This is a genomic window from Thioclava sp. F1Mire-8 (genome assembly GCF_002213165.1).
Taxonomy (GTDB): domain Bacteria; phylum Pseudomonadota; class Alphaproteobacteria; order Rhodobacterales; family Rhodobacteraceae; genus Thioclava; species Thioclava nitratireducens.
This window is the reverse complement of sequence record NZ_NBNY01000001.1, coordinates 1750509-1807313: the sequence shown is the minus strand read 5'-3', so window position 1 is coordinate 1807313 and position 56805 is coordinate 1750509. Positions and strand designations below refer to the sequence as shown.

The 56805-nt window shown below is 62.4% G+C and carries 55 protein-coding genes and 1 pseudogene (2 of these 56 running past the window's edge); 28 read left to right on the top strand and 28 right to left on the bottom strand.

The annotated features are described in order from the left end of the window. From B6V75_RS08380 to B6V75_RS08310, 14 genes and pseudogenes are all read left to right on the top strand, one after another. Positions 1-680, top strand: partial view of a mannitol dehydrogenase family protein gene (locus tag B6V75_RS08380; RefSeq protein WP_088719432.1) — the 3' end only. It extends 760 nt beyond the left edge of the window; the window shows 680 of its 1440 coding nt (coding positions 761-1440); the start codon falls outside the window, past its left edge; the stop codon is at positions 678-680. Then, positions 677-1861 carry a mannonate dehydratase gene (gene uxuA / locus B6V75_RS08375; RefSeq protein ID WP_088719324.1) on the top strand — a complete coding sequence of 395 codons (1185 nt, stop codon included), beginning with the start codon at positions 677-679 and terminating at the stop codon, positions 1859-1861. Before B6V75_RS08380 ends, uxuA begins: the two co-directional genes overlap by 4 nt. After that, entirely contained in the window at positions 1854-3374 is a 1521-nt protein-coding gene (locus B6V75_RS08370) for an altronate dehydratase family protein (RefSeq protein ID WP_088719323.1), read from the top strand. Before uxuA ends, B6V75_RS08370 begins: the two co-directional genes overlap by 8 nt. Then, a complete protein-coding gene (locus B6V75_RS08365) occupies positions 3371-4252 on the top strand; it encodes a sugar kinase (RefSeq protein WP_240496932.1) in 882 nt (293 codons plus the stop codon). The genes B6V75_RS08370 and B6V75_RS08365 overlap by 4 nt, the downstream gene beginning before the upstream one ends. Before the next feature lie 624 nt (positions 4253-4876). Continuing rightward, positions 4877-5267 (top strand): annotated as a pseudogene (locus B6V75_RS08355) (antitoxin Xre-like helix-turn-helix domain-containing protein). Positions 5268-5855: 588 nt separating this feature from the next. Next, on the top strand, positions 5856-7016 hold the full coding sequence (locus B6V75_RS08350) for a transporter substrate-binding domain-containing protein (RefSeq protein ID WP_088719321.1): 1161 nt from the start codon (positions 5856-5858) through the stop codon (positions 7014-7016). Next, a complete protein-coding gene (locus tag B6V75_RS08345) occupies positions 7013-7669 on the top strand; it encodes an ANTAR domain-containing protein (protein WP_088719320.1) in 657 nt (218 codons plus the stop codon). Before B6V75_RS08350 ends, B6V75_RS08345 begins: the two co-directional genes overlap by 4 nt. Positions 7670-7710: 41 nt before the next feature. Beyond that, the gene (locus B6V75_RS08340; RefSeq protein WP_078520575.1) at positions 7711-8946 is read left to right on the top strand and encodes an urea ABC transporter substrate-binding protein; all 1236 of its coding nucleotides are present in this window, start codon (positions 7711-7713) and stop codon (positions 8944-8946) included. Positions 8947-9051: 105 nt separating this feature from the next. Further along, positions 9052-9924 carry a branched-chain amino acid ABC transporter permease gene (locus B6V75_RS08335; protein WP_078520226.1) on the top strand — a complete coding sequence of 291 codons (873 nt, stop codon included), beginning with the start codon at positions 9052-9054 and terminating at the stop codon, positions 9922-9924. A gap of 1 nt (position 9925) precedes the next feature. Continuing rightward, positions 9926-10996 (top strand): ABC transporter permease, encoded by a 1071-nt coding sequence (locus tag B6V75_RS08330; RefSeq protein ID WP_088719319.1) that lies wholly within the window; start codon positions 9926-9928, stop codon positions 10994-10996. Further along, the gene (locus tag B6V75_RS08325; RefSeq protein WP_038079765.1) at positions 10996-11712 is read left to right on the top strand and encodes an ABC transporter ATP-binding protein; all 717 of its coding nucleotides are present in this window, start codon (positions 10996-10998) and stop codon (positions 11710-11712) included. The genes B6V75_RS08330 and B6V75_RS08325 overlap by 1 nt, the downstream gene beginning before the upstream one ends. Next, complete coding sequence (locus B6V75_RS08320; RefSeq protein ID WP_088719318.1) at positions 11705-12418, top strand: ABC transporter ATP-binding protein; 714 nt, start codon at positions 11705-11707, stop codon at positions 12416-12418. Before B6V75_RS08325 ends, B6V75_RS08320 begins: the two co-directional genes overlap by 8 nt. A gap of 45 nt (positions 12419-12463) precedes the next feature. Then, complete coding sequence (locus tag B6V75_RS08315) at positions 12464-13462, top strand: acetamidase/formamidase family protein (RefSeq protein WP_088719317.1); 999 nt, start codon at positions 12464-12466, stop codon at positions 13460-13462. Between the two features lie 228 nt (positions 13463-13690). Further along, positions 13691-15229: an amidase gene (locus B6V75_RS08310; RefSeq protein ID WP_088719316.1), complete on the top strand. Its 1539-nt coding sequence runs from the start codon at positions 13691-13693 to the stop codon at positions 15227-15229. A 111-nt stretch (positions 15230-15340) separates the two neighbouring features. Here B6V75_RS08310 and B6V75_RS08305 read toward each other — a convergent pair whose 3' ends face one another. Further along, positions 15341-15583: a hypothetical protein gene (locus B6V75_RS08305; protein WP_088719315.1), complete on the bottom strand. Its 243-nt coding sequence runs from the start codon at positions 15581-15583 to the stop codon at positions 15341-15343. 754 nt (positions 15584-16337) lie between these two features. Beyond that, positions 16338-16514 carry a topoisomerase DNA-binding C4 zinc finger domain-containing protein gene (locus B6V75_RS08300; protein ID WP_088719314.1) on the bottom strand — a complete coding sequence of 59 codons (177 nt, stop codon included), beginning with the start codon at positions 16512-16514 and terminating at the stop codon, positions 16338-16340. Positions 16515-16718: 204 nt separating this feature from the next. Here B6V75_RS08300 and B6V75_RS08295 point away from each other — a divergent pair, with 204 nt between their 5' ends. Genes B6V75_RS08295 through B6V75_RS18445 form a run of 3 tightly spaced genes read left to right on the top strand, consistent with a single transcriptional unit; the run spans position 16719 to position 19042 of the window. Next, a complete protein-coding gene (locus B6V75_RS08295) occupies positions 16719-17012 on the top strand; it encodes a hypothetical protein (protein WP_088719313.1) in 294 nt (97 codons plus the stop codon). Positions 17013-17024: 12 nt separating this feature from the next. Next, entirely contained in the window at positions 17025-18419 is a 1395-nt protein-coding gene (locus B6V75_RS08290) for a hypothetical protein (protein ID WP_146735117.1), read from the top strand. Continuing rightward, on the top strand, positions 18416-19042 hold the full coding sequence (locus tag B6V75_RS18445) for a hypothetical protein (RefSeq protein ID WP_146735116.1): 627 nt from the start codon (positions 18416-18418) through the stop codon (positions 19040-19042). The genes B6V75_RS08290 and B6V75_RS18445 overlap by 4 nt, the downstream gene beginning before the upstream one ends. Positions 19043-19643: 601 nt before the next feature. Here the strand turns inward: B6V75_RS18445 and B6V75_RS08285 are convergent. The 9 genes from B6V75_RS08285 to B6V75_RS08245 all read right to left on the bottom strand — a co-directional run bounded on the left by B6V75_RS08285 (position 19644) and on the right by B6V75_RS08245 (position 28620). Then, a complete protein-coding gene (locus B6V75_RS08285; RefSeq protein WP_088719311.1) occupies positions 19644-19853 on the bottom strand; it encodes a hypothetical protein in 210 nt (69 codons plus the stop codon). A gap of 318 nt (positions 19854-20171) precedes the next feature. Beyond that, complete coding sequence (locus B6V75_RS08280; protein ID WP_088719310.1) at positions 20172-21326, bottom strand: Gfo/Idh/MocA family oxidoreductase; 1155 nt, start codon at positions 21324-21326, stop codon at positions 20172-20174. Continuing rightward, entirely contained in the window at positions 21323-22387 is a 1065-nt protein-coding gene (locus B6V75_RS08275) for a sugar phosphate isomerase/epimerase (protein ID WP_088719309.1), read from the bottom strand. The genes B6V75_RS08280 and B6V75_RS08275 overlap by 4 nt, the downstream gene beginning before the upstream one ends. Positions 22388-22454: 67 nt before the next feature. Continuing rightward, positions 22455-23597 (bottom strand): Gfo/Idh/MocA family oxidoreductase, encoded by a 1143-nt coding sequence (locus B6V75_RS08270; protein WP_088719308.1) that lies wholly within the window; start codon positions 23595-23597, stop codon positions 22455-22457. An 11-nt stretch (positions 23598-23608) separates the two neighbouring features. Next, positions 23609-24370, bottom strand: a complete 762-nt coding sequence (locus B6V75_RS08265; protein ID WP_088719307.1) for a sugar phosphate isomerase/epimerase — start codon at positions 24368-24370, stop codon at positions 23609-23611. 32 nt (positions 24371-24402) lie between these two features. After that, positions 24403-25494, bottom strand: coding sequence for an ABC transporter ATP-binding protein (locus B6V75_RS08260; RefSeq protein ID WP_088719306.1), 1092 nt, complete (start codon positions 25492-25494; stop codon positions 24403-24405). A gap of 5 nt (positions 25495-25499) precedes the next feature. Next, positions 25500-26387: a carbohydrate ABC transporter permease gene (locus tag B6V75_RS08255; protein ID WP_088719305.1), complete on the bottom strand. Its 888-nt coding sequence runs from the start codon at positions 26385-26387 to the stop codon at positions 25500-25502. Further along, positions 26384-27268, bottom strand: coding sequence for a sugar ABC transporter permease (locus tag B6V75_RS08250; RefSeq protein WP_078545585.1), 885 nt, complete (start codon positions 27266-27268; stop codon positions 26384-26386). The genes B6V75_RS08255 and B6V75_RS08250 overlap by 4 nt, the downstream gene beginning before the upstream one ends. A 107-nt stretch (positions 27269-27375) precedes the next feature. Next, positions 27376-28620 (bottom strand): ABC transporter substrate-binding protein, encoded by a 1245-nt coding sequence (locus tag B6V75_RS08245; RefSeq protein ID WP_088719304.1) that lies wholly within the window; start codon positions 28618-28620, stop codon positions 27376-27378. Between the two features lie 240 nt (positions 28621-28860). Between B6V75_RS08245 and B6V75_RS08240 the strand changes: the two genes are divergently transcribed. The 4 genes from B6V75_RS08240 (at position 28861) to B6V75_RS08225 (ending at position 34297) form a co-directional block, all read left to right on the top strand. After that, positions 28861-29895 carry a LacI family DNA-binding transcriptional regulator gene (locus tag B6V75_RS08240; protein ID WP_088719303.1) on the top strand — a complete coding sequence of 345 codons (1035 nt, stop codon included), beginning with the start codon at positions 28861-28863 and terminating at the stop codon, positions 29893-29895. Positions 29896-30051: 156 nt separating this feature from the next. Next, entirely contained in the window at positions 30052-32028 is a 1977-nt protein-coding gene (locus B6V75_RS08235) for an AsmA family protein (RefSeq protein ID WP_088719302.1), read from the top strand. Positions 32029-32417: 389 nt separating this feature from the next. After that, a complete protein-coding gene (locus B6V75_RS08230; protein ID WP_146735115.1) occupies positions 32418-33524 on the top strand; it encodes an AAA family ATPase in 1107 nt (368 codons plus the stop codon). A 38-nt stretch (positions 33525-33562) separates the two neighbouring features. Then, positions 33563-34297: a metallophosphoesterase gene (locus B6V75_RS08225; protein WP_088719300.1), complete on the top strand. Its 735-nt coding sequence runs from the start codon at positions 33563-33565 to the stop codon at positions 34295-34297. Between the two features lie 254 nt (positions 34298-34551). Here the strand turns inward: B6V75_RS08225 and B6V75_RS08220 are convergent, their stop codons facing one another. The 3 genes from B6V75_RS08220 to B6V75_RS08210 all read right to left on the bottom strand — a co-directional run bounded on the left by B6V75_RS08220 (position 34552) and on the right by B6V75_RS08210 (position 36122). After that, positions 34552-35028, bottom strand: a complete 477-nt coding sequence (locus B6V75_RS08220) for an MAPEG family protein (RefSeq protein ID WP_233243218.1) — start codon at positions 35026-35028, stop codon at positions 34552-34554. 45 nt (positions 35029-35073) lie between these two features. Next, positions 35074-35409 carry a YegP family protein gene (locus tag B6V75_RS08215; protein ID WP_088719299.1) on the bottom strand — a complete coding sequence of 112 codons (336 nt, stop codon included), beginning with the start codon at positions 35407-35409 and terminating at the stop codon, positions 35074-35076. A 422-nt stretch (positions 35410-35831) separates the two neighbouring features. Further along, entirely contained in the window at positions 35832-36122 is a 291-nt protein-coding gene (locus tag B6V75_RS08210; RefSeq protein ID WP_088719298.1) for a hypothetical protein, read from the bottom strand. A 236-nt stretch (positions 36123-36358) separates the two neighbouring features. Here B6V75_RS08210 and B6V75_RS08205 point away from each other — a divergent pair, with 236 nt between their 5' ends. After that, entirely contained in the window at positions 36359-37282 is a 924-nt protein-coding gene (locus B6V75_RS08205; protein ID WP_088719297.1) for a helix-turn-helix transcriptional regulator, read from the top strand. Between the two features lie 44 nt (positions 37283-37326). Here B6V75_RS08205 and B6V75_RS18440 read toward each other — a convergent pair whose 3' ends face one another. Both B6V75_RS18440 and B6V75_RS08195 read right to left on the bottom strand, forming a co-directional pair. Further along, positions 37327-37671: a hypothetical protein gene (locus tag B6V75_RS18440; RefSeq protein WP_146735114.1), complete on the bottom strand. Its 345-nt coding sequence runs from the start codon at positions 37669-37671 to the stop codon at positions 37327-37329. Between the two features lie 7 nt (positions 37672-37678). Beyond that, a complete protein-coding gene (locus tag B6V75_RS08195) occupies positions 37679-37873 on the bottom strand; it encodes a hypothetical protein (RefSeq protein ID WP_088719295.1) in 195 nt (64 codons plus the stop codon). Positions 37874-38173: 300 nt separating this feature from the next. Between B6V75_RS08195 and B6V75_RS08190 the strand changes: the two genes are divergently transcribed. Then, positions 38174-38398 carry a hypothetical protein gene (locus tag B6V75_RS08190; protein ID WP_088719294.1) on the top strand — a complete coding sequence of 75 codons (225 nt, stop codon included), beginning with the start codon at positions 38174-38176 and terminating at the stop codon, positions 38396-38398. Between the two features lie 89 nt (positions 38399-38487). Here the strand turns inward: B6V75_RS08190 and B6V75_RS08185 are convergent, their stop codons facing one another. The 11 genes from B6V75_RS08185 to B6V75_RS08135 form a co-directional block, all read right to left on the bottom strand. Continuing rightward, positions 38488-39402 (bottom strand): N-carbamoyl-D-amino-acid hydrolase, encoded by a 915-nt coding sequence (locus tag B6V75_RS08185; protein WP_075777094.1) that lies wholly within the window; start codon positions 39400-39402, stop codon positions 38488-38490. Continuing rightward, complete coding sequence (locus B6V75_RS08180; RefSeq protein ID WP_088719293.1) at positions 39399-40670, bottom strand: Zn-dependent hydrolase; 1272 nt, start codon at positions 40668-40670, stop codon at positions 39399-39401. Before B6V75_RS08180 ends, B6V75_RS08185 begins: the two co-directional genes overlap by 4 nt. Next, entirely contained in the window at positions 40667-41902 is a 1236-nt protein-coding gene (locus B6V75_RS08175) for a diaminopropionate ammonia-lyase (RefSeq protein ID WP_088719429.1), read from the bottom strand. The genes B6V75_RS08180 and B6V75_RS08175 overlap by 4 nt, the downstream gene beginning before the upstream one ends. A gap of 29 nt (positions 41903-41931) precedes the next feature. After that, positions 41932-42708: an ABC transporter permease gene (locus B6V75_RS08170; RefSeq protein WP_088719292.1), complete on the bottom strand. Its 777-nt coding sequence runs from the start codon at positions 42706-42708 to the stop codon at positions 41932-41934. Between the two features lies 1 nt (position 42709). Then, a complete protein-coding gene (locus B6V75_RS08165; RefSeq protein ID WP_075777098.1) occupies positions 42710-43561 on the bottom strand; it encodes an ABC transporter permease in 852 nt (283 codons plus the stop codon). Beyond that, entirely contained in the window at positions 43558-44643 is a 1086-nt protein-coding gene (locus B6V75_RS08160) for an ABC transporter ATP-binding protein (protein ID WP_088719291.1), read from the bottom strand. Before B6V75_RS08160 ends, B6V75_RS08165 begins: the two co-directional genes overlap by 4 nt. Positions 44644-44690: 47 nt before the next feature. Continuing rightward, entirely contained in the window at positions 44691-45758 is a 1068-nt protein-coding gene (locus B6V75_RS08155) for an extracellular solute-binding protein (protein WP_088719290.1), read from the bottom strand. Positions 45759-45873: 115 nt separating this feature from the next. Continuing rightward, a complete protein-coding gene (locus tag B6V75_RS08150) occupies positions 45874-46797 on the bottom strand; it encodes a MurR/RpiR family transcriptional regulator (RefSeq protein WP_088719289.1) in 924 nt (307 codons plus the stop codon). Between the two features lie 250 nt (positions 46798-47047). Continuing rightward, the gene (locus tag B6V75_RS08145; protein ID WP_088719288.1) at positions 47048-48433 is read right to left on the bottom strand and encodes an AarF/ABC1/UbiB kinase family protein; all 1386 of its coding nucleotides are present in this window, start codon (positions 48431-48433) and stop codon (positions 47048-47050) included. A gap of 126 nt (positions 48434-48559) precedes the next feature. Next, positions 48560-49354, bottom strand: a complete 795-nt coding sequence (locus B6V75_RS08140) for an ion transporter (RefSeq protein WP_088719287.1) — start codon at positions 49352-49354, stop codon at positions 48560-48562. Between the two features lie 640 nt (positions 49355-49994). Further along, positions 49995-50693, bottom strand: a complete 699-nt coding sequence (locus B6V75_RS08135; RefSeq protein ID WP_075777109.1) for a FadR/GntR family transcriptional regulator — start codon at positions 50691-50693, stop codon at positions 49995-49997. 167 nt (positions 50694-50860) lie between these two features. Here B6V75_RS08135 and B6V75_RS08130 point away from each other — a divergent pair, with 167 nt between their 5' ends. Genes B6V75_RS08130 through hydA form a run of 5 tightly spaced genes read left to right on the top strand, consistent with a single transcriptional unit; the run spans position 50861 to position 55805 of the window. After that, positions 50861-51652: an ABC transporter substrate-binding protein gene (locus tag B6V75_RS08130; protein ID WP_075777110.1), complete on the top strand. Its 792-nt coding sequence runs from the start codon at positions 50861-50863 to the stop codon at positions 51650-51652. 55 nt (positions 51653-51707) lie between these two features. Then, complete coding sequence (locus B6V75_RS08125; RefSeq protein ID WP_075777111.1) at positions 51708-52382, top strand: amino acid ABC transporter permease; 675 nt, start codon at positions 51708-51710, stop codon at positions 52380-52382. Further along, positions 52379-53116, top strand: coding sequence for an amino acid ABC transporter ATP-binding protein (locus B6V75_RS08120; protein ID WP_088719286.1), 738 nt, complete (start codon positions 52379-52381; stop codon positions 53114-53116). The genes B6V75_RS08125 and B6V75_RS08120 overlap by 4 nt, the downstream gene beginning before the upstream one ends. A gap of 20 nt (positions 53117-53136) precedes the next feature. Continuing rightward, entirely contained in the window at positions 53137-54390 is a 1254-nt protein-coding gene (locus B6V75_RS08115; protein ID WP_088719285.1) for an aminotransferase class V-fold PLP-dependent enzyme, read from the top strand. After that, a complete protein-coding gene (gene hydA, locus B6V75_RS08110) occupies positions 54387-55805 on the top strand; it encodes a dihydropyrimidinase (protein ID WP_088719284.1) in 1419 nt (472 codons plus the stop codon). Before B6V75_RS08115 ends, hydA begins: the two co-directional genes overlap by 4 nt. Before the next feature lie 250 nt (positions 55806-56055). Here hydA and B6V75_RS08105 read toward each other — a convergent pair whose 3' ends face one another. Beyond that, a protein-coding gene (locus B6V75_RS08105; RefSeq protein ID WP_088719283.1) for an SLC13 family permease crosses the window boundary here: on the bottom strand, positions 56056-56805 show its 3' portion. Its footprint extends 498 nt past the window's final position; the window shows 750 of its 1248 coding nt (coding positions 499-1248); the start codon falls outside the window, past its right edge; its stop codon occupies positions 56056-56058.

Genomic DNA, 56805 nt, shown 5'->3' with positions numbered 1-56805 from the left:
AGGATGATTTCGTCGATGACGAGCGGCCCGATTGGGGCGCGGTCGGTGTCGAGATGGTCAGCGATGTGACCCCGTTCGAGCATATGAAACTGCGGATGCTGAACGGCACCCATAGCTCATTGGCCTATCTTGGCTATCTAGCGGGGCATGAGACGATTTCCGACACGATGGACGACGAGGTGATGGCCGGGTTCGTGCGCCATCTGTGGCGCTCCGAAATCATTCCTTCGCTGACCCCGCCGCCCGGCGTGTCGCTTGAGGACTATGCCGACGCGCTCGCAGAGCGCTACGCCAATCCCGCGATCCGTCACCGGACATGGCAGATCGCGATGGATGGCAGCCAGAAACTGCCGCAGCGCATTCTGGCCACCGTCGCCGATACATTGAAGGCCGGGCGGAGTTGCCCGGGCCTGATGCTCGCGATCGCGGCCTGGATGCGCTACGTCGGCGGCGTCGACGAGAGCGGGCAGCCGATCGAGGTGAAAGACCCGCTGGCCGCTGAGTTGCGTGCGCTCTCCGACAGTGCCGCGGATGCCGAGGGCAAGGTTGCGGCGCTTCTGTCGCTGCGCTCGGTGTTTCCGCCTGAGCTCGCACAACCCCTGCAGGCCCCGGTCACGGAGGCCTATCGCGCGCTCGTCGAGAAAGGCGCGCGCACCGCGGTGCAGGAGGTTCTCCAATGATCGAGAGCTGGCGTTGGTATGGCCCCGAGCTGGACACGATTTCCCTGCCGCAGATCGCGCAGACGGGCGCATCCGGCATCGTTACCGCCTTGCACGAGATCGCCTATGGCGAGGTCTGGTCGCGCGAGTCGATCGCGGAGCGGCGCGCCCGGATCGAGGCGGCGGGGCTGCATTGGCAAGTGGTCGAAAGCCTGCCGATCCATGAGCGGATCAAGCGCGGCGAAGGCGATCTGAGCGCTCTTTTCGCCAATTACCGTCAATCGATGGCCAATCTCGCCGCCGAGGGCATCACCACGATCTGCTACAATTTCATGCCGGTGCTGGACTGGACCCGCACCGATCTGACCGCGCCGCTGGCGACGGGCGGGAGCTGCCTGCGCTTCGAGGCCTACCGCATGGCGGCGTTCGAGATTCACATGCTGGGGCGCGAAGGGGCCGAGGCCGATTATTCTCCCGAAGTGCGCGCTCGCGCCAAGACCTGGTTCGAGGGTTCGACGCAGGACCAGCGTGACGCGCTGTTGCACGCGATCATGTCGGGGCTGCCGGGGGCCTATGACCGCTACGACATCGCCGGTCTGCGGACCCAGCTTTCGCTCTATGACGGCCTCGATCGCGACGAGATTCGGCGCAATTTCAAACGCTTCCTTGATGAGGTGATCCCCACGGCGGAGGAGCTGGGGCTGCGATTTTGCGTCCATCCCGACGATCCGCCGCGCGACATTCTGGGTCTGCCCCGTGTCGTCTCCAACGCCGAGGATATCGACTGGATCCTGCAGGCGCATGACAGACCCGCGAACGGGCTGACGCTCTGCACGGGATCGCTCGGAGCGAACCCGGCCAACGATCTGCCCGCGATCGCAGAGCGCTTCGCGTCGCGTATTCATTTCGCCCATCTGCGTAACGTGCGCAAAGACCCCGATGGCAGTTTCGAGGAGGCCGCGCATCTGGGTGGAGATACCGATATGGTCGCGGTGGCCGCCGCGCTGCTGGCTGAGGAAAGACGCCGGACCTCCGAGGGGCGCGCGGACGCACAGATTCCGTTCCGGCCCGATCACGGTCATGTCCTGCTCGATGATGCCACGCGCGGTTCTTTCCCCGGCTACCCGCTGATCGGGCGGATGCGCGGGCTGGCCGAGATGCGCGGCGTGATCGCCGGGCTGAGGGGGCGCCGCGATGGCTGAAGCGATCACACTGCATCCGCGCGACACGGTCGCCGTTCTGGCCGCGCGGGCCGACGCGGGCAGAACCCCGCTTGGCATCGGTGAGCCGCTCGCACATCCGGTTTCCGCGGGACATAAGCTCGCGCGCGTAGCGATGGCCGAGGGCGATCCGGTGATCAAGTTCGGCCAGATCATCGGCCGGGCCAGCGCCCCGATCGCGGTGGGCGAACATGTTCACAGCCATAATGTCACCTATTCGGACCATGACGAGACCCATCAGATCGGCGCCGATCTCGCCCGCGCCGAGGCCGCGATCCCCAAGGTCGCGCCGCGCAGCTTCATGGGCTACGTGCGGGAAGATGGTCGGGTTGGCACGCGTAATTACATCGCGCTCTGCGCAACGGTGAACTGCTCGGCCACGGTGATCAAATGCGCAGCCTCCGAGATCACGGCCGAGGGCGCGCTCGATCCATATGACAACATCGATGGCGTCGTCGCCTTCGCTCATGGCACCGGCTGTGGCATGGCGGCGAGCGGTCGCGGGGCGGACAGCCTCGAGCGTGTCCTCTGGGGGCATGCGACCCACCCGAATGTCGGTGCGGCGATCTTCGTGGGCTTGGGCTGCGAAGTGATGCAGATCGCGCGCATGGAGGCGCATTTCGGGTCCGCGGGGACCGAACGGTTCCATGCGCTGACCATTCAGGAAACCGGCGGCACCCGCGCCACGATCGAGGCGATCAAGGCGAAGCTGCGCGAGATCCTGCCGCAGGTAAACAAGGCCAGCCGAAGCGCCTGCCCGGTCTCCGCGCTGCGCATTGGGCTGCAATGCGGCGGCTCGGACGGGTTTTCCGCGATCACCGCGAATCCGGCGCTGGGCGTGGCCTCGGACCTGATCGTGGGGCAGGGCGGGGGCGTGATCCTCTCCGAGACCCCCGAGATCCATGGCGCCGAGGATCTCCTACTGCGCCGAACGACGCCCGAGGTTGCGGAGCAGCTCCTTGGCTGTCTCGACTGGTGGGAAGGCTATGCGGCACAGGGCGGCGGGTCGATGGACAACAACCCGAGCCCCGGCAACAAGCAGGGCGGGATCACTACGATCCTCGAGAAATCCCTCGGCGCGGTCGCGAAGGCCGGGGCGACGCCGCTGCGGGCCTTCTATGACTATGCCGAACAGGTCCGCACGCCGGGGCTGAACTTCATGGACAGTCCCGGTTACGACCCGGTCTCGGCCACGGGCCAGATCGCGGCAGGCGCTCAGATCGTGGTGTTTACCACCGGGCGCGGCTCCGCTTTCGGCTCGAAACCCGCGCCGACGATCAAGCTGGCGACCTCGGACCGGCTGATGGCGGCCATGCCCGACGATATGGATATCGGCTGTGGTGACATCCTGAGCCAAGGCGTGTCGATCGCTGACAAGGGCGCGGAAATCTTCGAGGCGATCCTGCGTGTCGCATCGGGAGAGAAAACCAAATCGGAAGACCTCGGGCTGGGCGATAACGAATTCCAGCCGTGGCAAATCGGAGCGGTGATGTGACGAAGAAACCCGTGATCGCCTGCGTCGGGGAAGCGATGGTCGAGCTGTCTTTCGATCGCCCCGAGCAGCAGATCGGCTTTGCCGGTGATACGCTCAACACCGCGGTCTATCTTGCGCGCGCGGCCGGGGAGGCGGCGCAGGTCGAATTCGTCACCGTGCTGGGGCGCGATGCCGTCTCCGATCGCATGAGCGCTTTCATTGCCGCCCAAGGCGTGGGCTGCGCGCGTATCCGCCGCCACCCAGAGCGCCTGCCCGGCATCTACGCGATCGCACTCGACGCAAAGGGAGAGCGCAGCTTTTCCTATTGGCGCGACCAATCCGCGGCGCGCTGCCTGTTCGAGGATGGATTCGCGCAGCTTGAAGGGGTCGATCTGATCTATCTCAGCGCGATCACGCTGGCGATCCTGCCCCATTCGGTGCGCCTGTCGCTCTTGGCACATCTGGAGGCACATCCCGCCCGGGTGGCTTTCGATTCCAACTACCGCCCGCGGCTCTGGGAAGATATCGAGACCGCCCGCGCCGTGACCGAGGCGGCGTGGCGCATCGCCGATATTGCGCTGCCTTCGCTGGATGACGAGATGGCGCTGTTTGGAGACCCCGACGCGCAAGCGGTGGGCGCGCGGCTCAACGGCTGGGGCGCGCGCAAAGGCGCGTTGAAGATGGGCGCGGGAGGGGCGATGTCGCTCGATCCCACCGCCAAGCCGCTCGACCTGCCTGCCGCGCAAAAGGTGGTCGATACCACCGCGGCCGGCGACAGTTTCAACGGTGCATGGCTCGCCGCGCATTTTCGGGGCGCTTCAGACGAGGACTGCCTTGTTCAGGCTCATGCCTGCGCGCTCGAGGTGATCGCGCAGCCGGGGGCGATCATAGCTGCGTAGCTACCAAAGAGAGGGCTCGTCTTGCAGCATGAAACAATATCTCGATTCTATATATTCAATGCTTTGCGGGTGGTGCGGGGTGCTCGATGTCGTTAGTCGAGCAGGGTAGCTCCCGTCTTTTGCATGTTCGATAATATTCAGTCAGGCCGCGAAATGGCTGTTATCGAACACCCTGAGGGTATCCCAGCTCCGCCGTCGACAGCTTTGTCTTCCTACACGCGCGGCGCCGCGACGCTGGCTTGCTGTTCTTCGCCTTGCCCTTGAATTGCGGAAACACGGGCACCTCCCTTCTGCGGGCGCTCCCGGAGGAGTTGCGTAAGGGGCTCTTGCGGGCGACGAGCGGGTTCATGGAGACGAGGTCACGGGCAGATAAACAAGCCAAGCTTGTCTCGACCTCATCGTGCAAGCCGGGGGCTGGGATCGGCGGCCTGCAGCAGTCGCGCGATGTTAAGTTTGACGGGCCGGGGATGGGGTGATCCTGGTTGCTTTCCGCAAGATACTCTCGGCCCACCAAGGGGCACCCCTGCAACCCGCATCGCATATCCCGGGAGAAGCTCTCAAATAGATGCTTTGGGACGTTGGCGCGGTGCCCTATGCTCCTCCTAGTGACTAAGCGAGCCCGAAATGCAGATGAACGGCAAAGCCAAAGATCCGGCCCGGATGGCCGCCGTTGCGCTCCAAGCCTATACGCGCATCGTCGCGTTCTGGGGTCTCAGCGAGAAAGAGGCCGCCAGCCTCGCGGATATGGCCGAGAGCGAGTGGACGCGTGCGAAGGCGCGTGATTTCGCGGGCGAGCTGACGCGGAACCAGCTCCTGCGCCTGAGCGCAGCAGTTGGCATCTATGAGGCGCTCGAGCTCTATTTTTTCAGAGCCGCTCGCGAGAAGCTGGTTCACGCAGCCGAATACGGGTCACTTGTTTGGTGGGCGCCGTCCGGTCGAGACAGCCATTGAGGGTGGCCTGCCGCAGATCCTCGCGATCCGGATCTACCTCGACGGCCTGTTGCAAGGCGCATGAGCACGTCCCTCTGCGACGCTGTGTTCATCCAAACGCTTACTGAGCAAGCGCCAAGGGGAAGGGGCAGGAGCTCTGCAAGGGCGTGGCGACCTCGTGAACCTTCTCAGGAGAGATCCTCATCTCCCTCACGAAGGAGTTCTGAAGATCCGGCGGGGCTTCGGAGAAGAACGAGAAGACGGGTCAGGTGGTGCTCTTTAGCTACGCTCAGACCTAAATGAGCTTCTCTGAGGCCTGTATCAGGCTTTCGTGAGGTGCTTTCGATTGGGAGCAAACCTTTTGGTGACGCAGGGCCTGATGCCCATGAGCCAAGTGGAGATAACGCGAGTCCATTCGTTGCATCTGGAATACGCCCAAATTGCGGACAATCGGCATTCGTGAGAGCTTAAACAATGAGCAGGCCGCCGCTTAGGTGCAGGCCGTTCACAGCGAATTTAGAAGCCTGTTGACAGATTTGAGACCGAATCCTAGCGTAAGGTAAGCGCAGAGCAAATGTGCTCGCTACGGCGCGTTGAATCCTTAGATATGTCGGCATTTTCGCCTCCAAAGCAGTTTCTGCTTCTGGGGGTTTTTGTCGTTGGAAGATCGAAAATGACACGTCTCGACCTACAGATCGGCCTGCTTTTCTCGACCACCGGCGCATACGGTAGAGTCGCGCACACGCAGCTCAACGGCGCGCAGCTTGCCTGTGACGAGATCAATGCGGACCCGAGCGCGGCAGTCACGTTCCATCCCATCCATATCGACCCCGAGAGTGACCTGCACAAATACGCGCCGGCGGTTCAGAGCATGTTCGATCGCGGCATCCGCCATATCTGCGGCTGCTACACCTCGTCGAGCCGCAAGGAAGTGATCCCGCTCTTCGAAAAGCATGACGCGCTGCTGTGGTATCCGACGCATTACGAAGGGTTCGAGAGCTCGACCAATGTCATCTATACGGGCGCTGCGCCGAACCATCACATGTCGCCGCTCATCGATTTCCTCTGCGCCCGCTTCGGTCGCCGCGCCTATTGCATCGGCTCGAACTATATCTGGGGCTGGGAAAGCAACCGGGTGATGCGCGAAGAGCTGCAGCGGCGCCTCGGCGAAGTGGTGGCGGAGCGGTATCTGCCGGTCGGCGAGACCGATATGGCCGCCATCATCGAGGAGATCCTCGAGACCAAGCCTGATTTCGTGTTCAACGCGCTGATCGGCGAGTCCTCTTACGCGTTCTTCCGTGCCTTCCGCGAGACCTGCGAGGCGCGCGGGATCGAGCAGACGACGCGCTTCCCCATTGCAAGCTGTAACCTGTCGGAGCCCGAACTTCGCGCAATCGGGCCGGTCGGGGCCGATGGGCAGATCAGCTCCAGCGTCTATTTCTCGTCCCTTGCGGGCGAGCGGAACAAGCGCTTCGTCGAGGCCTATGGCAAAGCCTTCCCCGACGGGCCTGTCGTCTCCGCCGAAGCCGAAGCCGCTTATGTCGCCATACATATGCTCGCAAAATCCATCGCCGATGCGGGCACCGCGTCGGTGGGGGCGGTTCTCGAAGCGGCTGCAGGTCAGGTTTTCGACGCGCCGCAAGGCCGAGTCACGATCGACCCCGAAACCTACCACGCCTCGCTCACGCCCCGCATCGGGCTGTCGCGCGCGGATTTCGAGTTCGACATCCTGCTCGAAGCGCCCGAACCCATCGCGGCCGACCCGTATCTCGTGTCCTCGACGACGACTTTCGAGCCGGCGGAGCGGCGCAGGAACGTGAGGGTGGTTCAATGAAGACACCCCGGATCGCGCAAAACTTCCGCGGCCGGAGGGCCGTCATCTTCACCACCGAGGGCCGCTCGCTGGGCATTCTCGAAACGACATTGCGTCGGCTGGGGCTGGAGCCGGATACCCGTCCCGTCTCGCCCCGCCAGGTTTTCGAACTGCCCGAAGACCTGAGCCCGGAGTCCGACCTCGTCATCATCGACGGCGACCTGAACCTGCCGCAGGCTTGGCCCGACAGCTACAACCTGTCGCCCCAGCATGCGCCGTGTCCGACGGTCGGGCTGGTCGGAACGGAAGCGCCGAGCCGTCTCAAGGCGATGCTCCAGCTTGGGGCCGCGTCCTTCCTGCAAAAACCGATCCACAGCGGCGCCGTCTATTCCGCTCTCTATCTGGGCGTGAACGCGTTCGAGCAAATCGACGGCCTCAAGGCGAGCCTCGACGATATGGGCGAGCGCCGCCGCAAACGGATTTACGTCATCAAGGCTGTCGCTGCGCTCATGCGCCAGCGCGGGCTTAACGAAGATGCCGCATATGACCTTCTGAGAAAGGAGAGCATGCGCGCGCGCGTCAGCGTCGAGGACCACTGCGAGGCCCTGATGCTGGCAAACCCGGACAGCGATCTCAATCGCGGTGAAACGAAAAAGAGGTGTCAGGCGCGCTAGCCCAGCAAGGCACCCGGAAAAACCTCAACAAGGAGTTGAAAATGACCAGGAAACTGATCAGCACCGCTTCGGTGCTCGCTACCCTATTGTCTTTTGCAGGGCCCGTGATGGCTCAGGACGCCGAGCCGATCAAGATCGGCGTGCTCGAAGACCAGTCGGGGGATTTCGCCCTCGCGACCATCGGCAAGGTGCATGGCATCCAGCTGGCCACCAAGGAAATCAACGACGCGGGCGGGATCGCCGGTCGTCCGATCGAGCTAGTGACCTACGACACCCAGTCGGACAACACGCGCTATCAGGAATTCATGCGCCGCGTGCTGCAGCGCGACAAGGTGGACGTGGTCTTCGCGGGCTTCTCCTCGGCCTCGCGTGAAGCCTATCGCCCGATCGTCAACCAGTTCGACGGGCTGGCCTTCTACAACAACCAGTATGAAGGCGGCGTCTGCGACGCGAACATGATCGTTACCGGCGCGGTGCCGGAGCAGCAGTTCTCGACGCTGATCCCCTACATGATGGAGAAGTACGGCAAGAACGTCTACACCATCGCCGCCGACTACAACTTCGGTCAGATCTCGGCCGAATGGGTGCGCAACATCGTCAAGGACAACGGCGGCGAGATGGTGGGCGAAGAGTTCATCCCGCTCGGCGTGTCGCAGTTCTCGCAGACCATCCAGAACATTCAGGCGGCCAAGCCCGACTTCGTGGTGACGCTGCTCGTGGGCACGGCGCAGTCGTCCTATTACGAGCAGGCCGGTTCGGCGAATGTCGACCTGCCGATGGCGTCCTCGGTGAACGTGGGTCAGGGCTACGAGCATAAGCGCTTCACGCCCCCGAGCCTGAAGGACATGTATGCGACGGTGAACTATGTCGAGGAAATCGACACGCCGGAAAGCAAGGCTTTCGTCGAGAAGTTCCACGCGATGTTCCCCGACGAGCCCTACATCAACCAGGAAGCCGAGAACTCCTACGCGGCGGTCTATCTCTACAAGGAGATGGTCGAGAAAGCCGGCGGCTCCACCGCTCTGGAAGACGTTCGTGCCACGCTCGCCGATGGCAACCTGTGCTACGACGCGCCCGAGGGCGAGATGTGCATCGATCCGAAGAGCCAGCACACCTCGCACACGATCTATCTGGCCCATGTGCTCGAAGATCACTCGATCGAGTTCCCGAAGAAATGGGATGACATCAAGCCCTACTGGCTGGGCGATGTCGGCTGCGATCTGACCCAGAACGATCCGAGCGACCAGTACACCCCGTCGCACCTGCCGACGGAGTAATCCGACGCATCGCGGATGCGGGGCCCCTTGGCTCCGCATCCGTCCCCTCCCGGATTTTCCTGCCCGGATTTCCCTGAACGACGGCCACCAAGAAAGGGACGGTCTATGGAGTTCCTCTACTCTCTTTTCAGCTTCTTCTATCAGTTCGGAGACGCGTTCGCCTTCCTCGTGCTCAGCGCCTGCGGCCTCGCGGTGATCTTCGGCATGATGGGCGTGATCAACCTCGCGCATGGCGAGTTCATCCTCTGCGGCGCCTATGTCTCGACGAGCGCCACCCATATGGGCGTGCCCCTTCCGATCGCGATCGCGCTGGGCTCTCTGGCCGCCGGTATCGCCGGAATGATCGTCGAGGTCGTGGTGATCCGACCGCTCTATAAACGTCCCCTCGATACGATCGTGGCCACCTGGGGGATCTCGATGATCGTCACCCAAGGGACGCTGATCGTGCTGGGCACGACGATGGCGGGCAGCGGCACGCCCTTCGGCAGCTTCACCGTCGGCGACTATTCCTATTCGATCTACCGCATCGTGCTCGTGGTGATGGCGCTCGCGACGCTGGCCGCCTTGTGGCTGATGTTCACCAAGACGCGCTTTGGCATCCTTGCCCGCGCCACGATCCAGGTGCCGCATGTGGCCGAGGCGCTCGGGGTCAACACCAACCTGATCTACAGCCTGACCTTCGGTCTGGGCGCGGCGCTCGCGGGACTTGCCGGTGGGCTTTACGCGCCGACGATGACGCTCGTGCCGACGATGGGGGCCGCCTTCATGGTCGAGGCATTCGTGACCGTCGTCGTGGGCGGTGCAGACATCTTCCTCGGAACGGCGCCTGCCGCGGTCGTGCTTGGCTTCATCAAAGCATCGCTGACCTCCTGGCAGGGCCAGCTTGCCGGTCAGATCGGTATGCTCATCGCCGTCATCATCGTGATCCGCATCCTGCCGCGCGGCATCAGCGGCAAGATCCTGAAAGAAAGGGCCTGACGTGAGCAGCGCATCCCGTTTCACTTCCATTCTGAAGCTCATCGAGGGGCCCCAAACCCTCGGCAAGGGACCGAAATTCTGGTCGGGCTTCACTGTCGTCCTGCTCGCCGCCTGCGCCTATCCGGCCTTTGCGGACAGCTACGACGTCGGCAATAACGTCTATTTCTTCAATTGGCTCTTCATGGCGATGGGGCTGAGCCTGATCTGGGGCTATGGCGGGGCGCTCAGCTTCGGCCAGACCGCCTTCTTCGGGGTCGCGGGCTACGCCTACGGGGTCCTGACGATCAACCTGGGCGACGCCTACGGTCTGACGCTGCTCTCACTGGTGCTGGCGGTTGGCCTGAGCGCGCTCTTCGCGGCGATCCTTGGCTACTTTCTGTTCTTCGGGCGCATCAGCGGCGTGTTCCTCGGCATCGTGACGCTGTCGGTGACGCTGGTGCTCGAGCGCTTCATGGCGCAGACGGCGGGGCCCGAATGGGCGATCGGCAAGGCGCGTCTGAACGGCTTCAACGGCATGGGGGCGATGCCCTCGCTGACGATCCCGTGGCCGGGCGGCAATATCGTCCTCTACCCCGACGTGACCCTCTATTACGTCACGCTGGTGCTGCTGCTGGTCTGCTATCTCGGCCTGCGCATCCTCGTGAATTCGCGCTTCGGTAATGTCATCGTGGCGATCCGCGAGAACCCGATGCGGGCCGAGATGCTGGGCTATGACGTGCGCAAGTATCAGCTTGCGACCTTCGTCATCGGCTCCGCGCTCGCCGGGCTGTCGGGCGTGCTCTACACCTCCTGGGGCAACTACATCACGCCTGCGTCGATGGGAATGACGGCGGCTTCGCTGCCCATCGTCTGGGTCGCGGTCGGCGGACGCACGGATCTCACGACCACGGTCATCGGCACGCTTGCGGTGCTCATGGTGTTCCAGTCGCTCACGATCTACGGCAGCCAATACGCGCTGATCGTGATGGGGACGCTACTGGTGATCACTGTCCTGATCGCCCCGCGTGGCATCGTGATCGCGCTGCTCTCGCCCTTCATGCGCCGGAAATCCAAACTGGAAGGAGAGCGGTGATGGCCATTCTCGAAACACGCCAGCTCAACAAGCATTTCGGCGGGCTCCACGTCACGGGCAATGTCGATTTCGCGCTTCAGCCCGGAGAGATGCATTGCCTGATCGGCCCCAACGGGGCGGGCAAGAGCACCTTCTTCAAGCTGATCCTGGGCGAGCATCTGCCCGATAGCGGAGAGATCCTCTATGACGGCGAGGAGATCACCCGCGCGAAGCCGTTCGAGCGTATCCGCAAGGGGATCAGCGTGAAGTTTCAAGTGCCCGGCATCTTCAAGGAACTGAGCGTCCAGCAGAACCTGACGATCGCGCTTCAGCACCATGTCGCGCCCGAGATCCTGCAAGAGGAGATCGACCGACTGCTGGAGTTCCTCAAACTCTCGCAGGACCGCAAGCAGCTCGCGGGCAATCTCAGCCACGGTCAGAAACAGTGGCTCGAGATCGGCATGGCGGTGGCGCTGAAACCGCGCCTGCTGCTGCTGGACGAGCCGACCGCCGGGATGACGCCCGACGAGACTTTCGCCACCGGTGAGATGCTTCAGGAGCTCAACCGCGAAGGCATGACCCTACTGGCGGTCGAGCACGACATGGCCTTCGTGCGCCAGATCGCCCACCAGGTCACCGTGCTCCATTTCGGCAAGATTTTCGCGCAGGGCACCATCGACGAGATCGTCGCCGATGAACGTGTCGCCGCCATCTATCTGGGAGAAGTCGATGCGTAAGGAAGTCCTTCTCGACGTGATCGACCTCAATGCGGGCTACGGCGGCAAGCCGGTGCTCCAAGGCGTCGATTTTCAAGTCCGCGAGGGCGAGATCGTCGCCGTGATCGGGCGAAACGGGGTCGGCAAATCGACCCTGATGAAGACGCTGATCGGGCTGTTGTCGACCGACAAGGGGTCGATCAACCTTGACGGCGCGTCGATCGATCTGCTCTCGGCGCATAAACGGGCGCGCAAAGGCATCGGCTATGTGCCGCAGGGCCGCGATGTCTTCCCGCGCATGACCGTGTTGGAAAACTTGCTCGTCGGCGAAAGCATCGCGGGCAAATCCACACCGGGCAAGGTCGACGAGATCTTCCGCTATTTCCCGATCCTCAAGGAGCGCGCCGATCAGCGAGCGGGCACGATGTCGGGCGGCCAGCAGCAGCAGCTCGCCATTGGACGCGTGCTGATGGGCGATCCGTCGATGATCCTGCTCGACGAGCCGTCCGAGGGGATCCAGCCGAACATCGTGCAGGACATCGCGCGCATCATGGTCGAGTTGAACCGCGAAACCGGCGTGACCGTCGTCTTCGTGGAGCAGAATGTCGACATGATCCGGGCGATGGCGCAGCGCTGCTACGTCATGGACAAGGGCCGGATCGTCGCCGAGCTCGACCGCGAGGTGCTGCAGGACCGCGACACGATCCGACGATACCTGTCGGTCTGATCTCCCCGGAAAAATCAGGAAATTTTCAATTAAAAGGAGCAACTTATGAGCTGGTTCGAAGAATCCATCATGGCGCGCAAGGGCGTGGCGAAAGGTCAGACCCTCGAGAAACGCACGATCACCGAAGAAGAGCAGGGAAGCTATCCCTACATCTACACCGCCGGCATCGAGCCGGTCCTGACCGTCGATCCCGGCACCGTCGTCAGCGCCGAGACCCATGACGCGTTCGAAGGCGCGATCAAGTCGGAGACCGACAAGCCGACCGAGATCCTGAACTTCCCGTTCCTGAACCCGCAAAACGGCCCGATCTACGTCAACGGCGCAGAGAAGGGCGACACGATCGCGGTCTATATCGAAAGCATCGTGCCGCGCGGGCCGCAGCCGCGGGGCACCACGGTGATCATGCCCGAATTCGGCGGTCTGGTTCCCACCTTCGAGACCGCGCTCCTGACCGCGCCGCTGCCGGAGGTGGTGCGCAAGCTTGAGATCACCGTCGAGGAGGGCACGAAGTGGAACGACAAGATCAGCCTGCCTTACGAGCCCTTCATTGGCACGATCGGCACGGCTCCGATCGCCGAGGCGATCTCCTCGCTGGTGCCGGATTATTATGGCGGCAACATGGACCTTCCCGATGTCGCACCGGGCGCGGTCGTCTATCTGCCCGTGCAGACCGAGGGCGGCTATCTGTTCCTCGGGGATTGCCACGCAGCCCAGGGCGACGGTGAGCTTTGCGGCGTCGCGGTCGAGCACCCGACGGTGACCACCGTGCGCATCGACCTGATCAAGAACTGGACCATCCGCACGCCGCGTCTGGAGAACGAAGAGTTCTACATGACGGTCGGCTCGGCACGCCCGATGGAAGATGCCGCGCGCGGCGCTTACCGCGAGCTGATCCGCTGGATGGCCGCCGACTTCGGCTTCGACGAGATCGACGCCTATATGCTGCTCACCCAATGCGGGCGCGTGCGCCTCGGCAACATGGTCGACCCGAAATACACGGTCGGGGCCTCGGTCCTGAAGTCGATCGTCGGCATCTCTGAATGAGATTAGGGCCGCGCCCCTATCCCTTGTTGCGCGGTCTTTAACCTGTCGCCTCTGCCTTGGAGGGCAGCTTCTTGGGTGGGGGCGACCTTTTCGTCCCGGCTTCGACCGCCCCTGCGGCCTCATCGGTTCGCGCCACGTGTCGAGCTTCGTCACTTTCGATCCACCCCGCCCGGCTCCGGCTCGGGCGATGGCGGCACTATGCCCGCCAAACGGAAAAAGGAGTCTCTCATGTCCGCTCAAACGAAACCTGATTTGCCCGATCTCGGAACGCTCACCGTCGCCGCCGTTCAGGAGGGGCTGGCCTCGGGGACGTTCACCGCAGAGGCGCTGACCGAAGCCTGCATGGCTCAGGTCAAGGCGCTGAATGGCAAATACAACGCGATCATCTTCGAGAATGAGGCCGCCCTCGAGACCGCCCGCGACATCGACCGGCGGCGCGCTGCGAGCGAGGCGCTCGGGCCGCTGGCCGGGGTGCCGATCGTCGTGAAGGATCCGATGGACATGGCGGGCATCCCCACCACGGCGGGCTGGCGGCTGCTCTATTCCGGGACGGGCGGCGTTGACCTGATGCCCGAACGCGACAGCCCCGTGGTCGCCCGGATGCGTGAGGCCGATGCGGTCATCCTCGGCAAGACCAACGTGCCGATCCTCAGCTGGACTGGAACGCATGCGAATGACAGCTGGGCCGGTCCAACGATCAACCCCGCGATTGAGGCCCGCGCCCCGGGCGGATCGAGCGCGGGCACGGCGGCCGCCGTCGCCACCCATATGTGCGTCATAGGGCTCGCCGAGGAAACCGGCGGTTCGATCCAGAACCCGGCTTCGGCGCAAGGGCTGGTGGGCATCAAGCCGACGGTCGGGCTTGTGCCGAATGCCGGTGTGGTGCCGCTCTCGGGCAATCGCGACGTGGTCGGGCCGATTGCCCGCACCGTCATGGATGCGGCCCTTGGCCTCGATGTGCTGGCGGGGTTCACCACCGAAGACCCCAAGACGCTCGCCTCCGTCGACAAGATTCCCGAAGGCGGCTACGCCTCGGGCCTGTCGAAGGACGGACTGAAGGGCAAGCGGCTTGGGCTTTACGGGCCGGGCTGGCGGAAGAACGAACTATCCCACGAGACGGCGGATCTGTATGAGCGCGCGAAGAGCGAGCTTGAAGAACTGGGTGCGGTTCTGGTCGAGGACCCTTTCGCGGGCACCGATTTCGCAAGCTACCGGGAGATCACGCCGGGCACGCCTTTCTTCGACGGGCGCGGGCTGGAATCCATCCCCTATGACATGACGAAATACCTCGAACGGCTGGGCCCGAATGCGGCGATCAAGACCTGGGAGGAGTTCGTCGAGGCCACGAAGGAGGAAAACGTGCTCGCGAAAGGTGCGATCCTCGGCTTCCTCAACGAGCTGCCTGATTTCGTCGAGGCGGTGAAATCCCCGACCACGCCGCCCGCGCTGCCCGCGTTCACGGCCTTGAAGCGGACCTATCTGCTGCTGATGGAGAAAGTCTTCGCGCGCCATCAACTTGACGCGCTCGTCTATCCGCAGATGCTCTGCGAATTGCCGGGCCTGCATTCGGGCGATGCGATCCTCGAGACCACAGTCGGGGAGCTGAACATCGCCGGCATTCCGGGCGTCACCGTGCCGGCTGGCTACTACGCCTCGGGTGCGCCTTTCGAGCTGATCTTCCTAGGCCAACAGTGGAGCGAGCACCTCCTGATCCAATGCGCCTATGCCTATGAACAAGGCACCTTGCACCGAATTCCTGCGATTTGATGGGGTCCTCGGAGTGTTGGGGTGGTTGTCTCCGTTGCGATTTGAGGTCAGCTTTCGAACGGAAACCCTTCGCGGTAACCCCAACCGCGAAGGGTGACAAGGCGCTCCGTTTCAGCGCTGTCTAAACAGCGTCGACAGCTTTGCTATCTCTCGGGTGAGCATTGTCCTAGTGGCTGCTTTCCTGCGCATCTCGTTCATCCACGCGACCATCAGCGAATGGCGGATCTCCTCACGGCTGGCCTTGAAGCGCGCAAGTTTCTCTTCCGTGTGCTCACTTCGCGGCCCGAGGCTTTTCCCGGTGCCGCCGAAGCGGCGGTAGAGGTAGTTTTTGCCGGACCGGGTCTCGAACCCCACGCTGCTGCGGAAGCTGTAACGGCGCAGGTCCTCGGCCTCGAACCACGTCAGCCATAACTGCGACAGGTTAATCCCTTCGCGTTGTGTTCGTGGATCTAAGCTATTGAAGTCAAACGTTTTGTTGTCTCTGCGGCCGGAAGTTTTGCTGTGAGCGCAACAAATGCATTAAATTCAACAACTTATAGCAATAAGGCGCATGGAGCCCGGAAGAGGGCATTTCCGTCATCTCTGGGAGGCGCTCGGGCCTGTTCCGGCGTTTCGGCGCCCTGAGGGTTGGTCTGTAACCGCTACGTGCTGAATTCCAGCATATCTAGATCAACCAGACCGGTCTCCGCCAGCTTGTCACCGGCGCGCTCGCCGCTTCCCCTCTCGCAATCGGCGTCCTGCGCCGGGACGATATTCTTGCTTGGATTCGCTGCAGGCCGCTGCCGCCTGAGACGAGAATTCTGGAATCTGGAAATCGATGTGCCAAGGCACGTCGGATTATCCTTCCAAATGCGAGCCTTCAAACGGGGGGTGCTCGTTTTACTGTATTTGTTCAAACCCGCTTTCAAAACATTTCAGTGGCTTACGACGCGGTAGAGGTGCTCGTTCAACGACATCGCATGTCGCGAACCGAGCACCCCCGTGCTGTTGAATGAGCACCTGCGGGTCCGGCGCTTAAAGTGCTCGATTATATGCAGTTCGGGTGTGGCATGTCGTTGAACGAGCACCAAGGCGTTTGTCCCACTCCCCCGAAGATCGACGTGCTTTCTTACTCTTCGCGCGCGGGTCGCCCGTCGCGTCTACTCTCGCGAGGGGCTCGAATCTTCGCCTTGCCTCGGCAGTCCGGAAAACGCACGCAGCCAAGAAAGACACCGTAGCGGCCGCTGCGTTCGGTGAGCCCGCCTTCCCTGCAAGTGGGGCAGGCTGGTTGCTCCTGATATGGCACAGTTTACCCCAAAAAGGTTTCGACCGTCTTCAGCATGCCCTGGGCTGCTCTGCTAATCCAGAAGAAGGGTCATGTTCGCACTTCCATGAAAATACCAAATGCTATACCAAAATTAGTTATCATAATTACCAAAAAATCTCGATTATGGCATAGTTCGAAGTAATCAGATCGGCCAGATTAAGGATATCCAGAGGGAGATGTTCGATGTGCGATACGATATCAGAACTGCATGTCACGAAGCATGCCACTCTACGTTGCCAGCAACGGGGCATTCGCCGAGAGGACCTCGCGGCATTGATATTTTATGCGGATATCGAGGTTCCGGCGGGCGACCGCGCGATCATGATGCAGGTAAGCAGGGCGCGAGCGAGGCAACTCAACCTCGGCGACGGGCTGGCTCGCATGGGCGCAATCCTGTCCGAAGACGGCGCAATCGTTACCGTTGCGCGCATTCACAATAACCGACGCGGCAGAGCTTGGCGTCGGGGCCGCAACTGAGCGGGGGCTGCAATGAACGAAGAAGCCAGAAATCATCACAACGAGGCGCGCCGCAAGGTCCGTGCTCGTGTCGAAACGCTGCTCTCGGGCGGGGCACCCAAACGGCTGACGCCAAGGGCTCGTTTGGAAGCTGCAGCCTATATAAGCGCCTTGGTCACGAAGATACGAGCGAAGGAAGATGGTCCCAGCGTGACGAGCCTTTGCGCTATGCTAGGAGAGCGAATGTCGGACAGCCTAGAGCGATCGTCTCGCGAGCCTTTCAGGCTACACCGTTGGATGCTTAAGGCTGGGGTCACCGAAGTCACCAAGGATGTTGCGGCAAGTTATGCGCATCGCGCGGAACCTTTGCGCACAACGGCCACCTACCTGCTTTTGGTGGAGCATCTGGCACCGCTTGCGGGTCTAGACGTGCTGGATACCCAGTCTGACTTGTTAACAAGGCTCAACATCGCCGATGGTCCCCGGGGCGCCAAGATGGATGAACCAGAAGCCGCGCAGAAACTGGCCCAGAAATTGCACCAACACGCCGCAGCCATGGCGCGAAACCTAGATCTTGCCCGCCTTTTCCAGCGCGCCGAGCAGCTGCAGATCGGATGGGATCCCAAAGTAGGAGCGGATGCGAGAACGGATCTCGTGTTGCACGACAGCGCGTATTTCAGAGCAAAGGAGCCGGTTGCGTCTCGCTGGTGGTTGGAAGTTGCGGCACCACCGCTGCCCTCCGTCAAGGTGGCACGGTTGGCCTTCGGTCGGCTAACCGGTGTATTTCGGTTGACCGACGAAGATAGCAACGTGCAGGAGCTTGAAGGTGAAGCGACTGCTTACTGGGATTTGCATGTCGCGCTTGGCCCGACGGGGCCGTTGACTGTCGGTCCTTTGTTTCTGCGCAGCACCAGCGTCGATCTTAGGTTTCTGGAACGCTCGTTCTGCCTGCCTGAACTTCAGGATGATGTATACCAGTTCGTCAGCGGCTACCCATCCATGCCCTGCATTGAGTGGGAAGCGCGCACCTGGAAGGTCTCTTGTGACGCAGAACCACAGTATAAGGCACAGCCGGGAGCGTCAGACGTCGAGCCGCCTTCGGCAACAGTGCCGAATATTCGGTTAGAACCGGTGACGCCCTCAACCATTACCGCTTGGCTATTGTCTACGCAGGCGCCGGAGGACATCGACCTTTTACCCATGCCACCAGGAACGCCCACGGGATGGATCCGCGTGGAAAGTTTTGCACGCAGCGTAGAGGCCGCAATCCGAGATGGGCGCATGGACGCGCTATATAGCGACTGGGTCCTGCGTTTCACCCGCGGCCTCGACGATTTTGAACTCGAATGGCGCCGCGACTGCGCTGAAGGCGATGCAGCATTGCGTGTGCGCTACCAAGAAGCTGAACTGAAAGGGGATCAGGCGTGATTTTGAGTGATTGGCACGACCGTCTCGAGCAGACCGAACGCGAACTCGGATTGGATGACGGCTTCCGCTTTGTTTATGGTCCCGCTTCCACGCTTGAAAAAGGGAAAATGGCCTTCCTTTCTCTGAATCCAGGCCGTGCGCCATCAGGCACCATTGCGCGGCAGGTGGCTGACTCTCGGGGTAATTCTTATGAGATGGAAAAAAGCACGACACGCTCTCCCCTTACTGACCAGGCATTGCGGTGCTTCTCCTTTTTCGGCTTCAAACCGCAGAACGTAATGACAGGTGTCGTCTGCCCATTTCGGACACCGAGCTGGTCTGATCTCTCGAATTCTCAGCGCCGACGCGCCCTTGCCCTTGGTCAAGAGTTCTGGGCCGCCCCTTTGAACAGACAGGATCTAGATCTGATCGTTTGTTGCTCTAATGAGGCCGCGCGCTGCGTTACTACGTGGACGAGTGCTAAACTTGAGGCTGAAGTTTCGGCGGGATGGGGCAAAATCGAGATCAGCCGGTATCGAACCCAACGGGGTGTGCCCATTCTGACATTGCCCCATCTCTCCCGCTTCAAGCTCTTTGGTCGCCCTGCCTCTGAGGCTGCGATCCGAGTCCTCATGGGGCTCTAGGCCTAGCCTGAAGCCATGCTTGGTATGCGTGATCAAAGCGACCGCAGTGGAATGAGGCGAGCTCTTTTGTTACTTTTGCGAGCCTTTGTAGTCCCGCCGCTATGCGTCGACTGGCACCGGTCTTCCGCCGTTCCCGGCTTCATGGTCGGCTTTGAGCTGAGCCGGGGCTGCGCGACGCCCGTTTTATGAACGGCGACAACCATATCTTTGGCGCGGGACGTGCCCTCACGCTCTCGTCCCAGCAGGTCGGGAAATCCATCTGCCAAGGCAAGTCGGATCATCCTTCCAAATGCGAGCGTTCAAACAGGGGTGCTCGTTTTGCTGTATTTGTTCAAATCCACTTTCAAAACATATCAATGACTTACGGCGGGGTGGGGGTGCTCGATAAACGGTATGCCACGTCGCGAACCGCGCACCTCTATGCATTTTATCGAGCACCTGCACGCGCTGTGCTTTGCCTGCTCGATAATATGCATTTCGGGTGTCATGTGTCGTTTATCGAGCACCGAAGCCGAGCGGCAGCGGCTATTGCGACGGTTCGCGACTTCGGGCAACTGAGGTGCCAGATGCCCGTCCATCCCTGACCTTGCAGCGCGAACCTTTACTCACCGGCGTCGTCATCGCCATCTTCGAAGTAGACATCGTCGGAGATCGGCTGGCTCTTGAGCCATTGCACTTCTTCCTCGGTGAGGTCACCAAAATCAGCCGCGAGACGTTTGTAGTCGCGAGCGCGTTCGATCAAGACAGGAATGATCGCCGCCGCGCCAAAAGCGACGAACCCGAGCATGCCGACGATCTCATGTGCGCCCATGGCCACCTCCATTGAAGGCTTCAATTTCACAAGGAAAGGCCGGAAAAGTCAAATTTTCCGGCCTTTGGCTTCACCGGTATCCCAGCTCCGTCATCGACAGCTTCGTCCTCCCACACGCGTGGCGCCGCGACGCTGGCTTGCTGTTCTTCGCCTTGCCCTTGAATTGCGGAAGCCCGCTTCCGCCGAGGCACCGTAAGTGGGTTCTCGGAAAGTGAACAGAGACCATGGCGCGCAACAAGGTGCATACGAGGCGTCGGAAAAGTCTTCCAACTTCGGTCATTCATAAAGCGACGCTGACGACTCAGTCTCGGGCTTGCGTCAGAGCGCGGTCCAGACTCCTCCCGCCTGGGATGATCGCAAGGCTGCGGAGATGAAGCGCATTCCCGCCAAGCCATCAGCCACGCCAGGCAGCAATCCAAGCGGTCTGGGTTCGCCGCGCTCGTGGGCCAGAATCGCGTCAGCTGCGGCGCTATAGATATTGCCGAAGGCCTCGAGGAACCCTTCCGGATGGCCAGCCGGAACACGTGCCATCTCGGCCACCTCGGGCGTGAGCCCCGGCCCGCCACGGGACAGCAGATACGGGGGCTCTCCGAAGGGGGAGACGCGTAGACTATCGGGCGCGGTTTGCAGCCATTCAAGCCCCGCCGTCTCGCCGTAAACACGCAGTTTCAGCCCATTCTCGTTGCCCGGGGAGACCTGGCTGGCCCAGAGCATACCCTTCGCTCCGCTCTCATAACGGATCAACATCTGCACGTCGTCATCGACCGCGCGACCTGGCACGAAACTGGTGAGTTCGGCGCAGACTTCGCGCGGCTCAAGACCCGAGACAAAGCTCGCGAGGTTCATAGCATGGGTGCCGATATCGCCAAGCGACCCCGCTGCACCGGCCCGCGCGGGATCGGTTCGCCAGACAGCCTGTTTCGCGCCGTCCGCTCCCACCGGTTCGGTGAGCCAGTCCTGCGGATACTCGACCTGAACGACCCGGATGCGCCCAAGCTGTCCGGCTTCCACCATAGCGCGGGCCTGTCGCACCATCGCGTAGCCGGTGTAGTTATGTGTGAGCACGAAGAGCGCGTTTGAGGCGCGCACCTCTTCCGCCAGCGCCTCCGCTTCCTCGAGCTTGCGCGTCATTGGCTTGTCGCAGATCACGTGGATGCCCGCGCGCAGGAAGGCGGTTGCGACGGGCGCATGCATATGGTTGGGGGTTACGATCGACACCGCCTCGATCCCGTCGGGCCGCGCCGCTTCTTCTCGCGCCATCACTTCGAAATCCGCGTAGCTGCGCGCGGGGTCCAGCCCCAGCGCCGCAGCAGAGCGATGCGCGCGCGCGGCCTCGGAAGCAAGCGCCCCCGCGACTAGCTCGAACCGGTCGTCGAGCCGCGCCGCGATGCGGTGAACGCCCCCTATGAAGGCTCCCTCGCCGCCGCCGACCATGCCGAGGCGCAGTTTGCGATGTCCGTTCGTCTCGCTCATGTCTTGCCCTCCAGCCCGAGAATACGCCGATTGGCACCTTCGTCGGTGCCCGCGCCTGCGAAGTCGTCGAATGCGTGATCGGTCACGCGGATGATGTGGCGGGCGATGAACTCCGCCCCCTCGCGCGCGCCGTCCTCGGGATGCTTGAGCGCACATTCCCATTCAAGCACGGCCCAGCCGTCGAAGTCATGCGCCGCCATTTGCGAGAAGATCCGCCCGAAATCCACCTGCCCGTCGCCAAGCGACCGGAACCGCCCCGCGCGGTCCACCCAGGACTGATAGCCACCGTAGACGCCCTGCCGACCCGAGGGCACGAATTCGGCATCCTTGACGTGGAAGGCCCGGATACGGTCGCGGTAGATATCGAGATGCTCGAGGTAATCGAGCTGCTGCAGAACGAAATGCGAGGGATCGTAGAGCAGGTTGGCACGTTGGTGATTGTCCACCCGGTCGAGGAACATCTCGTAGCTGACCCCGTCATGTAGATCCTCACCGGGATGCAGCTCGAAACAGGCATCGACGCCGTTTTCCTCGCAGGCATCGAGCAGGGGGCGCCAGCGTGCGGCCAACTCGTCGAAGGCGCTCTCGATCAGCCCTGGCGGGCGTTGCGGGAAGGGGTAGAGGAAAGGCCAGGCCAGCGCCCCGGAGAAGGTGGGCATCGCCGAGAGCCCCATCCGGCGAGACGCGCGCGCGGCAAGCCGGACCTGCTCGCACGCCCATTCCTGTCGAGCCTTCGGTTTGCCGTGCAACTCGGGCGGCGCAAAGCCGTCGAGCAGTTCGTCATAGACTGGATGCGCTGCCACGAGCTGACCCTGAAGGTGGGTCGAAAGCTCCGTCACCTCCATCCCGTGGGCCGCGACTGTGCCGGTGATCTCGTCACAGTAATCCTGCGAGGTAGCGGCGCGCTCGAGATCGATCAGGCGGCTGTCCCATGTCGGAATCTGCACCCCCTTGTAGCCGAGCCCGGAGGCCCATCCGCAGATCGCGTCGAGACTGTTGAAGGGCGCATCATCGCCCACGAATTGCGCGAGAAAGAGGGCGGGCCCCTTGATCGTCTTCATTTCGGAATACTCCTGTCGGGTCGTTGCAGGCCAAGCGCGAGGGGAGGTCCCTCGCGCATGGTCGCTTTCAGTCTGATTTGCGCAAAAGCGCCCGCGCGCCCTCTGGGTCGAGCGCCGGGGCGCGGGTGCAGGTCGTCGTCATCTCCACGAAGACGCCTTCCTCGCCCGAGCGCAGGATCGCCGTCATGATCTCGATCCCGTGCAGCGCGCGGTCGATGGAGCAACGCGCTTCACCCCCCTCGATCAGAGAAAGCGCCATATCGGCGAGGCCCGCCGCGCGGTAATTGGCGACCATGCCGTGTGGGTGCTCCTGGTTGGGTTTGCCGAACGGGTGGGCCCAGGGCTCCACAGGTGCGATCTTCCCGTCGCGCCCCGCCATCTCCACCGGGCCACCGAAGAAGTTCGGATCCGGAAGGAAGAGCGAGCCCTCTGTTCCATAGAGTTCCATCGGCCCGTGGCGGTGCGCCCAGATATCCCAGCTCGTGGACAGCGTGATGGTCGCCCCTTGCGCAAATTCGAGCAAGGCATGGATGTTGGTGGCCGTCTCAACGTCGATCGTCTCGCCATTGCGTGGATCGGAGGTGATCGTGCGCGTGGGCGTCGCGGTGGAGGTCAGAGCCGCCACCCGCTTCACCGGACCGATCAGGTTGATCAGGTTTGCGAGGTAATAGGGGCCGAGATCGAGCATCGGACCGCCGCCCGGCTTGAAGAAGAAATCCGGGTTCGGGTGCCAATGCTCCATGCCGTGGCTCATCACGTGTGCGGTGCCTGCCGTGATCGTCCCGAGGCGCCCCTCGTCGATCAGCGCACGCGCCTGCTGATGCGCGCCACCAAGGAAGGTGTCGGGCGAGCTGCCCACCGAGAGGCCTTTGGCCTGCGCAAGGTCGCGCAGAGCCTTTCCGTCTTCGGCCGACAGGACGAAGGGCTTCTCGCTATAGACGTGCTTGCCTGCTTCGAGCGCCGCTTTCGCGACCTCGAAATGCGCCGCCGGGACGGTGAGGTTGATAATTACATCAATCGCAGGGTTCGCGAGAAGGTCCTCAACGCCTTGTTCCTCGACGCCGTATTCCTGCGCGCGCGCCTTGGCGACCTCCGGATTCAGGTCGGCACAGGCGACGACCCTGATGCCGCGAAAGAGCGGCGCGAAACCGAGATAGGTGGTCGAGATATTGCCGCAGCCGATGATGCCGATACCGAGTTCAGTGCTCATGCTATCCCCCTTCAGAGTTTGCGCGCGTTTTCGATCGATCTGCGGGCGAAGCGCGCATCGTCGGACGGGTTGTCATGTTCCATCACGAAATGGGCGGCCTTGCTGTCGTGGCGCAGGGCCTCGAGCAATCGGGGCCAGTCCATGACGCCGGTGCCAACATCGGCCCAGCCGTCTTCGTCGGCTTTTTCGCCTTCGGGGGCGATGTCCTTCACATGCGCGGCGGTGATCCGGTTGCCATGCCGTGAGAGCCAGTCGAGCGGGTCGGCACCTCCGCGCGTGATCCAGGCGATATCCGCCTCCCAGTCGAGATCTTCAGCTTCGAGTATATGCGCCATCGGCAGCGTGCCGTCGGCAAGCGGTTTGAACTCGAAATCGTGGTTGTGCCAGCCGAAGCCGAATCCGGCGGCACGGATCGGGGCGCCAGCGCGGGCAAGCCGCGTGCCGAACTCTGCCCAGCCTTTCGCATCGGTTGGCCGATCCGCCGGCATCAGGAAGGGCACATAGAGCGCTTCCATCCCTAAAGCGCGGGCGATGGCGATCGCACGGTCCGGGTCGCGCTCCACGACGTCGAGGCTGAAATGTCCCGTCGGCATCTTCAACCCGGCCGCATCGATCTGAGCGCGGAACGCATCCAGTTCCGACGCTCCGAGCTTCTCATAAAGCCCGCCGAACCCCTCGACGCTTGCATAGCCCGCCTGCGCGAGCATCTCGAGTGTTTGATCGAGCGGCCCCGCATTGCGCGAACTGTAAAGCTGGTAGCTGAAATCGGTCATGTGTCTCTCCTCCTGAAAAATCGATTGTGCGCCTAAAGGCGCTTTTCGCTTTGCGTGTCGAAGATCGACGCGCGGGCAATGTCGAAGGCGATGGGGAGGCGGTCGCCGGGGCGGTAGCGCTTGCCGGAGGCGCAGCGCACCGAGAGCTTGGCCTCGCCATAGGTGAGCCAGACGAGGCTGTCCGCGCCCATGGGTTCTTCCAACTCCACCTCGGCCTCTACCTCTCCCGGTTGGCCTGCCGCATCCCGGTCGAACAGCACATGTTCCGGGCGCACGCCGAGGATCACGTCGCGATCGACCGGTAAGAGGCCGTCGCTGTCATAGCCCGCAAGTCCCGTGGTAAAGCCTTGCCCTTCGAAGACCGGACCGTCCTGTCCAGCGACCAGGCGCCCTTCGAAGAAATTCATGGCCGGTGACCCGATGAAGCCCGCAACGAACATGTTGCATGGCCGGTTGTAGATCGTGAGCGGATCGTCGAGCTGCTGAATCTCGCCGCCATGCATCACCGCGATCCGGTCTGCCAATGTGAGCGCCTCGATCTGATCGTGGGTGACGTAGATCATCGTTGAGCGCAGCCGCTGGTGCAGCCGCTTGATCTCCACGCGAAGGTCGACGCGCAGTTTTGCGTCGAGGTTGGACAGCGGCTCGTCGAACAGGAAGACATCGGCGTCGCGCACCAGAGCCCGCCCGATCGCGACCCGCTGGCGCTGCCCGCCCGACAGGTTCGAGGGGCGACGCTTCAAGAGTGGTTCGATCTGCAGAATCTCGGCTGCGCGTGAGACGCGCTCTTCGATATCCTTCTTGGAATGGTGCGCGACGCGTAGCCCGAAGCTGAGATTCCTCTCCACCGACATCTGCGGATAGAGCGCGTAGGATTGGAACACCATGCCGATCCCGCGATCTTTGGGCTCGTCCCATGTCACGTTCTTGCCCGAGATCCAGACCTCTCCGTCGGAGATATCGATCAGGCCAGCGATCGCATTGAGAAGGGTGGACTTGCCGCAGCCCGAGGGGCCCAGCAGCACGAGGAATTCTCCCGGTGTGATGTCCAGTTGAAGATTGTTGATGACGTCCAACGCGCCATAGGTGATGCGCAGATCGCGGACACTAACAGAAGGTTCCATTGCATTTATCCTTTCACGGCGCCGGCGGCGATGCCGCGGACGAACCAGCGGCCCGAGACGAAGTAGACGATCAGCGGCACGAGTGCGGTCAGGATCGTCGCGGCCATGTTGACGTTGTAGGCTTTGGTTCCGGTGGTGGTGTTGACGACGTTGTTGAGCTCGACAGTCATCGGCAGGTGATCGCGCCCCGCGAAGATCAGGCCGAACAAGAAGTCGTTCCAGATCCCCGTGACCTGCAGGATCGCGGCGACGACGAGGATCGGCCCGGACATCGGGATCATCAGCTGGAAGAAAATCGTCCAGAAACCGCCCCCGTCGATCCGCGCAGCCTTGAACAGGTCGATAGGCACGGCGACGTAGTAATTGCGAAAGAGCAGAGTCATCACCGGCAAGCCGAAGATCACGTGCACGACGATGATGCCGGGCAGGGTGTTGTAGAGCGACACTTTCGAGAGCATCCGCACCAGCGGATAAAGATAGACCTGGTAGGGAATGAACGCGCCGAGCAGCAGCACCGCAAAGATCAGGTTGCCCCCACGCGGTCGCCAGAACGACAGCGCGTAGCCGTTGATCGCGCCGAGCAGAATCGAGAGCGTCGCAGCCGGGATCATGATCTCGAAGGAGTTCAGCACCCCCACGCGGATGCCCTCGCAGTTAACGCCAGTGCAGGCATGAGCCCAGGCAGTGGACCACGGTTTGACGGTGAAGTCGGTGGGCAGGCCGAAGATGTTGCCCTGCTGGATTTCGGGCATCGTTTTGAACGACGTCACGATCATCACGTAGAAGGGGAGCAGGAAAAACGCGGCTGCGAGCACGAGAAAGGCATAGATGCCGATCCGGCTGGCGGTGAGCCGGCGAGGCTTGCGCCCGCGCGGTTGGGTCTCAGCGGTCATGACGCCCTCCGGTTCTGGCGGAAATACTGGTTGTAGAGCCACGGACCCAGCACCACGAGCACGGCCACGAACATCACCGAGGCGGCCGCGGTCGCGAGCGCAATGTTCTGTCGGTTGAAGAGGTAATCGATGACGAATTTGGCGGGCACCTCCGTCGAGATGCCGGGGCCGCCGCCTGTCATCGCGACCACTATGTCGTAGACTTTGACCACCGCGATCGCGAGCAGCACCACCGCAGTGACGAACATGCTCGAGAGCATAGGGATCACAATCGAGAGGTAGACGCGCCACGGCGGGATGCCATCGACCCGGGCGGCCTTCCAAATGTCTTCGTCCACGCCGCGCAAGCCGGCCAGCAGGATCGCCATCACGAGACCCGCTGATTGCCACATGCCGGCGAACCCTACGAGGTAGATCGCCCGGTCTCCGCGTGACAACCAATCGAAGGTGAAGCCATGCCAGCCCCAGTTCTGCACCGCCTGTTGGATGCCCAGCGTCGGGTTCAGGATCCAGGCCCAGACGAGACCGGTGACGATGAAGGACATCGCGTAGGGGTAGAGGAAGATCGTGCGGAAAATCCCTTCCCCCTTGATCCTCTGATCGAGGAACACCGCCATCAGGAAGCCCAGCACGAGGCAGCCGATGACGAAGATCAGGCCGAAGATCGCGAGGTTCTCGACCGAAATCGTCCAGCGGGAAGATTGGAACAGCCGGTCATATTGCTTGAAACCGACGAAGTCGTATTTGGGCAGGATGCCGGAACTGGTGAAGGAGATGCGGATCGTCCAGAGGATCGTGCCGATATAGGCGAAGATGACGATGATCCATGTCGGGACGAGCGCGACTTGTGCGCTCAGGCGGCGCAGTCGAAGCGGCTTCATGTCGTGATGTCCTGTCTCGTGGCGGTCTCGGGAGAGGGGGGCGCGCCCGGGAGAGGCTGGGCGCGCCGGCGCCGCGACCCCTAGGGAGGGATCGCGGCCCCGTTCGCTTAGCCGCCGATGATCTCTGCGAAGCGATCCACGAAGCTCTCGGGTGTCTGGCTCTTGTCGGTAAAGAACGAGGCCACGAGATCGGTGATGGAGCCGCCCATGTCGGGCGAAATCAGGATGTCCGAGCTGGGGACGTAGTCACCTTTCTTGAGTAGCTCGAGACCTTGCTGTGCGCATTGGTCCATATCCTGGCTCGGCACGTCCTGGAGCACCGGCACCGCGCCTTTCTTCTCATTGAAGGCCAGCTGCACCTTGGGTTCGAGCAGCACCTTGGCGAGCAGGTCCTGGGCCTTGGTCTCGGCCTCGTCATTCAGCTTGGGAAAGACGAAGACATCGCCGCCGACCCAGTAGGTGTTGTGCCCCAGCGCCGGAATGCAGCCTATGTCCTTACCGGGCACCTTGTTCTGCAGCTCCATCTCGCCCTTGGCCCAGTCGCCCATGAAGTTGAACCCGGCCTTGTCGTTGATTACCAGCGCGGTTGCCTGGTTCCACTGCCGACCCTGCATCCCGCTATCCACGTAGTTGCGCAGTTTGCCGAAGGTCTGCGCGACCTTTAGGAACTCCGGGGATTTCACTGCCGAGACGTCGCGATCCTTGAGCACCTTCATGTATAGGTCCTTGCCGCCCTGGCCGATCATGACGTTGAAGAACGTCAGGGCTTGCGTCCAGGCGCTGCCCGCCTGCGCGAGCGGGATCACGCCCTGCTTCTTGAGTGCGTCGAGATCGGTGAACAGGTCGTCCCAGGTCTTGGGTGGCTCGACGCCCGCTTTCTTCAGCAGTTCGGGCGAATACCAGAGCCAGATGTTGGAGTGGATATCGACCGGCACGGCATACATGTGCCCATCTTGACTCACCGCGTTCAGCAGCACCGGGTTGATCTTGTCCTTCCAGCCATATTCCTTCGCCAGCGGATCGAGGTTGCGCAACAGCCCGTTCGAGACCAGCTCGTCGAACTGCTTGCCGGTGTTGAACTGCATGGCGGCAGGCGGATTGCCCCCGATGATGCGGTTGATCCCGTCGGCGCGCGCGGAATCGCCGCCGCCCCCGGCAACCGCGGCATCGACCCATTTGCCGCCCTGCGCGTCGAACGCCTTCTCGAATTCCTTGACCGCGGCGTGTTCGCCGCCCGAGGTCCACCAGTGGATTACCTCCGCCTTTTCGGCCGCCTGCGCCTGCGCTGCGGCGAGACCGAACGCCAGAGATGCGGCGATGCCGAGGGCGTGCCGTCCTTTATGAGCTTGCATGAATTCCTCCCAGAATTGATCGCGACTCCTCAATCGCGCGTCTCGACGTCATCCAGGGTTCATCCCGTATGCAATCGATTACATTTCACGCTAATCGCGCATGTAATCGATTGCAATAATAAAATTTCCGAGTAAATACAGAAGGTGTAGCGCTCTGCCTCTGGTGAAGGCGGACGGGCAAGGCCTATAGAGAATGAAGAGAAAGGGACGAATGTGAGCGGTGAGTCGGGTGAGGGCGGAATGGCGGGTGCGGGAGCGACTAGCCCGCGCCACACGATGGCCGACGTGGCGCGCCGCGCCGGCGTCTCGACCGCTACGGTGTCGCGTGCGCTCACCCGCCCCGATCAAGTCAGCCCAAAGACCCGCGAACTTGTGCATGAGATCGCCGAGGAGCTTGGTTTCCGTCCCAACCTGATCGGACGTCAACTGCGCGCCCAAGCGGCCAATTCGCTGTTGATCCTCGTGCAGGACCTTGAAAACCCGTTTTACGCCGAACTGATCAAGGGCGCGGAGTATGTCGCGCGTGAGCGTCAGTTTTCGGTGGTGGTGGGCGGAACGGACGGGCTCGAAGATGTCGAACGGCTCTATGCCGAGCAATATCTGGGTCGGCGTGTGGACGGTCTTATCCTTCTGACCGGCCATCTGCCCGCGGGCCTCTCGCGCAAGATGGCCGAGCAGGGCCCGGTCGTGCTGGTGTCGGAGGACAATCCCGAACTCGCGCTCTGCGCGGTGCTGGTGGACAATGTCGGTTGGGCTGCGCAGGCGGTGGCCCATCTTCATGCGCTGGGACATCGCCGGATCGCTCATCTGTGCGGCCCGATGGCGCGGATCATCAGCCGCAAACGACGCGAGGGGTATCGGCGTGCCCTCGCGCAGGCAGGACTGCCGGCGGATCCCGCCCTCGAAGCGCCGGGCGATTTCAGCTTCGAGGCGGGGCGGGGCGCCACCCGCGCCCTGCTTGCCCTGCCGGATCCGCCAACCGCAATCTTCTGCGCCAATGACGAGTCTGCTCTGGGTGCGATCCGTGCCGCTCAGCAAGCCGGCCTGGACGTGCCGCGCGACCTTTCCGTCATCGGCTTCGATGACACGATGCTGGCCGAGATCTCCGACCCGCCGCTCACGACAATTCGCCAACCGCGCCAGCAAATGGGAGCGGTGGCGGCCGAGATGGTGATCGACATGCTCGAAAACGGGCCGGGGCGGTGCGCACGCCGGATACTCGACTGCGAACTTGTGGAGCGCGGCACGGTCGCGGCACCGCGCATGAAGAACTGAGGCCCGATCCGCCTCCTCAAAACCTTTCGATGTCGTTGGCTGAACATCTTCGGATCTTGGACCCCATCAGGTTGTCCGAAGCGCGGCTGTTCCGGCTTGAAACGCCGTCGGACCGATGCGTAGCTTGAACGCGAAGGCACAACCCCCGGAGGCCCTATGCGCTGGCTCTTTCGCGCTCTCGCTCTCGTCGTTCTGATCGCCCTGAGCCTTGGGGGCGCGCTCTTGCTGATCCCGTCGACGAAGATCGCCCAGATCGCCGAGGCGCGGTTCGAGGCGGTAACCGGGCGCAAGATGACGTTGAGCGGGACGGTCCATGCGACGATCTGGCCGCAACTCGGGGTGCGCACGGGACCGGTCGAGATCGCGAATGCGGATTGGTCCAAGGACGGGCCGATGCTCTCGGCCAAGGGGCTCCAGATCGGTGTCGATCCGGGCGCACTGATGGGCGGCGAGATCCGTGTCTCGAAGGTCGACGTGCTATCGCCGAACATCCTGCTCGAGCGGCGCAAGGACGGGACGGGGAACTGGGATTTCGCGCCACCGGCCGCGGCCACCAGCACCCAGACCGCGCGCCCGAGCCCGGGCGAGGGCGGCGGGATAACGGCTTTCAGTCTCGACAAAGGGGAGATCAGCGACGGATCGGTGAGGTGGATCGATCATGCGAGTGGCAAGAGCCTTACGCTCACCGGACTCGATGCAAGCCTCGCGCTTCCGTCCTTCGACGGTCCGGCGCGCCTGGACCTGACGGGGCAGGTCAACGGTAAGGCGCTGAAGGTAAATGGCACGCTCGGAGGTTTCGCGTCTTTCCTTGCGGGAGATCCCGTGTCCACCGATCTTGCGCTGACCCTCGACGCGTCGTCGATCAGCTTCAAGGGCACGTTCGGGACGGCGCCCTTGGCGGCGAAAGGGCCACTCACCGCGAGCGTCAAGGATCCAACCGCGCTGGCTGCGATTTTCGGACAGACCGCGCTAGATCTGCCGAAGGGGCTGGGGCGGGACACGATTACCGCGAAGGGCGATGTGACACTGGGCGCGGATGGCGCCGTGCAGCTGCGCGGCGGCAAGCTCACGCTCGACGGCAATGCGCTGAGCGTGGCGGGCGATCTCTCCTTCGCGAAAGGCGAACCGCGGATCGATGCCCAGATCGACGCGGGCGCGCTTGATCTCTCGGCGCTGGCAGGGGCGTCGGGCACGGCTGGCGCAGGTGGGGCCTCCTCCGGCTCTGGCTCTGGCGCCAGTGGCTGGTCGACCACGCCGATCGACGCCTCGGGCCTGCGGGCGCTGGATGGCAAGATCGCGCTCGATGCGAGTTCCATCGATTTCGGCACTGCCAAGCTGGGTCCGACCAAAGCGCAGATCACGATCGATAATGGTCGCGCGGTGGCGGATCTGCGTCAGGTCTCGGCCTATGGCGGTAGCGTCACCGGGCAAGTGGTGGCCAATGCGCGCAACGGCTTCTCGGCCTCCGCCGATCTGGTAGCAAAGGGGATCTCGATGCAGCCGCTTCTGAGCGATTTGGCCGATTACAGGCGGCTCGATGCGAAGGCGGATCTGACCGTGAATCTTCTCGCCTCGGGCAACAGCCAGGCCGCGCTGGCGCGTTCGCTTTCGGGCTCGGGCGATGTCGCTTTCGGCAAGGGGGCGCTGGAGGGGCTCGATCTGGTGGGGATGCTGCGCACGCTCGATCTGAACTACGTGGGGGAGGGGGCGAAGACGATCTTCGATCAGATCACCGCGAGCTTCACCATCGCCAACGGGGTGCTGTCGAATGACAACCTCGCACTGAAAGCACCGCTTCTGAGTGCTGTGGGCAAGGGGCGGGTGGATATCGGGGCGCAGCGCCTCGATTACACGGTCACGCCGACCGCGCTCAGCAAGGCCGATGGCACGGGCGGGGTGAAGGTGCCGCTCTCGATCACGGGTCCCTGGGCGAAGCCGAAATTCGGTCTAGATATGAAGGCGCTCTCGGGCGACAAGGTCGATGCGGCGAAGCAGGACCTGAAGGCGAAAGCAGAGGCCGAGATCGCCAAGAAGCTCGGTATCACGCCGCAGAACGGCCAGAGCACCGAGGATGCCGCTAAGCAGAAGCTCCAGGAGGAAGCCGCGAAAGGTCTGCTGAAGCTCTTCAAATAGGCTGGCTTGCATGTTTGTGGCAGTGCTTCGTGCATGACAAGGGACCTCGAGATGTTCCCCCGCATGTCTGCTGGATGGGATCGTCTCATCCAGACCGTCGATCGCTCGCACTTTCCGCAGAAGCGCTGGAGAGGTTTGCTTTGAGAAAATCGCAAAGTGCCTCCACGAAGCCCTTATCGTCTGCCATCCGAGCCCCGTTACCGGCAAGTTTGACCTCTCCGGATTTGGCGCGCTTGACGCGTTCCCCTATCCCGGACTACCGTCTCACCATGAACACGCAAACCACAACGTTGGAGATTACCTGCTCGATATCGTGAGCGGCGCCCGAATTCGGGCAGCGATCGGTGTCGAGATTTCAGTCAGGTCATTCTCAAACGGTGGTGATAGCCATGGCGCAAAAGCGCGTTCCTGTTCTCTCTCAAAAGCCCGTCTCAGCAAACGTTATTCGGTCCACTGTCACGAGTAAGATCAATGCCGCCTTCGTAAATCGGCGTGGTCGGTTGTTCCCGCAGGACAAGACTTACGATGAGTCCACGGATCTTTTCGACGATCTGTCCCGGGACGGGCGTGAGCGTATCAAGGCGGAAAATCAGCGGATCGGTCGCGCTGTCGAGCGTCTCGTCGATCAGAAGATGGCGTCGGGATTCCAGGTCGACAAAGGCACGAGCGAAGAGACGATCAGGAGGCTTAGATCCTTGCACGCGCGCGGGGCGCGACTTGCGGGGCCAGATACGCCGGACTCCGTTTATGAACTCGCGGCTGCCTTGCATGAGGAGGCGCCATGGCTTGCCCAGGTGTCGACTTCGATCATGAACCAGGGACTTGCGCATATTGCTGCTGGCGGCGTCGGGTTGCGTTTCGATCCGATGATCCTTGTCGGCTCGCCTGGGTGCGGGAAGACCCATTTCGCGCGGCTGGTTGCTGAATTTGCACGCACGCCGCGAGAGATCATCGACGTGGGCGCTGGCGGCGCTGGGTTCCGGGTCAGCGGAATGGAGCAAGGATGGTCCACTGCCCGATCAGGCGTGCCGGTTGAACTGATCACGGAAACCGCGGTCGCGAACCCGGTGATCATTGTGGACGAGATCTGCAAAGTCGGTGGCACGATCAGTTCGGCATCTGTTGCTGCGACATCGTTGACGACGTCGCTTCTGCAGGTGCTCGAGCGGTCGAGCGCAGGGCACTTCGTTTGTCCGTTTTTGCGAACGCGTTTCGACCTGAGCCATGTGAACTGGATCCTGACCGCTAACTACGAGCACCAGATCCCCGAACCGCTTCTAGACCGGTGTCAGGTGTTTCGTGTCGATGCGAGCCGGCCGGAACACCTGGTGGCGTTCTTCAAGCGCGCGGCCGGAGGCGATGCCGAGCCGGAAGAGCTTGAACGCGTGGGCGTATTCATCGAGGAGATGTGCGATGCCGGGCGGCCGCCAAGCCTGCGGCAGATCGGGCGTCTTGCGAAATCTCTGCGCGCACCCAGACGCGACATGTTGATGTGATTGCCGCCAATTTCAGCGGAAAGCGGGGAGCGGAACGAATGTCTAAAGCTCTAATCGTGGCGGATCTTCACTTGGACATGTGGGCCGAAGCGGGTCGAGATGCCTTCGCGAGCATCGATTTCAGCGAAGTGGATCTGATGATCATCGCAGGCGATCTGACGAACAAGCCAAAAATCCGATGGCGGCAGGCGCTCGAAGTCATTGAGCGGCGCATCGATCTTGAGCGCGTGTATGTCGTGCCTGGAAACCACGACTACTACAATCACACGCTCGACGGTGATGATCGCCTCGAGCAGATCGCGTGCGACGCTGGGGCAAACTTCGCTCAAAGGCGAGAGATCATTCTCGGGAACAGGCGATACCTTTGCTGCACGCTCTGGACGGACTTCCAGGAGGGACAAGGAACTCTCGAGAGTCGTGATCTGGATGCCCGGGCGAAGATGAACGATTATCGCTATATCCGGATGGCCGCTGCGGGATACCGGAAAGTTCGACCGGCTGATACGATCGCGAAACACCGCGAGCATCTCTCTTGGCTGCGCTCGAAGCTGGCGGAGCGTTTTGATGGGGAGACCGCAGTGGTCACGCATCACTGCCCTGTGGTCGACGCTCTTCCGGAAGCACGGAAGCTTGGCTGGTGCTATGCGAGCGACCTCACCGATCTCATCCATGAATACCAGCCAAAGGAATGGTTCTTTGGGCACACGCATCACGCAGCCGAAATCATGGTTGGGACAACGCGGATCGTTAACGTGTCGGTCGGGTATCCGTAGTAGAACCTGGGTGGCGCTGCGGAAGGGTAAGAAGCCTCGGATGAGGGTGTATCCGAGGGGGCGTCGAGTGTGAGTTTAGATTTGATTTGGGTAAGACGAGCCGGGATTGCCCCGTGCAAATGCTGCAAGAACCGCGTTTTCAGCGGTGACGCTGGTCTCTGTGGCTACGGAACGTATGCGTCCAGACCGGCGAGTCGGCCGTCGCGGCGCCTAGCTGTGCTGGAAGGCGCAGGCCCCCTCCCTTTTGCTCGCGCCTATGCGATCGCGATCCAGACAACATGAAGGGCCATATAGATCACGATCAGAGACCCGATCGTGTAGAAGGTCGCCCGGACCTCGTGGGTTTGGCGCGTGGCATAAGCCAAGAAGTGCGCAATCCGAGCGGCAACGAAGCCATACATCAGAGTCTGCGCCGCCCAAAGTGCGGGATCGGTCATGACGAACAGGAAACCCGCCACCCAGAAGGCCGGAATATTCTCCAGGTCGTTTCGATGCATACGCCGAGACCGATCAACATAATCGTTGAGCTCAAGCTGGGCCGGATCGGGCGCCTTATTGAGAAGGCCGGTTTGAACGTCCTCCGGGCTCGCAAGTCCGGAGTTGGTTTTCTGCATTCGGTAGACCGTCATCCAGCCTTGGCCCATCACTTTCAGCACCATCAAGGCCGCTGCAATCACGTAAGTCGCAAAGACCGGGTTTTCCAAGCTCAATAGGGCCATTGCATCCTCCATGGTCCGCTCCTTCGGGGCGCCTTACGCCGACGGAGCGGCGCCCCTTCAGGATGTCAGATCGTCGAGTTTGGCATCTGGTGCATTGTTTTTCACCGATTTGATGCCATTCTCGCGGGCGGCTTCGCTGCTATAGGCTTCGCTGGTCCCGATAATCTGGCCGTTAGTGGCTTTGAGATTGAACATCGGTTTGCCCGACGCCGTGGCCTTGCGCTCATAGCGCTCGTCCTGCGGCGCGTTCTTGCGCACCGATGCGATGCCCTGTTCGGCGCTTGCCTTTTGCTTATACCCCTCGCTGGCTAGGAGGATCTCACCGTTCCCGGCTTTCAGCCGAAAGCGGTATTCGCCTGCCTTGTCCTTATAGAGTTCGAATTTTCCAGCCACCGGTCTGTATCCTTTTGAGAACTGCTTATTCGATGAATGTGAAGCGAGTAGTCCTTCGTTGGCAATGCTTTTCGGGCGACAGCGTCACTGGGAACGACGAAGTTGGTGGGCGTAAGTTTTCGAGCCATCGTCTCGAAGCTCGCCGCGACTGTCGCATGTCAGCGCGGGGCAGGATTTTGGGTTGGCGGATATTTGAAGTGTGTTGGTGTCGTGGGCATGCTCGCAGGTATCGCGGCGTGGTCTCGCGATATTTGTTTAAGATTTTTGAGCTATTTGTTGATTCTTGAGCGTCTTGGTTCTTTGTTTTTTGACTTAGACAGGTAGAAGGCGTTTGGGGATTTTTGCCTCTCGTTTTTCGCATGACGACTGAGCTGCCCGATGCATTCGGGATTCTTGCCCTTCGACGGGGGCGCCAGTTAGACTTACCAAGGCTCCGGGGTATCGTCTTCTGACAGGGAAGTCGCGTCACTTGGCAGTCCACGCAGGATCGCTCTCGCGCGGGCCAGTGGATCCTCGATCCGGCGCGCCTCGATGGCCGCGATTTCGCGCTCCAGTCTCTCGAAAATCGGAGCATAAATTGCTCTTTCCAGCATCAGTTCGGCGACATGCAGTCGGGCTTTCACGAGCCGCGCGAGAAGCTCTTCATCGGCCTTGGTGAACCCAGTTGCTCGATGAGATTTTCGCATATTTGGCGCAAAAGGACGGTGGGCCATGGCATGCATCTCCTGAGACCGCGCAAGCGAGGCTCGGCGGGAACGGGTAGGGCGATCCGGAGCGGATCTAGCGATGCATTCAGTCTAGGTGCTGGGGGTAAAAAAACGGGTTTTCGATTTTTTGGGAGGCAGAGAAAATTTCGCCGGAGCTCATTGCCGCTCGTTTTCGGGAGCGCCTAGGGTGCAGCGCTAGCTGTTGCGCTCTGTCGCTTTTTCTTTCTATCTGTGAGCTTTGGATGGAAAGATTTTCGCACATGGCCTTTTCCGAGCTCCTGAGAGCCGAACGGGTGGCGTGCGGGCTCACACAGGCTGAACTTGCCTCCCGCGCCAATATCAGCATCCCGACGGTGCGCGCCCTGGAGAGCGGGGCAGGCACGATCCTTTCGCTCGAGGCCGTCTTGCCGGTCCTTTGCCTGCGCTGGCGTGTTGCCAAGGCGGGTGAGCATATGGGACGCGTGCTCGCGGAGCGAAGGCGTGCGCGCGGTTTTGCTCAGCAGGCTCTCGCGCGCCGGATCGGTTGCAGCCGCGTCACGGTCATCGCTTTGGAGACGGAGTTTTCCGGACGGATTGCGACGCTTGCCGCAGCATTGCGGTCGTTGCGCATCCGAACGCCCTTGGAACGGAGCGATCTGGCGAAGGGGCGCGGGTTGGTGCCGCCGAAAAATGACGCGGAACAGGACCGGGTCATGACGCCGCCTGATCTGGCCAAAGCAATCGTCGATCATTTTTCGCATGCGATGGCCGGGCGAGTTCTCGATCCGTCGCGCGGAGCAGGGGCGTTCTTTGATCATTTCCCGGATCACTTGGAGCGCCACTGGTGCGAAATCAGCGAGGGGCGCGACTTTCTGTCTTGGACCGATCGGGTGGATTGGGTCGTCACCAATCCTCCCTGGTCCGAGCTTCGGACATTCACGCGACACGCTATGCAGGTCTCGGAAAATATCGTCTGGCTCGCGCCGCTGACCAATCTGACGACGAAGGCGCGGTTGCGGGATCTCCAGGAGGCCGGATTCGGAATTGCGGAATTGCTCTTCGTCGACACACCGAAGAGCTGGCCACAGAGCGGCTTTCAGATCGTCGCGGCCCATTTGAAGAAAGGGTATACGGGGCATTGGAAGGTCGCCCAGCTTCGAGGGGGAGGGGGCGCAAAAGCCTCTTAGTGTTCCCTGCACTTTGTCTTGTGCCGACCTTGGTTCGAGCGCTTTCAGATCTCGTCCAGCTCGTCCAGAGATCCCATATCTTGAGTTGTGCCCCCATGGGCCTCGCGCCGTGGACGAATGTCATAGACGTCGCGTCCCTCCTGAAGCTCGATCGATATGCCGCGCTCCAAAAGCCAGACTGTCGCATATTTCAACAGCCGGGATCTACGTTCGCGGTCGCTCTCGACGCCATGGAGATGGAGTTGGGCCAATCCAGGCTCGCCATAATGGGCGAGGGCCGAGACGAAGAGATCGAGGTCCGGATTGCGCGCTCGGAGCAATGTCTCCAACTCGCCGAGGAGTCTTGGGCGTTGAGTTCTCGCTCGAGCCAGATCCTGATCGATAGACATAGCAGCCTCAAAGGCTGAGGAATTTGACGGATTTCGGTTCGCGACTCTTCACGAAGCCGACCCGGTCGGCTCGGACTTTCTTGAACACGAAATTCTGACGCTGCAACTCGACAGGATCGACCTCGCCCTTAGCCAGACGTTCTTCATCCTTCGCGCGGCTTCGCGCCTTTTCCTCCTGCCGTTTCCTGAAAAGATCTTCCATACGTGGTCCTCCGTAAAACTCAATTATAGCCTGAAAGTGTGGGCTTTGTCTCGTTTGATCAGGGACGCTGACGGCGCTTGTTTGAGCTGCGCGACGGCGCGCTCCTTGTAAGCAGCTATAGCAGTTCTCGCGGACGTGCCGATACGCCAAGTGACCTGCCCTCGGCGCTGCGGCGGAAACTGCGACAAGCATCGGCCTCCCTACGCTTCTTCTCATAGGCGCTTCTGGCGAAGCAATGATCTCGGGCCAGTTTGACTTATTTAACCCTATCCGGTCTAATTTCGATGGAAGGAGCGCGATATGGACTGGAATGTGACAGCCGGTATGATCCTGATGGGCGTGTTCGCTGCGGCGGCCTTCTGGATTATGATGCGTGAGCGCCGGTATATCAAAGATGTGGCGAGCCTGAGCGCGGAAGACATCCGTTGGTTCAATTCGCAGCCTCTGTCCGGCGATGCCTATTTCGGCGAAAAGGCGGACGAAGCCGACGACGCGGGGGATGATCCTTCGAATGGCTCGACCTGAAAGCGAGCGCAGTTTGGCGTATGCGAAACAGTCCGCCGCTTCGAATGCGCCGCTGCGCTGATCAGTAGTCCCGACACTCGACCACTTTCTTATCCTGCGCAGATGTCGCGGTAGTCGTCCGGCTCTCGGTGAAGCGCGAAGTTGAAGACGTTCTCGCGCAGCTCGCGGCAGCGGTCGAGGTCGATTTCCGCCATGGCCAACTCGTCGCCGAACCCTTGGGTCTTGGCGATGATTTCGCCGGTCGGCGCGATGATGCATGTGCCGCCGATCAGGTCGCAGCCCTCTTCGCGCCCCGCTTTCGCTGTGCCGATTACCCAGCACCCGTTCGCATAAGCGCCTGCCTGCATCGACAGATGGTTGTGGAAATCCTGAAGGTGGTCATGCTCCGGGGCGAGCGGGTAATGCACCGGCGTGTTGTAGCCCAGCATCACCAGTTCCGCCCCGCGCAAGCCCAGCACGCGGAACGTCTCGGGCCAGCGGCGGTCGTTGCACAGGCACATGCCCAGCTTGCCGCCGAAGCCGTCGAAAACCCCGAAGCCGAGATTGCCATGTTCGAAATAGCGTTTCTCCAGATGCTGGAAGGGGCGCCAGTCTTCGTATTCCGGATGGCCGGGCAGGTGGATCTTGCGGTATTTGCCAATGATCTGGCCGCTCTTGTCGACCATGATCGAGGTGTTGAAGCGGCGCTTCTGACCGTTCTCGTAGGCGATCTCCGCATAGCCGAGATAGAAGCCGACGCCGAGTTCGCGGGCGGTGTCGAACAGTGGTTGAACCTCGGCATTCGGCATCTCGGTTTCATAGAAGCTGTCGAGCTCGGCCTCGTCTTCGATCAGCCAGCGCGGGAAGAAGGTGGTCAGCGCCAGTTCGGGGAAGACGACCAGTTCCGCGCCGCGCCGATGGGCTTCGATCAAAAGCTTCTGCATTCGCGCCACGGCAGAGGCACGCGGCTCGTCACGCGCAATCGGTCCAAGCTGTGCGGCGGCGGCAATGAATTTGCGGGTCATGGCAATTGTCCTGTCTCGATCGTTTGAAATTCGGGCGCGTCCTGAAGCTCCGCCTGCTGGCAGACGACATCCATCAGCACCTGTGCCCCGCCCGCGATGTCCGAGGGGGCGGTATATTCGTGAATGTTGTGGCTGATCCCGTCCTTTGAGGGCACGAAGATCATGGCCGAGGGGCAATTGGGCGCGAACATCTGCGCATCATGGCCTGCGCCTGAAGGCATACGGCGATGGCGCAGCCCGCGTGCTTCGGCGGCAGCTGCGATACGGTCGACCAGCGCCGGGTCGAACTCCACCGGCGCGAAGCGGGCCAGCGTTCGGCGGGTGATCGCGCATCCCCCGGCGCGTGCGAACTCCTGCGCTGCGCGCCAAAGCCGGGTCTCGGCCTTTTGCAGCGTAGCCTCGTCGGTATGGCGCAGATCGACGGTCATCACCGCCTCTTGCGGCACCACGTTGACCAGATCGGGTGAGACGCGCATGCGACCCACGGTCGCGACCTGTGGCGGCCCGTGATCTGCAGCGATCTGCTGGGCTTCGACTGCGATCCTTGCCATCACGGCCCCCGCATCGCGGCGCAGCGCCATCGGCGTCGTGCCCGCATGGGCCGAGGCGCCTGTCACGGCGATCTCGGTCCAGGAAATGCCCTGCACGCCGGTCACGACGCCGATCTCCAGCTCCTCGGTTTCCAGCACCGGGCCCTGTTCGATATGCAGTTCCAGATAGCTGTGCGGTTTCAGCGCGCCGACCGGGGCGGGGCCTGCGGCATCAATGGCGGCGAGCGCATCGCGCAGGCGCACCCCGTCGATGCCTTCCACCTCCAGCATCTCGTCGAGCGGCAGCACGCCTTGCGCCACGCCCGAGCCCATCATGTCCGGGGCGAAGCGTGCGCCTTCCTCATTGGTGAAAAACGCGACCGCAACGGGGCGGCGGGTGCGCGCGCCAGCGACATTGAGCGCCTCGATCACTTCCAATCCGGCCAACACGCCGAGGCTGCCGTCATAGAGACCGCCCGTCGCGACCGTGTCGATATGCGAGCCCATCACGACTGGCGGGCCGTCCTCCTCGCCCGCGCGGATGCCCCAGCAATTGCCGATGACGTCCGTGGTGATCTCGAGACTCAACTCGCGCATCCAGCGCATTACGAGGGCGCGGCCTTCGGCGTCTTCAGGGCTGAGCGCGAGGCGCTTCACGCCGCCTCCGGACAGCGCGCCGATCTGCCCCAGCCGGTCCAGTCGCGCCATGAGGCGCGTGATGTCGATGGTGATACTCATGCCGCGCCTCGCACTTCAGCGGCGCTGCGACCGACGAGGGTCTTGAACAGCGCGGCGTCGGTGTCGCCTTCCGTGCCGAAGCACAGGATGCGCGAATGCGCGTCGATCCCGAGGGTTGCGCGTGCTTCGTCATTCGCGGCAGCTGCGAGGAAGGCGGCGAGCCCCGCCACAGCGGATTCTCCGGCGGCCACCGGCGGATCGTCCCCCTCGGGGTTGGCCAGCGCGCGCATCACCGCAACGGCATCCGGGTCGGCCACGGACATCACCGCGAAAGCCAGAGGCTCCAGCACGTCCCAGGCCAGCAGCGAGACCTCGCCACAGGCCAGACCCGCCATCAGCGTGTCCAGATCTCCCTCGACGGCAGTGGGTTTGCTTTCGCGGATCGTCTCGAGCCAGCAGGCCGATTGGTCGGGATCGGCGAGGATTACCCGCGGGGCTTCCCGGCCATAGCGGCGGGCGAACTGCGCCGCGACCGCCGCCGCCAGCCCGCCGACGCCGGTCTGGATGAAGATATGGGTGGGCGGGATGCCAAGCGTATCGGCCGCTTCCGCCGCCATGAGCTCGTAGCCCTGCATCACGTCTTTCGGGATTTCGGTATAGCCCGGATAGGAGGTGTCGGAGACGACGAACCAGCCTTCGCGCGTGGCGGTCTCTTGCGCCTCTCTGACGCTGTCGTCGTAATTGCCGGCGCAACGGCGGACCTCGGCGCCGTAGGCCTCGATCGCCTCCTTGCGGCCCTCGGAAACCGTGGCATGGATGAAGATCACACAGCGGCAGCCGAAGCGCTGCGCGCCCCATGCGACCGAGCGGCCGTGATTGCCGTCGGTCGCGCAGCAGACGGTCAGTTGCGAGACGATGTCCGCATATTTGCCCGCGACGATGTCTTCGGCGCTGGGCTCGGGGATGTCCCTCGCCTTTGCGATCTCCCGGGCCAGAAGCCGCAGCACGGCGTAGGCGCCGCCAAGCGCCTTGAAGCTGCCGAGGCTGAAGCGTCCGCCCTCGTCCTTGAACTGGATCTCGGCCACGCCCGCCTTCGCTGCCATCGCGGGCAGCGAGACGAGGGGCGTCGGCGCGTAGCCTTCCCACGAAGAAATCGTGCGCTTGGCCAGATCGAAGGCCGCATCGTTCAAAACGGCCTCCTGCTTGGGCCCATAGCCTTTCGCGGTGTCGTAATGCGGGTTCAGAATGAGCTCGTTGGACTGCCCCTCTCCGAGGGCATTTTCGAAAATCATGATAGGGTCCTTGTGGTTGGTCATCGCGCTCAGGCCCCCGTCTTGGAGGCGCGGCGGCGGATCAGCTCGGCCAGCGCCACGAGGGCGATATTGCCGAACACGATCATCACGGCGAGCGCGTTGAGTGAGGGAGACAGCGCGAAGCGGAAGTCGGAGGCGACGAGCACCGAAAGCGGTTGCGCGCGGCCCGAAACGAAAGCGGTCAGGACGTATTCGGCGGAGGAGAGCACGAAGGCTACGACCCACGACGCCATCAGCCCGTTCGCCATGAGCGGCAGCACTACCCGGCGGAAGGCCGAGAGGCCGGAGGCGCCCAGATCGGCTGCGGCTTCCAGCAACCCGCGATCGATGCGGATCAGCACCGAGGCGATCACTAGCGTCGAGAAGGGCAGCACGATCACCGTCTGCGCGGCGATCACGGTGAGCAGGCTGCGCGCCACCCCGGTCTCGTTGAACATGATCAGCTGCGCCACGGCGAGGATCAGTTTCGGGATCAGGAAGGGCGCGAGCAGCAGCACCGCGAAAATGCCGCGCCCGCGCATCGGGTAGAAGCTGATCGCCAAAGCGGCGAGCCCGCCCAGAAGCGTCGCGCAGATCGCGACGGGGAAAGCGACGCTCAGCGTGGTCAGGAAGCCCCCGCCCAGGCGTCCGTCGCCCATCACCTCGGCATACCATTTCAGGGTGAAGCCCGAGAATGGCAGGGACATGATCTTGGAATCGTTGACCGAAAACAGCGCGATCATCGCGATCGGCAGATACATGAAGACGAAGACCGCCCAGACCCAAAGCGTGGAGAGACGCGACATGTCAGGACCCTCCCACAAGGCTGGAGCGGCGGATCAGCATCGCGCCCACGGCAAAGAAAGCCATCAGGATCGCGAGCATCGTCCAGGCGATGGCCGAGCCCAGCGGCCAGTCGAAGGCAGTGCCGAAGAGGTCGTTGATCGCGGAGATCACGGTGATGCCCGAGGCCCCGCCCAGAAGTTGCGGCGTGAGGTAATCGCCGACCACCATCACGAAGACCATCAGCCCGCCCGCTACCAGGCCGGGGAAGGTCAGCGGCAGGGTCACGCGGGCGAAGCGGCTGGGGCTGCGCGCGCCGAGATCGGCGGCGGCTTCCAGCCACGCGTCATCGAGACTCTCGAAGGCGAGCCACAGCCCGATCACCATGAAGGGCAGGTAGTTGTAGGTCAGCGCGATATGGGTCGCGAGCGGTGAAAACAGCAGCCCCTGAATGGGTGCGTCGGAGACGCCCGCCCAGATCAGCGAGCGGTTGATGACGCCTTCGGCGCCCAGCAACACGCGCCACGCAAACACTCGCACCAGATCGCCGGAATAAAGTGGCACCAACAGCAGCGTCAGAAGCGCGGATTTCATAGCGCCCGCGCGTTTGGCAAGGAACCACGCGACCGGGTAGCCGATCACGGCGGTGATCGCGACCACGAGCGCGCCCGAACCAAAGGCTTTCAGGATCAGCCCGCGATAGGTCGCAGAGCCCGCGATCTTTGCGTAATTCGCGAAGGACGGGTCGTAAGATATCGCGACGAAATCGACGCGGAAGAAGCTGTAGGCAAAGAGGATCAGCAGCGGCGCCACGCAAAGCGCCAGCAGGAAGGCCGTCACCGGGGCGGCGAGGAGCGTGCCGACGCGCAGGCTCATGGCTTGGCCTCCGTAGTCTGCCCTGCCTTCTGTTCCGCCTCGGCTTTCGCGATCCAGACCTGCGCGGGATCGAAGCCGATGCGGATCTCTGCGCCGATCTCGGGCACGTCGTCATGGCCGACGGTCAGCGCCAGTGTGGTGCCCGCGGCCTCGGCTTCGACCAGCCACTCCGCGCCGCGATAAACGGCATGGGTCACGCGCGCGGAAATCCGGCCCTGCGGGTCGAGGAACAGTTGCTCGGGGCGCAGGCAGAGCACGGCGGGAGCGCCGACATTGAGGCCACGCACGCCTGGCGTCGCGAACTGGCCCAAAGGCGTCTCGATCTCATAGGCCCCGATGGCGGTGTCGGTGACCTTGCCCGGCACGCAGGCCGCGCCCCCGATGAAATCGGCCACATACGCGGTCTCGGGACGGCGATAAATCGTATCCGGGGCGCCTTGTTGTTCGATGATCCCGTCACGCATCACGATGATCCAATCCGAGAGCGCGAAGGCCTCTTCCTGATCGTGGGTGACATGGAGAAACGTCATTTTCAGTCGCCGCTGAAGGTCTTTCAGCTCGATCTGCATGTCCTTGCGCATCCGCCGGTCGAGCGCGGAGAGCGGCTCGTCCAGCAGCAGAAGGCGCGGCTCGTTGGCGATCGCACGGGCCAGCGCCACGCGCTGTTGCTGCCCGCCCGAGAGCTGGCGCGGGCGGCGGTCGGCCATCGCGGTCATTTGCACGGTTTCCAGCGCCGCGCGGGCCTTCTCGCGCTCTTGCTTGCGGCTCAGACCCTTGTAGCGCAGCCCAAAGCCCACGTTTTCGAGCACGCTCAGATGCGGGAAGAGGGCGTAGCTCTGGAAGACGGTGTTGATCGGGCGGGCGCTTGGGGACACGTCGTTGATCTTCTTACCGTCAAGCTCGAGCATCCCCTCGCTCACCTCCTCGAACCCGCCGATCATGCGCAGGATCGAGGTCTTGCCGCAGCCCGAAGGCCCCAGCAGCGTGACATAGGAATTCTCGTCGAGCCGGAAATTCACACCGCGCACGGCCTGCACGGTGCCATATGTTTTGCGAAGGGCGCGCGCGCGGAGCAGGGGCATTGTCTGCCCCTGCCCACCCGTTGGCCCGGAACCTGCCTCGGTCATTCTTAGCTGGCCTTCACTTCGTTCCAGAGTGCGACCCAGTCGTTGTAGCGCGGCGGATTTTGCTTCCAGACGAAGTTGTCCATCACCGACAGATCCTTGATGAAGATCTTTTCCTGCTGGGCTTCGTCGATCTCGTCGCGCGCGGCGGAGGTCGATTGCGCATAGGGACCGCCATAGGCGAGCTTCTTGCCGTAAGTCGGGCCGAGCAGGTAGTTCACCAGTTCAAACACCGCATCACGGCGCGCGCCCTCGACGCCTTTCGGAACGGCGATCGTATCGCACCAGCCGATGACGCCTTGCTTGGGCTTGGCCATCCCCATTTCGAGACCCTTTTCCTTCAGGTCGTAATAGGGCGGCACCCAGGAGAAGGCGCAGACCACTTCGCCGGTCGCGAAGAGATTGGTCAGGTCGCCAATCGAGTTCCAGTAGGTGCGCAGCTTGCTCTTCTGGATCATCAGCACTTTCTTCACTTCGGCGAGCTGCTTGTCGTCCATCGTGAACATCTCGTCGCGCGGGATGCCCAGATACATCGCGGCGATCATGATCCCTTCGAGCGCGTAATCGCGCATCGCGAGCTTGCCGTTGTATTTGTCGCCTTCGAAGAAGACGGACCAATCGGGCTCTCCATCCATCAGGTCGGCGCGATAGACGATCGGGTTGATGCCCCAATAGAAGGGGATGCCGTAGGTCTGGCCGTCGGTCTTGCCCAGATCGGTCTTCTTGAACGTGTCGTAGAGGAGCTTCGCGTTCGGCACCTTGTCGAAGTCGATCGGCTGCAGAAGGTCCGACGCGGTGTAGTAAGAAACCTTGTCGAGGCCGGGCGTGATCAGATCGACCGAGGAGGCCCCGCCGGCGCGCAGTTTCGCGAATTGCTCATCATCGGTGCCGATGAAGGTTTTGGTCAGGTCGACGTCATGGCTGTCGAGGAAGGGCGCGAGATAGTCGTCTTTCGCGAGGTTCTCCCAGGTCATCCACAGAAGATCGGTCGCGGCCAGCGCTCGTCCCGCCGGGCCGAACGCCCCGAGAGCGGTGCCCGCAAGCGCAGATTTCAGGAATAGTCGGCGATCCATGGCATATCCTTTCGCTGCATGAGATGGCGAGGTCACCTTCGCAGGAAAGAATTATTTCACAAAACTCTAAAAATGAAAATACGCTTTCATTCGGGCTATGCGCAGTTTTTAGGCGCTATTTGTCCTGTTTTGCAGCCTTGGTGAACGCCTCGAGGCTCTCCGGGGGCGGTCCGAGGTCATCGAAACGCGCATGAAGGTCCTCAATCCGAGCGAGTCGCTTCCGGGCTTCGGGGCCAAGCGAGTCCACCAGGCTCGAACAGAGGAAGTTGATCAGGCTCATCGCGACGACCATGCTGTCGAAGATGCCCTGACCGCGATTGTGACAGCGTAAAGTGATCGTCGCGTGGCGTGCGGTCTGCGCCACGGTAGGGTCGCCGATCAGGATCGTCGGGATGCCCGCCTCGCGCGCGACCGTCATCACTTCGCCGAGTGCGCGCGGCCTGCGCCGCAGCCCGATCGCAAGCAGCACATCGCCCGGCGCAAACCCCGCGACATCCTCGGCGAGCGACGCGCCCTCATAGGGCAGAAGCTGCACGTCCGATTTCAGATTGAGCAGCAAGGCGCGGGCGTAGATCGCAAGCGCCCGCGAGTTCCTATAGCCGAGAACCCAGATCCGGCGCGCCGAGGCGAGGTGCTCAACCGCGTCGCGCACCGCCTCCTCCGACAGGATCTCGGTGCTGCGGGTCAGGTTCTGCATGTCCTGTGCAAAGTGATCGGCGAGCTGTCCCGGCGCGGTGCCGTCGCTCAATTCGCTCAGCGGCGAGCCCCAGCTACCATTGCGCCGCGAATGCAGCCGCGCCTCGTTGTAATTGCGATAACCCAGCCGCTTGAAAAAGCGCGCCGCCGTGGCCGAGGAGATTCCCGCGCTTTCGGCGAGTTCCGCCGCCGTGTAGCTCGACAGGGTCGATTGCGCTTCGAGCACGACCTCGGCAAGGCGTTTCTCGCTGGGGGTCAGCTCGGGAAAGATCGCCATGATCCGCATGTCGATCGGGTCATCTCCCGACCCGGGTTGCGCCTCGGGGGACATCTCTTGCGTCACATCGGCCTCGTCTCTGCTCGAGCCCAAGTCTTGTTGCAAGCGGACGCGGTTTTCAAGCGATGCCTGTGCGCGGCGGGTTCGACGTCCTCATCTCAACTGGACGTGACGCCCGCCGAAAGTCTCGGAATTTCCGTCGTCACCGCCTCTTTCTGCGAAATCCGCGCAGTCTTTTGCAGCGTGTCGAGTTTGCTCTCAGTCGTCCCTTGGGCGGAGGCGATGGGTTCGAGGCCGATGGACGTCCGTCCCCCGGTCAAGATCTAGGCGGGCGTGTTGCCGTGTTTAGATCTGAAGCGCTCATGGAACCGCGCAGGCTACCCTCGGCATAGGGGCGGACCATTTCGATCAAGGGCATTTGGGCGCGCATCCGCACACTAAGAAGCGCGGTGCCGCTGATCTTGCGTTGCACGAACAGGGTTTGCGCGGGCGGCAGATGCCAGTTCGCCCGATCCGCCATGATTGGGGCCGCGCGTTCGCGCAACGCCTCGACGAAACTGCGGTCGGAGAAGTCGAAGAGCGCCCCCTCGGGCCGGCTTCGCGCGACATGCGCGAGCAATATTTCGATCATCTCGTCGAAGGCGACACCGTGCCGGGTCAGCTGTGCCTCAGACACGAAGCCAATCTCCAGAAGGGCCATGCGCAGCTTTGCCGGATCTTCGTCGAGCCCCGCACGCAGCAAGCGGCGGTAGGAGGCTGTCGTCTCGGGCGGGATCGCCCGGGCGGCGCCGAAATCCAGCAGCACGATCCGGCCTTGCTCTTTCTGCCAGCGGAAATTGCCGAAATTCGGATCGGTCTGCATGTAGCCGAATTCGAACAACTCACGCAGGACCAATGCGAGGAGCGCCGAGGTGACCTCGTCGCGCGTGGCCTGATCGGCCTCGGCCAGGGTTTCGATCGGGGCGCCTGCGACGAAATCCATTGGCAGGATCGTCGGGCGGAGTAGATCTTCGATCGGTTCGGGGATCACGAAGCGCGGGTCTTCCTCCATCAGGGCGCGATAGCGGCGCATCTGTTCCGCCTCGCGGAGGTAATCGGCCTCCTCATGAAGCTGCCGCTTGGCCTCGGCCAGAAGCGGCCGGATATCGAGCCCGGCCGGCAGGAGCCCCGAATAGCGCAGCAGCGCCGCGACATTGTCGATATCGGCGTCGATGCTCGTCGCGACGCCGGGATATTGCACCTTCACCGCCAGCTCGCGCCCCGAATGGAGCACTGCCCGATGCACCTGGCCTATCGAGGCTGCCGCAATCGGGCGCGCCTCGAAGCGCGCGAATTTTTTGCGCCAGTCCGGCCCCCATTGTGCCGCCAGAACCCGATCCAGCTGTTTGGGCGGCATCACATTCGCCGCCTCGCGCAGCCGCGCAAGGATTTCGGTCAACTCGGGCGGTAGAACATCGCCTGCATCGAGCGAAATCATCTGCCCGAGTTTCATCGCCGCCCCGCGCAGCCGCGCCAGCTGATCGGTGACGCGGCGCGCGTTTGCGGGTGTCAGGATAAGGTCGGAAAGCTGCGGGCGCTCGCCCTTGGCCAGTTTGCGCGCCCCTTCGCCCAATGCCCCCGCCGCGATCCCGCCCGCCATCTGACCGAAGGCGGCGAAGCGCGTGAGGCGCGTCTTGGGAACTCGGCGCGAGCGATCTGTCATCGGGCGCGCACCGGATCAGGCGCGGACGAAACAGGTGGGAAAGTCGGGGTCGGGCGCAGGCGCATCGCGCGGGGTCTCCTGAGATCGGGCTAGTCTTTGTCTATACGCGCGCGCTCAGAAACGGGCTCAATCGCGGGGCGGAGCTGCCTCGCGCAGATCGCCGATCCGCTGTTCGATCGCCTCGAGCCGTAGCAGCACCTCGTCGCGATAGGCATCGGTGCGCGTGGTCTCCTCTTCGGAATGGGCATCTTGCATCGAGTTCACGATCAGGCCCACCAGAAGGTTCACCACCGCGAAGGTCGTGACCATGATGAAGGGCACGAAGAATGCCCAAGCCAGAGGGTGGGTTTCCATCACCGGGCGCACAATGCCCATCGACCAGCTCTCGAGCGTCATGATCTGGAACAGCGAATAGGCCGATTGCCCGAGCGAGCCGAACCAGTCCGGAAAGCTCGTGCCGAAGAGTTTCGTCGCCATGACGCTCGCGATGTAGAAGATGATGCCCATCAGCAGGAATACGCTACCCATGCCCGGCAGCGCGTTGATCAGCCCCTCGACCACCCTGCGCAGGCGCGGCGCGACCGAGATGATGCGCAACAGACGCAACACGCGCAGCGCCCGCAGCACGCTGAAGACCTGTGCGCCGGGCAGAAGCGACACGCCGACGATGGTGAAGTCAAAGAGGTTCCAGCCAGAGCGGAAGAAGCCCAGCCGCTGCACGAACAGCTTCAGCCCGATCTCGATCACGAAGACCGACAGGCATAGCATATCGAGCAGCCGGATCAGATCGCCAGCGAGGGCCATCGCGCGTTCTGAAGTCTCCAGTCCAAGAAGCAACGCGTTGAACAGGATCACGCCCGTGATCGTGTTCCTAAAAGTCGACGTGTCGAGCGTCATCGCGATCCGGTCGCGCAAAGTCATGCAGTCCCCCCGTCTTATTGGCCGGTGGGATATGGTCCCTGGGCAGGGCTCGCGCAACCTTACCCTTCAGCAATGAGTGCCTTGGAGAAAACGTTGCGCGCCGTGCCGCGACCTACCTTGGCGAATGTGACCTGACCAAGCCGATGGTGCGAATGACCTGGCCGCGCTGGAGTGGACGAGGCTAAGTCGTCATGAGGTTCGCCGACGTCGGACCCACAGTCTAGGGAGGCAAGCTTCGCCCCTGCGCTTGCGTTCCAGCACGTGTTGCGTGGAGAACTCCTGCGAGATTTGCAAGGCGCTGGCCCCGCGGTGGGTGACTTGCGCCAACACGTTCCCCGGCCTAGGCGGTGTAACGCGGAAAGAGTGCAACTGGCGCAACGTTGGCTCAAGCAGATCATCCGTGGGATATCCGACTGAAACCTCTTAACAGCATTACTGCATGAGCCGACCGGAGAACTGTATCCAGAGATAGGTATCCAGCCAAATCGGGGGTCGTTTCGCGACATCCAGACACATCTGGATTCTATGTTCTTCAATTCCTTGCAGAAGGTGTTGGGTGCGCTGAAACCCCGACGTGCATCAGCATTCCGCAAACGGGGGGATTTGAGAACTCAAGCGCAGGCAGAGGAGCCTCGTTCCCTTAAATCTCTACGCCGGCACACAGCGCAGTATTGCGGATATGCTCTCGCATCGCATCCGCGGCATCGTTCGCATTCTGCCGCGTGAGTGCTTCCAGGATCGCCCTGTGCTCTTTGATCGAGGCGTTCATGCGGCCGACTTCGGTATTCGGGATTGGCACGCGCTGGGTCTCGGTGAGAAGGTCGCGCACGGATTGGTGAAGGCGGCGCAGCATGGCGTTGGGGCAGGTTTGCGCGATGATATTGTGGAAGGTGAGATCGGCTTCGACATGGGTCACGAGATCTTCCTTGCGCCATGCCTGCTCGAATTCCTCCGTCGCACGCCGCAGTTCGTCCGCAATCTCGGGCGTCACGTGGGGGGCGGCGAGGCGGCAGAGTTCCGCTTCGATCAGAAGGCGAGACTGGAAGACGTCGAGGATGGAATACTGCTCCTCGAAGCGCCACTGATCCATCGCGGCGGGCTTGCCTGTCTGAGCGCCGGTCACGAAAGTGCCGCGGGCAGGGTAGGTGCGCACGAGGCCGATCGTTTCCAGCGTCAGCAGGGCTTCGCGAAGGGATGCGCGCGAAACGCCCAGCTGTTCTGACAGCACGCGCTGCGAGGGCAGCCGCTCGTCTTTTTTCAGCGCTCCGGTGCGGATCATTTCTTGCAGCTGGCGCGCGACCGTCTGGGTGACGGGGCTCTTGTCGTTCGTGAAATCCATGCAGCGCCTCTTAAGCTGGCAGTTATTAAATCTATAGCCCCCTGCGCCCGCCAACATCAAAGAAGTTCCTTGTCAGATCGGGGAAAGCATGTTTCAAAAGGTCAGACCGGTCTGACCGGTCATGCCAGTTAAGCAAAATAAAACGACGATCAACAGGGAAAACGAACATGTCTGGAAAATTTGGAAAGATCGCCGCGATGGCCTTCGTTGCAGTGACTGCCCTCGGGACGAGCGCCTGGGCGGAGACGCTCACCGTCGGCGCCAATATCGGGAACGTGCCGTGGGAGTTTCAGGACGAGACCGGCAAGAACGTCGGCTTCGAGGTCGATCTGGTCGATGCGGTTGCCGCGAAACTCGGGCGCGACGTCGAAATCGTGAACATCCCCTTCAACGGTCTCTTCTCGGCCGTGCAGTCGGGCCGGATCGATGCGGCGATCTCGTCGATCACCATCACCGACGAGCGCCTGAAATCGGTCTCCTTCGCGCAGCCCTATTACGATAGCGACCAGTCGCTGACCGCGCTCGCGAGCGGGCCGCAATCGCTCGACGAGATGAAGGGCAAGATCGTCGGTGTCGACACTGGCTCTACCGGCGACATGTGGGCGACCGAGCATAACGCAGAATACGGCTTCTCCGAGATCAAGCGCTATGAGGGTCTGGCGCCTGCGATGCTCGACCTCACGGCGGGGCGGATCGACGGCTACATCTCCGATATTCCGGCGCTTCTCTACTACGTGAAGGACAAGCCGCAGCTGAAAGTCGTCCAGCGGATCGCGACGGGCGAGAAATACTCGATGATGTTCGCCAAGGACGCGCCGCTGGCCAGCGAAGTGAACGACATCATCACCGAGCTCAAGAAGGATGGCACGATCGCCAAGCTGCATGAGAAGTGGTTCGGCGTCGCGCCTGAGGCGGATACCTCCACCGTCACGGTCATGGACATGCCCTCGCTGAAGTAACGACCTCGGGCGCGTCTCCGTTCAGCGGGGACGCGCTTCTCACCGAAAGAGTCTCATGACGTTTTTTGATACATTCCTGAACTTCGAGGTATTGCAGCGAAGCGTGCCTATGCTTCTGAGCGGCCTCTGGCTGACGCTTCAGCTGGGCGTGGCGAGCATCGTGGCGGGTCTGGTCCTCGGCCTAATCCTCTCCATGCTTCGACTCTACGGCGTGGCGCCGGTGCGTCTGCTGACGAAGATCTATATCGACGTGTTCCGCTCGATCCCCCTTCTGGTGCTGCTGATCGTTGTCTATTACGCGTTGCCCTTCCTCGGCGTGCGCCTGTCGTCCTTTGCTTCGGCGATGACCGCGCTGACGCTTGTCTCCGGCGCCTATACGGCGGAGATTTTTCGTGCCGGTATCGAGGCGATCCCGAACGGCCAGTTCGAGGCCTCCGAGGCGCTGGGGCTGAGCCACCGCCAGACGATGGTCGACGTGATCCTGCCGCAGGCGATCCGGATCGTGATCCCGCCGCTGACCAACAACTCGATCAACGTGATGAAGGACACAGCGCTCGCCTCCGTGGTCGCGATGCCGGACCTTCTGAAACAGGCGACACAGGCGCAGGCGCTCGCGGCGAACCCCTCGCCGCTGATCGGCGCCGCGCTGATCTATATCGTTTTCCTCTGGCCGGCGGTGCTGCTGGTGTCGCGTCTGGAGAACCGTTTCAATTCCGGGAGGCGCGTATGAAGGGCTATGTGAGCATCCGAGATCTGCGCAAATATTACGGCAGCTACGAAGCGCTGCGCGGGATCAATCTGGAGATCGAAAAAGGCGAAGTAGTTTGCGTGATCGGTCCCTCGGGGTCGGGCAAGTCAACGCTGATCCGCTGCATCAACCGCCTGGAGGATTTCGACCGCGCGAGCGAAATCCGCGTCGACGGCATCCCGGTCCTTCCGGGGCGGGCCTTGGCGAAGGTGCGCGCCGAAGTCGGCATGGTGTTCCAGAGCTTCAACCTCTTCCCGCATCTCACCGTCCTCGAGAACGTCATGCTGGCCCCACGCCGCGTGCGCCGCACTTCGCGAGCCAACGCTGCGGCGCAGGCCGAGACACTTCTGCGCCGGGTCGGCATCGTCGAGCAGGCCGACAAGTATCCGGGCCAGCTTTCGGGCGGGCAGCAACAGCGGGTGGCGATTGCCCGGGCGCTCGCGATGGAGCCGCAGGTGTTGCTCTTCGACGAGCCGACCTCCGCGCTCGATCCCGAGATGGTGGGCGAGGTGCTCGATGTGATGAAGTCGCTCGCCGGCACCGGTGTCACGATGATCGTTGTCACGCACGAGATGGGCTTCGCCCGTCAGGTCGCCGATCGGGTGATCTTCATGGATGGGGGCGAGGTCATCGAGACCGGCACGCCCGAGCAGGTGCTTGGTGCGCCGCGTGAAGCCCGCACGCTGAATTTTCTCAGCGCTGTGCTGAGCCATTGATCAAAGAGTAGGATATCAAGATGAACACAGCGCAGGACGCGATCGATCTCGACTTCATTCGGGGACATTTTCCGGGGCTCGCCGCCGATTGGGTGTTTTTCGACAACGCGGGCGGCAGCCAGATCGTTCAGGGCGCGGTCGACAAGATCAGCGAGTTCCTGATCCATCGCAACGTGCAGACCGGTGGTAGCTACGCCGTGTCGAAAGCGGCGGCCGAAGGGCTGATGTTGGGGCGCGAAGCCGCGAAGACCCTCGTCAATGCCGCGCGCCCCGAAGAGATCGTTTTTGGCCCCTCGACCACGCAACTCGTGCGCACGCTCGCCTCGGCCATGCGCGGCCAGTTGCAGCCCGGCGACGAGATTATCGTCAGCCACGCGGATCACGAGTCCAATATCGGGCCGTGGGATGCGCTGCGCGAATTCGGCATCGTCATCAAGAACTGGCCGCTAGATCAGGCCTCGATGTCAATGCGTCTCGAGGATCTCGAGCCGTTGATGACCCCGCGCACGAAGCTGGTCTGCATCCATCACGTCTCGAACATCCTCGGCTCGATCAACCCGGTGAAGGAGTTTGCGAATTTCGTGCATGAGCGCGGCGCACGCATCTGCGTCGACGGGGTCGCTTATGCGCCGCATCGCGCGATCGATGTGCAGGACTGGGATGTCGATTACTACATCTTCAGCATCTACAAGTGCTACGGGCCGCATATGGCGATCATGTATGGCAAATATGATCTGCTCGGCGAGCTCGATGGCCAGTATCACTATTTCTACGGCAAGGACAAAGTCCCGGGAAAGCTCGAGCCCGGCAATCCGAATTACGAGCTGGCCTATAGCACTGTGGGCGTCGTCGATTACCTGATCGCGCTTGGCACGCATCTGGGCGGCGAGGGAAGCGATCGCGCACGCCTCGAGGCAGCCTATGCAGGCATAGCCCGGCAGGAGGATGTCTTGGCCGGTCGCCTGATTTCCTGGCTTGAGGCGCGAAATGATTGCCGCATCATCGGGCGCGGAATGGAAGAGGGGCGGGTTCCCACGATCGCCTTCAAGTTCGACGATCTCAACTCGGAGATGGTGGCCCGCGAGATGGACAAGTTCGGCATCGCGATCCGCTTTGGCGATTTCCATTCGCGCCGTCTGGTCGAGGATCTGAAGGAAACCGGGCAGAGCGGCTGCCTTCGCGTCTCGATGGTTCATTACAATTCGGTGGCGCAGGTCGACGCGCTGACCGAGGCGCTTGCGAGTATCACCTCCCAGATGCGGATGGCGTCGTGAGGGCGGGGTGCGATCTCGCGATCCGGGGCGGCACGCTGGTGACCGCCTCGGATCAGTTCCGCGCCGATCTGGGCATTCGCGACGGCAAGATCGTTGAAATCGCATCGGAAATCACGGATGCGCGCGAAGAGATCGACGCCACTGGTCTGATGGTGCTGCCGGGCGGGGTCGACGCCCATGTCCATCTCGCGCAGCCCACCTCGGACGGCACGGTGATGGCCGATGACTTCCTGACCGGCACCCGGTCGGCGGCGGCAGGCGGCAATACCACGGTTTTGCCTTTCGCGCTGCAGGTCAAAGGCAGCTCTCTGCGGGAATGTCTGATGGCCTATCACGAGAAGGCCGAAGGCGCGTGCTATACGGATGTCTCCTTCCATCTGATCGTATCCGACCCGACGCCGCAGGTTCTGGGGCAGGAACTCCCGGCGCTCGTGCGCGATGGTTACACCTCGTTCAAGGTCTTCATGACCTATGACGATCTGGTGCTGAACGATGCAGAGCTTCTCGATGTCTTCGACGTTGCCCGTCGCGAGCGCGCGCTGGTGATGGTCCATGCCGAAGGCCACGACGCGATCAAGCACATGACCCGCAGGCTCGAGGAAGAGGGCAAGACCGCGCCCTATTACCACGCCGTGGCGCATCACGAAATCGCCGAGAGAGAGGCGACCCATCGCGCGATCAGCCACGCGCAGCTGACCGACGTGCCCGTGATGATCGTGCATGTTTCGGGTCGCGACCCGATGGAGCAAATCCAATGGGCGAAGAAGCGTGGCATGAAGGTCTTCGCCGAAACCTGCCCGCAATACATCGTCCTGACACGAGACGATCTCAAAGGGCTGAACATGGATTTCGAGGGCGCGAAATATGTCTGCTCGCCGCCGCCACGGGACACAGACAGCCAAGACGCGATCTGGGAGGGGCTGCGCGACGGCACCTTCGACATCTTTTCGTCTGATCACTGCCCGTTCTATTTCCAAGGCGCCAACGAGACCGGCAAGGACAATCCCCGCGCACGCACCTCGTTCAAATGGGTGCCGAACGGCATCCCCGGCGTGGAGACGCGGCTGCCCATCCTGTTCTCGGAAGGGGTGCGCAAGGGTCGGATCAGTATCGAGCGTTTTGTGGCGCTCACCTCGACCAACCCTGCCAAGCTCTACGGCCTCTACCCGCAAAAAGGTGCGCTGGTGATCGGCGCAGATGCGGATATCACGCTCTGGGATCCCGAACGCAAGGCGGTGATCCGCCAAGCGAGCCTGAACCACGGCGCCGATTACACGCCCTTTGAGGGCATGGAGATCGAAGGCTGGCCCGTCCGCACGATCCTTCGCGGCCAGACAATCGCCGCCGACGGAGAGGTTCTAGAGCAGGGCAGGACCGGGCGGTATCTGTCGCGGACGACCAGTTCGGCCTGGTAGGTGGTTGTCTGGCCAAATCAGGGCGCGCGTTTCACAGTATCCAGACATTCCTCGATTCCGGAATTTTCAATGCCTTGCAGACGGCATGGGGTGAGCGACCGACAACACGCAATGTCGCGATCCGAGCCCCCCTGAAGGCACGCCCATGTCGTTGGTCGAGCAACTAGGGGCGGTCAGGATCGCCTGTGCATGACGGGGCCGGGCCGAACCTCTGCGAAATGGGCGCGAAGAATTATCTGCAGGCGGCGCTTTATCCCGGCAGGCACAGGCGGATAAGAAGCGCGAGGATCAGCGCCGGTGGCATGACCTTCAGCCCGACGCCCAAAAACTGGGCAGCGGAGACGTGAAGCCCGGACCGGCGCAGAGTCGCGAGCCATAGGAGTGTTGCAAGCGACCCGGTCACCGAAAGGTTCGGTCCGAGATCCACACCAATCATCAGGCAGTCGCGCATGAGATCTCCGAGTTCTCCTGCTGCCGCAGCCGCAGCGGCAGCCAGTCCGACAGGTAAGTTGTTGGCGAGGTTGCTCGCGATGCCGACTGCGGTCCCGCTCAGCCCCGCGGTCGCCCGCGGTGAGGTTGCTGACATCTGTCCGAGCCATTTGCCCAGGGTCGACAGGACCCCAACGCGGTCCAGCATGGCGACCAGCACGAAAAGCCCGGCGACGAGTGGCAGCACGCCCCAAGTCAGGTGCCGCAACAGGGGCAAGGGAGACCGCCGGGTGCTCAGCGCGACCGCCAGCGCCACGGCGACCCCGGCGCTGAGTGTCGCAAGACCAAGGCCGCCGCCCAAGGATGAGACGGTGACCAGTGCCACCGTCGAAAGGCTCAGCCCTGTCGCCGCGATCCAGCCGCCCCGCGAAAGCGCGGGGACGTCGGTTGTCGTGGGCTCTGTGCCCAGATCATGGCGCATCGCCCAGCGCAAGGAGAGGTAGCTGACCACGATCGCGGCAAGAGCGGGGAGGGCGAGCCGTGCGAGCCAATCGCCAAGTGGCGGCATGGC

Excerpts from the sequence above, each read along its gene's own strand:
- B6V75_RS08255 (WP_088719305.1), bottom strand. The coding sequence starts at position 26,387 with ATGACCGCTGAGACCCAACCGCGCGGGCGCAAGCCTCGCCGGCTCACC.
- B6V75_RS08140 (WP_088719287.1), bottom strand. The coding sequence starts at position 49,354 with ATGACTTTGCGCGACCGGATCGCGATGACGCTCGACACGTCGACTTTT.
- B6V75_RS08210 (WP_088719298.1), bottom strand. The coding sequence starts at position 36,122 with ATGGCCCACCGTCCTTTTGCGCCAAATATGCGAAAATCTCATCGAGCA.
- B6V75_RS08270 (WP_088719308.1), bottom strand. The coding sequence starts at position 23,597 with ATGAGCACTGAACTCGGTATCGGCATCATCGGCTGCGGCAATATCTCG.
- B6V75_RS08285 (WP_088719311.1), bottom strand. The coding sequence starts at position 19,853 with ATGGGCGCACATGAGATCGTCGGCATGCTCGGGTTCGTCGCTTTTGGC.
- B6V75_RS08335 (WP_078520226.1), top strand. The coding sequence starts at position 9,052 with ATGGAGTTCCTCTACTCTCTTTTCAGCTTCTTCTATCAGTTCGGAGAC.
- B6V75_RS08240 (WP_088719303.1), top strand. The coding sequence starts at position 28,861 with ATGGCGGGTGCGGGAGCGACTAGCCCGCGCCACACGATGGCCGACGTG.
- B6V75_RS08350 (WP_088719321.1), top strand. The coding sequence starts at position 5,856 with ATGACACGTCTCGACCTACAGATCGGCCTGCTTTTCTCGACCACCGGC.
- B6V75_RS18440 (WP_146735114.1), bottom strand. The coding sequence starts at position 37,671 with ATGTCTATCGATCAGGATCTGGCTCGAGCGAGAACTCAACGCCCAAGA.
- B6V75_RS08175 (WP_088719429.1), bottom strand. The coding sequence starts at position 41,902 with ATGATTTTCGAAAATGCCCTCGGAGAGGGGCAGTCCAACGAGCTCATT.
- B6V75_RS08125 (WP_075777111.1), top strand. The coding sequence starts at position 51,708 with ATGACGTTTTTTGATACATTCCTGAACTTCGAGGTATTGCAGCGAAGC.
- B6V75_RS08120 (WP_088719286.1), top strand. The coding sequence starts at position 52,379 with ATGAAGGGCTATGTGAGCATCCGAGATCTGCGCAAATATTACGGCAGC.
- B6V75_RS08135 (WP_075777109.1), bottom strand. The coding sequence starts at position 50,693 with ATGGATTTCACGAACGACAAGAGCCCCGTCACCCAGACGGTCGCGCGC.
- B6V75_RS08275 (WP_088719309.1), bottom strand. The coding sequence starts at position 22,387 with ATGAAGACGATCAAGGGGCCCGCCCTCTTTCTCGCGCAATTCGTGGGC.
- B6V75_RS08310 (WP_088719316.1), top strand. The coding sequence starts at position 13,691 with ATGTCCGCTCAAACGAAACCTGATTTGCCCGATCTCGGAACGCTCACC.
- B6V75_RS08250 (WP_078545585.1), bottom strand. The coding sequence starts at position 27,268 with ATGAAGCCGCTTCGACTGCGCCGCCTGAGCGCACAAGTCGCGCTCGTC.
- B6V75_RS08260 (WP_088719306.1), bottom strand. The coding sequence starts at position 25,494 with ATGGAACCTTCTGTTAGTGTCCGCGATCTGCGCATCACCTATGGCGCG.
- B6V75_RS08295 (WP_088719313.1), top strand. The coding sequence starts at position 16,719 with ATGTGCGATACGATATCAGAACTGCATGTCACGAAGCATGCCACTCTA.
- B6V75_RS08190 (WP_088719294.1), top strand. The coding sequence starts at position 38,174 with ATGGACTGGAATGTGACAGCCGGTATGATCCTGATGGGCGTGTTCGCT.
- B6V75_RS08340 (WP_078520575.1), top strand. The coding sequence starts at position 7,711 with ATGACCAGGAAACTGATCAGCACCGCTTCGGTGCTCGCTACCCTATTG.
- B6V75_RS08145 (WP_088719288.1), bottom strand. The coding sequence starts at position 48,433 with ATGACAGATCGCTCGCGCCGAGTTCCCAAGACGCGCCTCACGCGCTTC.
- B6V75_RS08345 (WP_088719320.1), top strand. The coding sequence starts at position 7,013 with ATGAAGACACCCCGGATCGCGCAAAACTTCCGCGGCCGGAGGGCCGTC.
- B6V75_RS08155 (WP_088719290.1), bottom strand. The coding sequence starts at position 45,758 with ATGGATCGCCGACTATTCCTGAAATCTGCGCTTGCGGGCACCGCTCTC.
- B6V75_RS08230 (WP_146735115.1), top strand. The coding sequence starts at position 32,418 with ATGGCGCAAAAGCGCGTTCCTGTTCTCTCTCAAAAGCCCGTCTCAGCA.
- uxuA (WP_088719324.1), top strand. The coding sequence starts at position 677 with ATGATCGAGAGCTGGCGTTGGTATGGCCCCGAGCTGGACACGATTTCC.
- B6V75_RS08180 (WP_088719293.1), bottom strand. The coding sequence starts at position 40,670 with ATGAGTATCACCATCGACATCACGCGCCTCATGGCGCGACTGGACCGG.
- B6V75_RS08130 (WP_075777110.1), top strand. The coding sequence starts at position 50,861 with ATGTCTGGAAAATTTGGAAAGATCGCCGCGATGGCCTTCGTTGCAGTG.
- B6V75_RS08245 (WP_088719304.1), bottom strand. The coding sequence starts at position 28,620 with ATGCAAGCTCATAAAGGACGGCACGCCCTCGGCATCGCCGCATCTCTG.
- B6V75_RS08235 (WP_088719302.1), top strand. The coding sequence starts at position 30,052 with ATGCGCTGGCTCTTTCGCGCTCTCGCTCTCGTCGTTCTGATCGCCCTG.
- B6V75_RS08205 (WP_088719297.1), top strand. The coding sequence starts at position 36,359 with ATGGAAAGATTTTCGCACATGGCCTTTTCCGAGCTCCTGAGAGCCGAA.
- B6V75_RS08320 (WP_088719318.1), top strand. The coding sequence starts at position 11,705 with ATGCGTAAGGAAGTCCTTCTCGACGTGATCGACCTCAATGCGGGCTAC.
- B6V75_RS08265 (WP_088719307.1), bottom strand. The coding sequence starts at position 24,370 with ATGACCGATTTCAGCTACCAGCTTTACAGTTCGCGCAATGCGGGGCCG.
- B6V75_RS08115 (WP_088719285.1), top strand. The coding sequence starts at position 53,137 with ATGAACACAGCGCAGGACGCGATCGATCTCGACTTCATTCGGGGACAT.
- B6V75_RS08315 (WP_088719317.1), top strand. The coding sequence starts at position 12,464 with ATGAGCTGGTTCGAAGAATCCATCATGGCGCGCAAGGGCGTGGCGAAA.
- B6V75_RS08165 (WP_075777098.1), bottom strand. The coding sequence starts at position 43,561 with ATGAGCCTGCGCGTCGGCACGCTCCTCGCCGCCCCGGTGACGGCCTTC.
- B6V75_RS08280 (WP_088719310.1), bottom strand. The coding sequence starts at position 21,326 with ATGAGCGAGACGAACGGACATCGCAAACTGCGCCTCGGCATGGTCGGC.
- B6V75_RS08185 (WP_075777094.1), bottom strand. The coding sequence starts at position 39,402 with ATGACCCGCAAATTCATTGCCGCCGCCGCACAGCTTGGACCGATTGCG.
- B6V75_RS08160 (WP_088719291.1), bottom strand. The coding sequence starts at position 44,643 with ATGCCCCTGCTCCGCGCGCGCGCCCTTCGCAAAACATATGGCACCGTG.
- B6V75_RS08225 (WP_088719300.1), top strand. The coding sequence starts at position 33,563 with ATGTCTAAAGCTCTAATCGTGGCGGATCTTCACTTGGACATGTGGGCC.
- B6V75_RS08195 (WP_088719295.1), bottom strand. The coding sequence starts at position 37,873 with ATGGAAGATCTTTTCAGGAAACGGCAGGAGGAAAAGGCGCGAAGCCGC.
- B6V75_RS08170 (WP_088719292.1), bottom strand. The coding sequence starts at position 42,708 with ATGTCGCGTCTCTCCACGCTTTGGGTCTGGGCGGTCTTCGTCTTCATG.
- B6V75_RS08220 (WP_233243218.1), bottom strand. The coding sequence starts at position 35,028 with ATGGAGGATGCAATGGCCCTATTGAGCTTGGAAAACCCGGTCTTTGCG.
- B6V75_RS08290 (WP_146735117.1), top strand. The coding sequence starts at position 17,025 with ATGAACGAAGAAGCCAGAAATCATCACAACGAGGCGCGCCGCAAGGTC.
- B6V75_RS08370 (WP_088719323.1), top strand. The coding sequence starts at position 1,854 with ATGGCTGAAGCGATCACACTGCATCCGCGCGACACGGTCGCCGTTCTG.
- B6V75_RS08325 (WP_038079765.1), top strand. The coding sequence starts at position 10,996 with ATGGCCATTCTCGAAACACGCCAGCTCAACAAGCATTTCGGCGGGCTC.